The sequence below is a fragment of the Chitinophaga sp. CF418 genome, from assembly GCF_900142925.1.
Lineage (GTDB): Bacteria > Bacteroidota > Bacteroidia > Chitinophagales > Chitinophagaceae > Chitinophaga.
On the sequence record NZ_FRCN01000001.1, the window covers coordinates 346,028 to 403,698 of the forward strand.

47 protein-coding genes and 1 tRNA gene (2 of these 48 running past the window's edge) are annotated in these 57,671 nt (G+C 44.6%); 24 read left to right on the plus strand and 24 right to left on the minus strand.

Annotated elements, in window-relative coordinates; translation table 11 throughout:
• From F3I09_RS01440 to F3I09_RS01455, 4 genes are all read right to left on the minus strand, one after another.
• Positions 1-585 carry the 5' end (the start) of a VCBS repeat-containing protein gene (locus tag F3I09_RS01440; RefSeq protein ID WP_223233102.1) on the minus strand. The gene continues 2,706 nt to the left of window position 1, outside the view, so only the first 585 of its 3,291 coding nucleotides appear in the window; the start codon lies at positions 583-585; its stop codon lies off the left edge, out of view.
• Between the two features lie 132 nt (positions 586-717).
• Complete coding sequence (locus F3I09_RS01445) at positions 718-2,307, minus strand: SusD/RagB family nutrient-binding outer membrane lipoprotein (protein ID WP_149693260.1); 1,590 nt, start codon at positions 2,305-2,307, stop codon at positions 718-720.
• A gap of 5 nt (positions 2,308-2,312) precedes the next feature.
• Complete coding sequence (locus F3I09_RS01450; RefSeq protein WP_149693261.1) at positions 2,313-5,423, minus strand: SusC/RagA family TonB-linked outer membrane protein; 3,111 nt, start codon at positions 5,421-5,423, stop codon at positions 2,313-2,315.
• Positions 5,424-6,301: 878 nt separating this feature from the next.
• Positions 6,302-7,273: a glycoside hydrolase family 43 protein gene (locus F3I09_RS01455; RefSeq protein WP_149693262.1), complete on the minus strand. Its 972-nt coding sequence runs from the start codon at positions 7,271-7,273 to the stop codon at positions 6,302-6,304.
• 141 nt (positions 7,274-7,414) lie between these two features.
• On the opposite strand from F3I09_RS01455, the gene F3I09_RS01460 reads away from it, so the two are divergent.
• From F3I09_RS01460 to F3I09_RS01475, 4 genes are all read left to right on the plus strand, one after another.
• Positions 7,415-7,972: an RNA polymerase sigma factor gene (locus F3I09_RS01460; RefSeq protein WP_188133640.1), complete on the plus strand. Its 558-nt coding sequence runs from the start codon at positions 7,415-7,417 to the stop codon at positions 7,970-7,972.
• Positions 7,973-8,105: 133 nt separating this feature from the next.
• On the plus strand, positions 8,106-9,287 hold the full coding sequence (locus F3I09_RS01465) for a FecR family protein (protein WP_149693264.1): 1,182 nt from the start codon (positions 8,106-8,108) through the stop codon (positions 9,285-9,287).
• Between the two features lie 258 nt (positions 9,288-9,545).
• Positions 9,546-12,836, plus strand: coding sequence for a SusC/RagA family TonB-linked outer membrane protein (locus F3I09_RS01470; protein ID WP_149693265.1), 3,291 nt, complete (start codon positions 9,546-9,548; stop codon positions 12,834-12,836).
• 26 nt (positions 12,837-12,862) lie between these two features.
• A complete protein-coding gene (locus F3I09_RS01475) occupies positions 12,863-14,494 on the plus strand; it encodes a RagB/SusD family nutrient uptake outer membrane protein (RefSeq protein ID WP_149693266.1) in 1,632 nt (543 codons plus the stop codon).
• Between the two features lie 209 nt (positions 14,495-14,703).
• Here F3I09_RS01475 and F3I09_RS01480 read toward each other — a convergent pair whose 3' ends face one another.
• From F3I09_RS01480 to F3I09_RS01515, 8 genes are all read right to left on the minus strand, one after another.
• Positions 14,704-16,161 (minus strand): glycoside hydrolase family 30 beta sandwich domain-containing protein, encoded by a 1,458-nt coding sequence (locus tag F3I09_RS01480; protein ID WP_149693267.1) that lies wholly within the window; start codon positions 16,159-16,161, stop codon positions 14,704-14,706.
• A gap of 21 nt (positions 16,162-16,182) precedes the next feature.
• The gene (locus F3I09_RS01485) at positions 16,183-17,640 is read right to left on the minus strand and encodes a glycoside hydrolase family 30 beta sandwich domain-containing protein (RefSeq protein WP_149693268.1); all 1,458 of its coding nucleotides are present in this window, start codon (positions 17,638-17,640) and stop codon (positions 16,183-16,185) included.
• Positions 17,637-18,494: a glycoside hydrolase family 16 protein gene (locus tag F3I09_RS01490; RefSeq protein ID WP_149693269.1), complete on the minus strand. Its 858-nt coding sequence runs from the start codon at positions 18,492-18,494 to the stop codon at positions 17,637-17,639. The genes F3I09_RS01485 and F3I09_RS01490 overlap by 4 nt, the downstream gene beginning before the upstream one ends.
• Before the next feature lie 102 nt (positions 18,495-18,596).
• Positions 18,597-19,454, minus strand: coding sequence for a hypothetical protein (locus F3I09_RS01495; RefSeq protein WP_149693270.1), 858 nt, complete (start codon positions 19,452-19,454; stop codon positions 18,597-18,599).
• A 38-nt stretch (positions 19,455-19,492) separates the two neighbouring features.
• Positions 19,493-21,031 (minus strand): RagB/SusD family nutrient uptake outer membrane protein, encoded by a 1,539-nt coding sequence (locus F3I09_RS01500; RefSeq protein WP_149693271.1) that lies wholly within the window; start codon positions 21,029-21,031, stop codon positions 19,493-19,495.
• Between the two features lie 20 nt (positions 21,032-21,051).
• Entirely contained in the window at positions 21,052-24,408 is a 3,357-nt protein-coding gene (locus F3I09_RS01505) for a TonB-dependent receptor (protein ID WP_149693272.1), read from the minus strand.
• Between the two features lie 298 nt (positions 24,409-24,706).
• Entirely contained in the window at positions 24,707-25,894 is a 1,188-nt protein-coding gene (locus tag F3I09_RS01510) for a FecR domain-containing protein (protein ID WP_149693273.1), read from the minus strand.
• Positions 25,895-25,973: 79 nt separating this feature from the next.
• Entirely contained in the window at positions 25,974-26,564 is a 591-nt protein-coding gene (locus F3I09_RS01515) for an RNA polymerase sigma factor (protein ID WP_149693274.1), read from the minus strand.
• A 212-nt stretch (positions 26,565-26,776) separates the two neighbouring features.
• Between F3I09_RS01515 and F3I09_RS01520 the strand changes: the two genes are divergently transcribed.
• Positions 26,777-26,850: transfer RNA gene (locus F3I09_RS01520), tRNA-Asp, on the plus strand.
• Positions 26,851-26,986: 136 nt separating this feature from the next.
• On the opposite strand, the gene F3I09_RS01525 is transcribed toward F3I09_RS01520, so the two are convergent.
• The 3 genes from F3I09_RS01525 to F3I09_RS01535 form a co-directional block, all read right to left on the minus strand.
• Positions 26,987-27,904, minus strand: coding sequence for an AraC family transcriptional regulator (locus F3I09_RS01525; protein WP_149693275.1), 918 nt, complete (start codon positions 27,902-27,904; stop codon positions 26,987-26,989).
• Between the two features lie 59 nt (positions 27,905-27,963).
• Positions 27,964-28,701, minus strand: coding sequence for an SDR family oxidoreductase (locus F3I09_RS01530; RefSeq protein ID WP_149693276.1), 738 nt, complete (start codon positions 28,699-28,701; stop codon positions 27,964-27,966).
• Between the two features lie 576 nt (positions 28,702-29,277).
• Positions 29,278-29,628, minus strand: a complete 351-nt coding sequence (locus F3I09_RS01535) for a helix-turn-helix domain-containing protein (RefSeq protein WP_149693277.1) — start codon at positions 29,626-29,628, stop codon at positions 29,278-29,280.
• Between the two features lie 104 nt (positions 29,629-29,732).
• Here F3I09_RS01535 and F3I09_RS01540 point away from each other — a divergent pair, with 104 nt between their 5' ends.
• Positions 29,733-30,476, plus strand: coding sequence for an SDR family oxidoreductase (locus F3I09_RS01540; protein WP_149693278.1), 744 nt, complete (start codon positions 29,733-29,735; stop codon positions 30,474-30,476).
• Between the two features lie 159 nt (positions 30,477-30,635).
• On the opposite strand, the gene F3I09_RS01545 is transcribed toward F3I09_RS01540, so the two are convergent.
• Positions 30,636-31,085 carry a hypothetical protein gene (locus F3I09_RS01545; RefSeq protein WP_149693279.1) on the minus strand — a complete coding sequence of 150 codons (450 nt, stop codon included), beginning with the start codon at positions 31,083-31,085 and terminating at the stop codon, positions 30,636-30,638.
• Positions 31,086-31,770: 685 nt separating this feature from the next.
• Between F3I09_RS01545 and F3I09_RS01550 the strand changes: the two genes are divergently transcribed.
• From F3I09_RS01550 to F3I09_RS01570, 5 genes are all read left to right on the plus strand, one after another.
• Positions 31,771-32,691, plus strand: a complete 921-nt coding sequence (locus F3I09_RS01550; RefSeq protein ID WP_149693280.1) for an archaemetzincin — start codon at positions 31,771-31,773, stop codon at positions 32,689-32,691.
• A gap of 145 nt (positions 32,692-32,836) precedes the next feature.
• Positions 32,837-33,859, plus strand: coding sequence for an LLM class flavin-dependent oxidoreductase (locus F3I09_RS01555; RefSeq protein WP_149693281.1), 1,023 nt, complete (start codon positions 32,837-32,839; stop codon positions 33,857-33,859).
• A 407-nt stretch (positions 33,860-34,266) separates the two neighbouring features.
• The gene (locus F3I09_RS01560) at positions 34,267-35,046 is read left to right on the plus strand and encodes a transglutaminase family protein (protein WP_149693282.1); all 780 of its coding nucleotides are present in this window, start codon (positions 34,267-34,269) and stop codon (positions 35,044-35,046) included.
• Between the two features lie 286 nt (positions 35,047-35,332).
• Complete coding sequence (locus tag F3I09_RS01565; RefSeq protein ID WP_223233103.1) at positions 35,333-36,451, plus strand: acyl-CoA desaturase; 1,119 nt, start codon at positions 35,333-35,335, stop codon at positions 36,449-36,451.
• Between the two features lie 115 nt (positions 36,452-36,566).
• Positions 36,567-36,836, plus strand: a complete 270-nt coding sequence (locus F3I09_RS01570) for a hypothetical protein (protein ID WP_149693283.1) — start codon at positions 36,567-36,569, stop codon at positions 36,834-36,836.
• Between the two features lie 63 nt (positions 36,837-36,899).
• Here the strand turns inward: F3I09_RS01570 and F3I09_RS01575 are convergent, their stop codons facing one another.
• A complete protein-coding gene (locus F3I09_RS01575) occupies positions 36,900-37,187 on the minus strand; it encodes a putative quinol monooxygenase (protein WP_149693284.1) in 288 nt (95 codons plus the stop codon).
• Positions 37,188-37,445: 258 nt separating this feature from the next.
• On the opposite strand from F3I09_RS01575, the gene F3I09_RS01580 reads away from it, so the two are divergent.
• The 3 genes from F3I09_RS01580 to F3I09_RS01590 all read left to right on the plus strand — a co-directional run bounded on the left by F3I09_RS01580 (position 37,446) and on the right by F3I09_RS01590 (position 39,900).
• Positions 37,446-38,285, plus strand: a complete 840-nt coding sequence (locus F3I09_RS01580) for an SDR family NAD(P)-dependent oxidoreductase (RefSeq protein ID WP_149693285.1) — start codon at positions 37,446-37,448, stop codon at positions 38,283-38,285.
• Between the two features lie 179 nt (positions 38,286-38,464).
• Positions 38,465-38,890, plus strand: a complete 426-nt coding sequence (locus F3I09_RS01585; protein WP_223233104.1) for a MarR family winged helix-turn-helix transcriptional regulator — start codon at positions 38,465-38,467, stop codon at positions 38,888-38,890.
• A gap of 11 nt (positions 38,891-38,901) precedes the next feature.
• Positions 38,902-39,900 carry a phosphotransferase gene (locus F3I09_RS01590; RefSeq protein ID WP_149693286.1) on the plus strand — a complete coding sequence of 333 codons (999 nt, stop codon included), beginning with the start codon at positions 38,902-38,904 and terminating at the stop codon, positions 39,898-39,900.
• Positions 39,901-40,026: 126 nt separating this feature from the next.
• Here the strand turns inward: F3I09_RS01590 and F3I09_RS01595 are convergent, their stop codons facing one another.
• Positions 40,027-40,800: an isocitrate lyase/phosphoenolpyruvate mutase family protein gene (locus F3I09_RS01595; RefSeq protein ID WP_149693287.1), complete on the minus strand. Its 774-nt coding sequence runs from the start codon at positions 40,798-40,800 to the stop codon at positions 40,027-40,029.
• A gap of 98 nt (positions 40,801-40,898) precedes the next feature.
• Positions 40,899-41,714 (minus strand): AraC family transcriptional regulator, encoded by an 816-nt coding sequence (locus F3I09_RS01600; RefSeq protein ID WP_149693288.1) that lies wholly within the window; start codon positions 41,712-41,714, stop codon positions 40,899-40,901.
• 513 nt (positions 41,715-42,227) lie between these two features.
• On the opposite strand from F3I09_RS01600, the gene F3I09_RS01605 reads away from it, so the two are divergent.
• Entirely contained in the window at positions 42,228-43,505 is a 1,278-nt protein-coding gene (locus F3I09_RS01605) for a TCR/Tet family MFS transporter (protein ID WP_149693289.1), read from the plus strand.
• 67 nt (positions 43,506-43,572) lie between these two features.
• On the opposite strand, the gene F3I09_RS01610 is transcribed toward F3I09_RS01605, so the two are convergent.
• Both F3I09_RS01610 and F3I09_RS01615 read right to left on the minus strand, forming a co-directional pair.
• The gene (locus F3I09_RS01610) at positions 43,573-43,761 is read right to left on the minus strand and encodes a hypothetical protein (protein WP_149693290.1); all 189 of its coding nucleotides are present in this window, start codon (positions 43,759-43,761) and stop codon (positions 43,573-43,575) included.
• Positions 43,762-43,805: 44 nt separating this feature from the next.
• A complete protein-coding gene (locus tag F3I09_RS01615) occupies positions 43,806-44,345 on the minus strand; it encodes a hypothetical protein (RefSeq protein ID WP_149693291.1) in 540 nt (179 codons plus the stop codon).
• Between the two features lie 216 nt (positions 44,346-44,561).
• Here F3I09_RS01615 and F3I09_RS01620 point away from each other — a divergent pair, with 216 nt between their 5' ends.
• From F3I09_RS01620 to F3I09_RS01630, 3 genes are all read left to right on the plus strand, one after another.
• On the plus strand, positions 44,562-45,392 hold the full coding sequence (locus tag F3I09_RS01620; protein WP_149693292.1) for a tetratricopeptide repeat protein: 831 nt from the start codon (positions 44,562-44,564) through the stop codon (positions 45,390-45,392).
• A gap of 824 nt (positions 45,393-46,216) precedes the next feature.
• The gene (locus F3I09_RS01625) at positions 46,217-47,746 is read left to right on the plus strand and encodes a tetratricopeptide repeat protein (RefSeq protein ID WP_188133641.1); all 1,530 of its coding nucleotides are present in this window, start codon (positions 46,217-46,219) and stop codon (positions 47,744-47,746) included.
• A 99-nt stretch (positions 47,747-47,845) separates the two neighbouring features.
• Complete coding sequence (locus F3I09_RS01630) at positions 47,846-50,467, plus strand: T9SS type A sorting domain-containing protein (protein WP_149693294.1); 2,622 nt, start codon at positions 47,846-47,848, stop codon at positions 50,465-50,467.
• Between the two features lie 121 nt (positions 50,468-50,588).
• On the opposite strand, the gene F3I09_RS01635 is transcribed toward F3I09_RS01630, so the two are convergent.
• Together F3I09_RS01635 and F3I09_RS01640 are read right to left on the minus strand one after the other, a co-directional pair.
• Complete coding sequence (locus F3I09_RS01635; RefSeq protein WP_149693295.1) at positions 50,589-50,996, minus strand: DUF6157 family protein; 408 nt, start codon at positions 50,994-50,996, stop codon at positions 50,589-50,591.
• A gap of 266 nt (positions 50,997-51,262) precedes the next feature.
• A complete protein-coding gene (locus F3I09_RS01640) occupies positions 51,263-51,862 on the minus strand; it encodes an NAD(P)H-dependent oxidoreductase (protein ID WP_149693296.1) in 600 nt (199 codons plus the stop codon).
• Between the two features lie 102 nt (positions 51,863-51,964).
• Here F3I09_RS01640 and F3I09_RS01645 point away from each other — a divergent pair, with 102 nt between their 5' ends.
• From F3I09_RS01645 to F3I09_RS01660, 4 genes are all read left to right on the plus strand, one after another.
• A complete protein-coding gene (locus F3I09_RS01645) occupies positions 51,965-52,867 on the plus strand; it encodes a LysR family transcriptional regulator (protein ID WP_149693297.1) in 903 nt (300 codons plus the stop codon).
• A 69-nt stretch (positions 52,868-52,936) separates the two neighbouring features.
• Complete coding sequence (locus F3I09_RS01650; RefSeq protein WP_149693298.1) at positions 52,937-53,419, plus strand: GNAT family N-acetyltransferase; 483 nt, start codon at positions 52,937-52,939, stop codon at positions 53,417-53,419.
• Positions 53,420-53,723: 304 nt separating this feature from the next.
• Positions 53,724-54,587 (plus strand): AraC family transcriptional regulator, encoded by an 864-nt coding sequence (locus F3I09_RS01655; protein ID WP_149693299.1) that lies wholly within the window; start codon positions 53,724-53,726, stop codon positions 54,585-54,587.
• A gap of 65 nt (positions 54,588-54,652) precedes the next feature.
• Complete coding sequence (locus tag F3I09_RS01660) at positions 54,653-55,303, plus strand: HD domain-containing protein (RefSeq protein WP_149693300.1); 651 nt, start codon at positions 54,653-54,655, stop codon at positions 55,301-55,303.
• Between the two features lie 68 nt (positions 55,304-55,371).
• Here the strand turns inward: F3I09_RS01660 and F3I09_RS01665 are convergent, their stop codons facing one another.
• Entirely contained in the window at positions 55,372-55,698 is a 327-nt protein-coding gene (locus F3I09_RS01665; protein WP_149693301.1) for a helix-turn-helix transcriptional regulator, read from the minus strand.
• Between the two features lie 179 nt (positions 55,699-55,877).
• Here F3I09_RS01665 and F3I09_RS01670 point away from each other — a divergent pair, with 179 nt between their 5' ends.
• Together F3I09_RS01670 and F3I09_RS01675 are read left to right on the plus strand one after the other, a co-directional pair.
• Complete coding sequence (locus tag F3I09_RS01670) at positions 55,878-57,293, plus strand: FAD binding domain-containing protein (RefSeq protein ID WP_188133642.1); 1,416 nt, start codon at positions 55,878-55,880, stop codon at positions 57,291-57,293.
• A gap of 6 nt (positions 57,294-57,299) precedes the next feature.
• On the plus strand, positions 57,300-57,671 hold the beginning of the coding sequence (locus tag F3I09_RS01675) for a xanthine dehydrogenase molybdopterin binding subunit (protein WP_149693302.1). 1,938 nt of this gene lie beyond the right edge of the window; the window shows 372 of its 2,310 coding nt (coding positions 1-372); its start codon is at positions 57,300-57,302; its stop codon lies beyond the right edge, outside the window.

A 57,671-nucleotide genomic window follows, 5' to 3' on the forward strand; every position in this document is an offset into this window, starting at 1 on the left:
AACATTGTGATTCAGCAGGAACATATCGAGGTCGCCGTCATTATCCATATCAAAGAAAACAGCAGTCGTACTATACCCGGGATCGTCCAGGCCATATTCTTTTGCTTTCTCTACAAACTTTGCATTCCCCTGGTTGATAAATAACTGGTTTCTGCGCAGTTCATCACTTTTTTTACCGGAGTAACATACATAAATATCGAGCAGACCATCTCCATTCACATCGGCCATGGTAACGCCGGTCTTCCAGCCATCGGGCCTCCCTTCCAGGCCTTTTCCCGCTTCTTTTGTGATATCGGCAAACCGCATGTTGCCTTTATTGAGATAAAGTTTATTGGGAGTCATATTTGCGGTAAAGAACAGGTCCTGCAGACCATCATTGTCAATATCCCCTACGGCCACACCGCCACCATTATAGAAATATTCGTAGGCCAGTACATTCAGTTTTTCAGTTTCGTTCAATGCATTACTGAATTTAATGCCGGTCGTTTTAGGCGCCAACAGCTGGAATAATGGCTGCTGGGCTACTGTACGGGAAGCTGCAATAGTTAACAACAGGAAAAAAGCAGGGATGCTAAATTTTTTCATCAGGTATTGATTGCATTGGTGTCCTGCTGTGGAATAGCTGATCATCGAATACTTTTTTACAGAGGGACTCTCTCAGAATAAAAGCTAATGCGACCGCTGAGGGGTCGCATTAGCATAAGTTCAATAGTCATGTTATTGTGCATCCCACCATACTCTGGAAGTGTAGGTGTCTCCTTTATCCAGGCGACCTACAGCAGTCTGGTAATTAGTAGGGTTAGTAGATGCTTCTGTTGAATGGTAAGCAATTCTCCTTGGTATTGTACCACCGGTAAAATTACCTATGTAGTTAACAGGGGTCAGCACAGGGTAACCTGATCTTCTCCAGTTAATCCACGCTTCAATGAAGTTAAACAGCAGACCATCAGTGGCCCAGTACTGTTCATTGATCATCTTCAGTGATGCGTTCATGCTGCTTTCATCCAGCGGATGTGCAGCAGCATAGGCATCAGCGGTAGCAGCACTGATAGCTGCGCTGGAACTGAAGGTAGCCAGTGACTGTAAAGCCGCGGATACAGCGTTCCTGTAGTGACCGGCAGCAGTACCTGGTACAGTCCAGCCGCGTACAGCAGCTTCTGCCAGCAACAGCTCTGTCTCAGCATAGGTCAGCACGAATTCAGGAGCACTACGACTGAGATATACAGCAGAAGTAGGACGGGAATATTTCCCTAAAGGATATATGTCGCCAGCAGCTCCCGTACTTCCGGGATAGTCTGATCTTTTGGTGATATCAGTAGAGCCTCCTGCCAGATCATAGCCATTAGGCATACCGATTTGCGCACTGGGAGTTCTGTCTCCTGCCAGAGAACTGTTAGTACCATTTTTCAGACCAGCTGGCGGTACTTCAGACGCTACGCCGAGGCGCGGGTCATTATTAGCTTTCAGATAATCGATCAGTGGTTTTGACCATTTTACTTCCCTGTAGTCTTCTGTAACCAGCAGGGCACTGCTTGTGCCGTTACCATTACCGGTAGAGTTATCTGTAGGGCTGAAAGCATTATCTGCAATGTTCTGGAAAGTACCACCTGCAGCAGCTTTTTCAGCATACTGACGTGCCAGTGTAGGATTAGCCCTTACTATGCGCAGAGCAGAACGCAGCATCAGTGAGTAACCGAACCTCTTCCATTTAGCAATATCACCACCATAGTAAAGATCTGAGGTCAGCTTATCTCCGGAGGCATCCAGTGCATTGACAGCAGTTTCCAGTTCTGACAGCATGGAAGTATAAATTGATTCCTGCGTATCATATACCGGTGTAAATACATTTGTCTTGCCTTTCAGCGCCTCTGAATAAGGCACATCACCATAACAATCGGTAATATGCTGCATGATCAGCACTTTCATGATAACACCCACACTGGCCAGGTTCGTCAATTGCTTGTCACTGGCGAGCGATGTCATTTCGAAAGCAAGGCTGGCACTTCTGTAGTCATTGATCCATAGCTGGTTCTGATACCCTATGATACCGGATGAAGCTACATATTTATCACCATTACTATAGTAGTTGTAGGTGGAAGCCAGTAATTGCGGCCACATACTCTCGAACAGCAATTGTGCATACCCTGTATTTGCGTACTGATATTGTGCTTTTGAAAGCAACAGATTGGCATTGTACCTGCTAGCATCTACAGCAACCGGATTGGTGTTAATTTCATCATAATCATGGGTACAACCTGATGAGAACAGTGTTAGACCCAGTGTTATATATAGCAAACCTTTTTTCATGTCCATTATTTTTTAAATTTAACATTCACATTCACACCGTAGGTACGGGTACTCGGCAAGCTTGTACCTTCGATACCTGCATAGTTGATGAGTGAAGAAAATCCTGACTCAGGGTCTACGTTATCAGATTTACGCATGAGGGTAAGCAGATTACGTGCTACAAGAGAAATGCCGATAGACTCGAATGGCAGTTTACCCAGCACGTTCCTACCCACTGTATAACCAAATGTCACCTGGCGCAGTTTGATGAAGTCAGCATCCAGTACACTATTCTTAGAAACCTTATTTGCATATGCCTGATAATAGGTTTGCGCATCTACATTCGTCGTATTTTTCAATCCGGTGCTTTCAATGATACCATCTACGACTATACCTGATTCCCTACCTGCTAACGTCATTTTATCCAGACCGCGGTATACGGCATAGTCTTTGGTTGCAGACAATAGTTTTGCTCCAAACTTACCATCTATTAAGAAAGACAGATTGAAGCCTTTGTAAGCAAAGTCGTTATTAATACCACCGAAGAACTTAGGCAGTACACTACCCATTGGCCTCAGCACACCATCATTCTGTGGCAGGCCGGAAGCATCCAACAGCAGTTCACCTTTGTCATTACGTTTAAAATCGTACGCCAGGATCTGCGGACCAGACATACCTTTCACCAGAGCGGTATTGGCATTCAGCGGACGGTAAGTACCCAGCGTCAGCACGGTACTGCTACTGTTTGCTCCATAGATGTCAAGGATCTTATTCTTAATATAGGTTCCATTCACGGAAGCATTCCAGGTGAAGTTTGCTGTAGATACGATAGTACCGTTTATAGCAGCTTCAAAACCTGTGTTCTGAGTAGAACCGGTTCCGAAATATGCCTTATCATATCCAGTAGCTGAAGAAATAGTACCCTGGATAATTTCACTCTTCGTTTTACGGTGGAAATACGCCAGGTCAACACCTAACCTGTTATTGAAGAATTTCAGTTCCAGACCTGCTTCTACTTCCTTCAGCGTGAATGGTTTCAGGAACAGGTTGGGCAGTGTAGATGAAAAGTCACCTGTGCTGACACCACCAATAGTACTTCCTACATTATAGTAAGACTTGGTGATATAAGCGTCCGTAGGCTCACCACTCGCGTTTGCATAGGAAGCGCGGAACTTACCATAGTTCAGCTTAGGAATGTGTACCAGTTCGGAGAAGATAAAGCTACCGGATACAGATGGTACGAAGATGCTCCTGTTGCCAGGAGGCAAAGTAGAATACACATCGTAACGGCCGGTTGTTCCTATGGTTAGGAAGCCTTTGTAAGAGAAATCGGCGGTATAGTACCCAGACTGTGATTCTCTTGACTGGTAATCATAGTTCCTGCCAAAGTTGGTTACGTTGCTATAGGAATAAACGTAAGGTATGATAAACTGATTACCGGACACGCCAACCATCTCAAAGTTCCTTTTACGCAGGTTACCGCCCACTGCCAGATCTACCTGCAGATCTTCCACGATGTTCTTCTTGAAACCGATCAAACCATCCACGTTCATTTCAGTGGTTTGTTCGTTACGCAGATCCAGGTCACCACTCACTGTTGTACCATTTGCCAGCGTACTGGTAGAGTAAGCAGTACCCCATGGTGTTACTCTGAATTTCCTGTCATTGATGTTATCATAACCGATACGTGCCTGCGCATATAAAAAGTCGAAAAGATCATAACGGGCAGTCAGTGCAGAGATCCAGCGTCTTCTGTCTATGTTATTCATGTACTGATTCACAACAAACCATGGGTTTGATACGAAGTTATCATCTGTCCATACTACCTCACGGCCATTGTTGTCAGGATTGTAGCCCGGCTTCATGAGATCTTCATTAATGTTTGTAGCCAGGAAGATACCATTGTTTGCGTTCAGCGGACCATCACTCAACTGAGGGCGGTTCTGGGACTTGTCATCAATGTAGTTTACCAGCGCACTTATTTTCAGTTTGGTAGTTACATTCTGCTCCAGGTTCAGGTTGAAAGTTTTACGTTTCAATCCACTGTTCCTTAAAATAGAGCGATTGTCCATAGAGGACGCCGATACACGGAAAACACCTTTTTCGCCACCACCGGATACCGATAAGGTATTGGTAAAGGTTGGTCCTGATCTGTAGAAACGGCTGATATTATCATCCACAGCAGAATATGCATATGACTTACCATCAAACTGCGGAGTCATTGACCCGTCCAGTTTTGATCCCCAGCTTAAACGAGTGCTGCTTAATGCATCAGCAGCGTTGGCAGGTTTCACACCATGTTGTCCCTGACCGTATGTATACTGGTATTCGGTATAGTCGATCGCTTTATCCAATGTTAAGTTCGTATTGTATTCCACCTGCATGGTTCCTTTCTTACCACTCTTGGTTGTGATCAGGATCACACCGTTGGTAGCACGGGTACCATACAATGCAGAAGCAGATGCCCCTTTCAGAACGGTCATGCTTTCAATATCGTCGGGGTTGATGTTGGAGATACCATCACCATTATCAGAACCACCCCACTCACCGGCAGCACCTCTCTGTGAGTTATCCATCGGTACGCCGTTGATAACGTACAGCGGACTGCTGGCTCCAAAGCTGGCCATACCTCTTAACAGCACACGTGCAGAAGAGCCGGGACCACCATTGGTACCGCTTACGCTCAAACCAGCCACGCGGCCACCGAGAGAATAAGCAACGTTAGTTTCACGTGCCTGTGTCAGTGATGCTCCGTCAACTTTCGTAACAGAGTACCCCAGCTTTTTGGATTCTTTTGATATACCCAATGCTGTTACCGTTACTTCGCCTAACTGAGAAGAGGATTCTTCCATAGTGAAATCAACAGATGACTGACCTGCGGCGACTTTAACGCCTTTAGATGTATAACCTATCAGTGAAGTTTCCAGTGTAATTTCTCCTTCGGGTACATTTTTCAGGGTAAATGCACCATCAGCACCAGTGATTGCAAAGATGTTCTTTCCTTGCACCTTGACACTTACGGAACCCAGGGGGGCTCCACTTTTTGAATCTTTGACAGTTCCCTGTACCTGCCTTGTTTGAGCAAATGCTACTGTGGAGAGCAGCATCGCAACAACCAGCAAACGTAGATGTCTCATTATCGATTTAGTTTTTGGTTAGAGAATAGACAAGTGATTGACACTTGAAGGCATAGTAAGTCTGGTCGCCGTGCGACAATGTTTCGTTTCATTGTTCGATACTGTTATATTTGGTTGTTGTTAGAAAATACTTTCCCCTTATGCTATTTGCATAGCACTGTTTATGATTCCATCAAGTTTTAGTTTTGATTTTAGTTGACACTTTTCCCTACCCGGCTATCTACTGTGATGTAACAGGGACTTGTTCCCCGTTACAAACACACATGCAGATATGATCCGGTAAATAGCCGGTCAAGACTCAATAACGATTTGAAGTGATAAAATAATTGTTCATTGTTCTACTTTCCACTTTAGCAATCTGATTGACTCTAGTAGTAGTTATAAATTTTGGCCTCGAAAGTTGTTCAATAGTAGCTGTTCAATAGTTTAATATCCAAAGTTGTCCTACTCTTACGAGTAATACAATTCACTGTTCATGTTTGTTTCAAAAATTCTATAAATGACAAGTTTCCTTGCATGGAAGGTGGCATTTTTGCCAGATTTTCATAACTGATTTGCTAATCACTGTCCTTTTTTGCACTCTCTCGTTTACGGCTCCTGGCATCTAATGTACTCAAATTTTAACATTTCGTACAATAACAATTGCGTTCTACATAATTATAACCAAATGAGCGCTAAAACAAATACTTTTTTAACAAGTTCTAATCTTATGTAAACCGTTTTAGCATATTTATAACACTTGATTTCACTAATATGTTCATCTGATAGTATTTTACCTTTGCCACTGGTGTGATTTTGGCTTAATAATTAATCACTTAGCAATAAAAAAAGTGACTACTCATTCTGCAGTCACTTTTCAATATTCGTTTCCGTATGATCTATTTTAGCTTATCTTTTTTCACTCCTTCCTTCGTAATCTTCACAGGAACGATCAGCCCATTATCATCAAAATGCATTTCATCTATACACACCACCCTGTTATTAGCTGCTGTTTCCGTGAGCGGACGTCTATGGTAAACGATATACCAACGGTCAGTGCCCGGTACATTGATCACGGAATGGTGGCCTGCGCCGGTTGCTACTGAGGTATCCTGCTGGAGGATCTTGTCTATACGTTTGAAAGGTCCCGTAGGTGAATCTGCGATAGCATAAGCTACAGAGTAATGCGGACCGCCCCATCCTCCTTCTGACCACATAAAATAGTATTTACCATTACGGATGAACATAAATGGTCCTTCTACATAACCAGCCGGAGTTATTTCCTTAAAGGTGTTACCGTCCTCAAAAGGAGTAAATTCTTTGAAATCAGAACTCAGCTTCGCGATATTACAATGGCGCCATCCACCATATATGATATAGTATTGTCCGTCCTTGTCACGGAAAACGAACTGGTCTATTGGTTGTGCCTTATTATGGAACTTATCGATCAGCGGTTTACCCAGGTAATCTTTATAAGGCCCCCCTGGTTTGTCTGCCACGGCAACGCCTATGCCTCCCTCTTCATTATCGCTCTGGATATCATTAGCCGCGAAGAAAAAATAATATTTGCCATCCTTCTGTACGATAGCCGGGGCCCACATGGCTTTTTTAGCCCATTTTACCGCTGCCGTATCCAGAATATGGGGATGTTTGGTCCATTTTATCAGATCACGGGAGGAAAAAGCATCAAAAAACACCTGTTTCTCATATTTATCGGAATAAGTAGGATATACCCAATATTCTTTACCCCATATTGCCGCCTCGGGATCTGCATACCACCCCTGTACGATAGGATTACCTGCCCGTTTTTGTGCTGCCGAGGGCAGGGACAGGGCTGTTCCCAGTAATAAAAACGTTAAGACCTTTCTCATAATGTATAATTTCCGGTTTGTAATGTATAATTCCCCAGTTTGGGCCACAATATAATAATTGAGTAGTAGAGATCTATGGGCGGCAAACCCCATTTCATTTTTTGTTCCTACTTTTACGCCAGCATTCAAACGATAGGTAAATTGTCAAATTCATCCTTACCGGAGGAGCGGAAACTATTACTGCAGATAGCCAGGGGTGACGAGTCTGCATATACACTTGTCTTCAACCATTACAGCAAACAGGTGTTTAACGTGGCCATGCTTTATCTGAAAGACACTATACCGGCACGGGAAGTCGTGCAGGAAGTCTTTCTGAAAATATGGCTGAAGAGGGAAGCTATGCCCGCTGTGGAAGATCTGACCGCCTATCTTTTTATCCTGACCCGCAATCACATATATGACAGTTTCAAAAAACAGGCAAACCAGGTAAAAGCCCTGGACCATTTCATGCTACAACAGCCCAACGTAGTAGATGATACCGATCACCGCCTCCAGGACCGCCAATATGACCATCTACTTGATAAAGTAGTATCTACCCTTCCTCCTGAACGTAAAAAGGTCTATATCGCCCGGAAAGAGGGCTTAAGCAATGAAGAAATTTCTGTCCGGATGAATATCTCCATTCATACCGTTAAGAAACAAATGCAGCTGGCCATGCAAACCGTAAGGAGCTTTGTGAAAGAACAACTCCATATATAATAGCACTCCGGATATGACCAACCCTATCTAACTAACTGAATATCATCTCCAAAAAAAATTCCACCTCTCAATACTCCTTTCTTTTTCCCCGGTCGTCTTTATTTCTATCAACCCAGTGCCAAACTAATCGTCTATGACAATACCTGAAATAAAGCGATTGCTTGATAAGTATAAGCGTAACGAGATCAGTGAGGAAGAATATCTCCAACTGATGCAGGAAGTCGCTGACGACGCTCACACATCCGCTATCAAGGCCGATATAATGGAGACATTATACGGGAAAGTACCTGATATGGGATTAGGCGAAGAAGAAGCATCCGCCATGCTGACCGGTATTTTCCGGGCCGGCGAAGCTGATGCCCGACGTTTGCGGGTAGTAAGGCGCAGAAGATTGGTATATGGTTCTCTGGCAGCGGCAGTAGTTGCAGGCATGATCGCCACCGGTGTTTATATGTCCCTGCCTCATAAACAGGCGGCTCCGGTTGCAGCTATACGTCCGAAACCATTGCTGCCCGGCGTTGATAAAGCGATGCTCACCCTGGCAGATGGTTCAGTAATACCACTGGATAGTGCCAATAACGGTACACTGGCACAGCAGGGCAATACGCAGATCATGAACAGGAATGGAGCCCTCAGCTATAATGCAGGAGGACAGTCCGGCGAAGTGATGTACAATACGGTAGCGACGCCTCATGGCGGCCAATACCAACTAACCCTGGCAGACGGCAGTCGCGTATGGCTGAACGCTGCCAGCAGCATTCGTTTCCCTACAGCCTTTACCGGCAGGGAACGGCTTGTGGAGATCACCGGGGAGGCCTATTTCGAAGTTGCCCAACAGGCTGACATGCCTTTCCGGGTGAAAGTGGATGATATTCAGGTGAATGTTTTAGGCACCAGCTTTAACATCATGGCCTACCAGGACGAACAGGCCATAAAAACCACCCTGGTGGATGGTGCAGTGCAACTGAAGCACGGCAACAGCTCCAGTGTTTTAAAACCAGGATTGCAGGCTACCCTGTCCCCTAAAGATGATCATTTTGTGATCGCTGCGGCAGACATGGAACAAACGCTTGCCTGGAAAGAAGGCAAATTCCGCTTCAGGAGCACGAATATCCGGACCATAATGCGGCAGCTGTCGCGCTGGTATGACATCGAAGTAAACTACCAGGGAGATGTGTCCGATATAGACCTGACAGGTGTTATATCCCGGAGGGAAGAGGCCGGTAAGCTATTAAAAGCACTGGAGGCTACCCAAAGGGTACAATTCGAGGTGAACGGGAACAAGGTAACCGTGAAACCCGGGGAACAGCAGTAAATCCCTTACGACCAAGGGGGACAACATTATGTAAAAACTAAATTTTTCCAGTTATGACCACGTAGAAGAATCACGTACTGTCAACTTTAGGTAGAAAACCGGATTCCGACTGCCATCGGAACCCGGTATAGATGGCTACCAATTTCCTTAACGTTTGAAAATCGATTATTAAGCCAAGAACACAAAAGTATGGAACTACGCGAGACATGCAAGGCCTATCCGAGGGATGGCTTCTTGCACAGTAAATTATTGTTGGTTATGAAATTAACTGCCATTTTAACACTGGTGTTCTCTCTGCATCTGAGCGCCAGATCTTATTCCCAAACTGTCACGATCGCAGGAAAACACCTTGCTCTCTATGACATCTTCAACAGTATTAGTAAACAGACAGGTTATGAGTTTGTTTATGACGAAAAACTACTGCAGGGTACAGGTGCAGTAGATATCAATTTAAAATCAGCCAGCCTGTCCGATGTGATGGACAAGTGCCTGAAAGATAAACCGCTCTCTTACACTATCATGGACAAGATCATCGTGATTCGTCCAAAGGCAGTGAAAAAAGAGACTCCCGCCGCCATCCAGCCAGCGGCTACCATTGAAGGTACTGTGGTGGATGCTGCTGGTCAGCCCCTGCCTAACGTGGCTATTCAGGTAAAAGGCACCACCCGTGGGGCTATCACCGATGAGAAGGGCCATTTCTCCCTCCAGGCAGAAAGCACCGATGTACTGGTATTCAACTATGTTGGTTTCGAGAAAAAAGAGATCGCTGTTGGTAGCCAGACCAATATCCAGGTAGCACTGACTGAATCCAACAAACAGCTGAACGCTGTTGTGGTGACAGCGTTGGGTATCAAAAGGTCAGAAAAATCCATTACGTATGCTGCCCAGCAGGTAAGTGGCGTGGAACTGACCAAAGCCAAAGATCCAAACCTGATCAATACACTGAACGGTAAGGTAGCAGGTCTGAACATCTCTCCCAGTTCTTCCGGTGTAGGTGGTTCCGCAAAGGTGATCCTGCGTGGCGCCAAATCCGGTCTGGGAAGCAATCAGGCGCTATATGTGATAGATGGGGTACCTATGAACAACTCCCTGACTTCACAGCCTAACAGCTCTTTCGGTGGCAGCGGCGCTTATGATGGCGGCGACCCGATCTCCAACCTTAACCCGGATGATATTGAAAGCATTTCCGTGCTGAAAGGCGCTTCTGCTGCAGCTCTTTATGGTAGCCAGGGCGCTAATGGTGTGATCCTGATCACTACCAAAAGCGGTAAAGCTGGCCGTACCGTGATCAACTTCAGTTCCGGCCTCACTCTCAGTAACGTGGCTTACAAACCTGAGTTCCAGAACAGCTACGGCCAGACAAATGCCACCAACACACAGAGCTGGGGCAGTAAAATATCAGGTGGTAAGGATAACCTGTCTTCTTTCTTCCAGACAGGCCAGAACCTGACCAACTCTATCAGCCTGGCAGGTGGTTCTGACAAGATGCAGACATATTTTTCTTATGCCAATACCACTGCAAAGGGCATCGAGCCTACGAACAAACTGTCCCGCAACAACATCACCTTCAAGGAAACAGGACATTTCCTGAACGATAAACTGACTGCGGAAGCAGATGTTAACTACATCAACCAGACTATCGATAATACGCCTTTAAGCGGTTTCTATTTCAACCCGCTGACCGGTCTGTACCTCTTCCCACGTGGAAAAGATCTGCAACCGTACAAGGACAACTTCGAAGTATTTGATCCTACCAGGCGTCTGATGGTGCAGAACTGGCCTTTCAATGAAGACGTTCAGCAAAACCCATGGTGGATCCTCCACCGCGATCCGAATTCCCTGGACCGTAACCGTTTACTGATGAACGCCAGCCTGAAATATGACGTGAACAAATGGCTGAATATTACCGCACGCGGTAGCATGGACAGGATCAACGATGTATACGAGCAGAAAATATATGCCGGTACCGTCCAGACCCTCTCTCCTGCCAATGGTGTATACGTATACAGCAATACCACTACCAATCAGCAGTACGGCGATGTGCTGGCTAACTTCGACATACCGGTAAACCAAAATATCCGCGTTACTGGTGTGCTGGGTGGAAGCATCAGGGATGTAGTGACCAAAGGTGAGAAATTCAACTCCGGACAGGATGGTCTGAACATTCCGAACCTATTCGTAATCCAGAACTTCAAGACCTTCAATCCGCTGAACTCTGGTACATTACAGGAAAACCATAGCCAGGTACAATCCGTTTTCGGTAGCGCCAACATCTCCTATAAAGACTGGGCATACCTGGACCTGACCGCACGTAATGACTGGGCATCCAATCTGGCCTTTACTCCTTCCGGCAATTACTTCTACCCTTCCGTAGGTCTGAACGTGATCCTGAGCCAGGTAGCGAAACTGCCGGCGTTCATCAGCTTCGCCAAAGTACGTGGTTCCTATGCACAGGTGGGTAACTCTCCCCTGGCATACCAGTCTAATCCGTCAGTATATAACTTCAGCGCTGGCGGTGGCTTCAGTCCTAACACCACTGCACCTTTCACTGATCTGAAACCTGAAAAGACCAACTCACTGGAGTTCGGTACAGAATGGCATTTCTTTGAGAACAGGCTGAGTGCGGATGTGACTTATTATAAGACCAACACCAAGAACCAGACTTTACAGATCAGAGCTCCACAGGGATCCTTCTACGATAACTTCTTCATCAATGCCGGTAATATCCAGAACCAGGGTATTGAAGCGATCGTACGCTATGAAGTATTGCGCGATACCAAGCTGAAATGGAACACCGGTCTTAACTTCTCTACCAACAAGAATAAGATTATCGAGTTATCTCCTAACGCTCCTGAGTTTACATTGAGTGGTGCTTCCGGTTCCAACTATGTATCTAAATTCAAGGTTGGCGGTTCTTTCGGAGATATTTATGGTACTGTATTACAGCATGATGCGCAGGGCCGTATCATGATCGATGCAAATGGCAACCCTATCAAACAGGGTGGTGATTTCGTATTCCTGGGCAACTCTAATACCAAATGGCAGCTGGGATGGAACAACAATCTGCAATACAAAGATTTCAACCTGTCTTTCCTGATCGATGGCAAATTTGGTGGTAAGGTAATGTCTATCACTCAGTCCATGATGGACCAATATGGTGTATCCAAAGTGAGCGGTGAAGCACGCGATGCAGGTGGTGTAGCGGTGAATGGCATTGATCCGAACGGTAATGCAGTATCTAAAGTAGATGCACAGAAATGGTATTCTACTGTTGGCGGTCGTGAAGCTGCTTCCGGAGAGTATATGTACAGCGCTACTACTGTACGCTTACGTGAGGTAGCACTGGGTTATACCATCCCTGTAAAGAACACCAATTTCGTGAAAGCACTGAAATTATCACTGACAGGACGTAACCTGGTGTACTTCTCCAAGAAAGCGCCATTCGATCCTGAGCTGACAATGTCAACCGCTAACGGTCTGTCAGGTGTGGATATCTTCATGCCTCCTGCTACCCGCAGCTATGGTCTGTCACTGAATGCTACTTTCTAATCATTGTTGCCATTAAACTGAAGAAAATGAAACGTTACTATATAAAATGCATGTGGGCGATTGCGGCAGCAGTATTGCTGGGAGCCAGTGCCTGTACCAAGAACTTTGATGTATATAACCAGGACAATACCGGCATTACCCCGGATGACCTGAAAGGAGATTTTAACGATATCGGCGCTTTCCTTACAAGGGCACAGCGTTCTATCATCAATTTTTCGGATGGTGGAGATCCTAACTCTTACCAGTTACAACAAAATCTGAATGCTGACTGCTATTCAGGCTATTTTATGTCCCCCAACCCATTTAACGGCGGACAAAACAACCTGTCCTACTCTCTTATCAGCGGCTGGAATGGTGAGCCTTTCAAGGTTGGTTACCTGAACATCATGGCCTCCGTAAACAGGTTGCGTAGAAATGGTGTGGATACTGCTTATCCTGCCGTATGGGCAGTAGCCCAGATACTACAGGTAACCGGTATGAGCCGTGTTACAGACATTTACGGACCTATTCCCTACAGCCAGGTGGGTACCAGCAAAAGCGCTATTCCATACGATAGCCAGGAAGACGTGTACAAACGTTTCTTCCTGGAACTGGACAGTGCAACCAATAACCTGCGTGCCCAGATCAACGGTAGCTTAAAGCCATTACCTTTCACCTTTGCTAAATTCGACCTGGTATACGATGGCGATTCCACTAAATGGCTGCAATATGCTAATAGCCTCCGCTTACGCCTGGCTATGCATATTGTGAAGGTTGCGCCAGCATTGGCACAGCAACAGGCTGAAAAAGCCCTGGACCCTGCCAATGGAGGTGTGATCACCAGCAATACGGGTAACATGAAGGTAAAAGTACTGGGTGCCGGCTTCAGTAATCCGTTGGTGTTTATAGCACAGAACTGGCTCGATATCCGCATCGGTGCTTCCATTCAATCTTATATGAGCGGGTACAATGATCCGCGTATCGGCAAATATTTTGACAAGTCTACTGATACCACTTTCCCATCCCGGTATCAGGGTATCCGAATAGGCTCCATCAATGGTAATGTGTCCAAGGGAGATTACACCGGATATTCTTCTCTGAATCTAAATGACGGTACACCTTCCTTCTCTATCACCACTCCAGTACAGATCATGACTGCAGCAGAAGTATACTTCCTGAGAGCAGAGGCAGCACTGCGTAACTGGGCAAATACAGGTGGTGATGCGCAGACGCTTTACAACAAGGGCATCACTACCTCTATGGAGCAATGGGGTGCTACTGCCGGTGCTTATCTCACTGATAACACCAGCACGCCTGCCGGTTTTACAGATCCAAAGAACGCTGCGAACAATGCGCCTTCTCCATCTGCCATCACTATCAAATGGGATGACGCAGCTACTCCTGAGGCAAAAATGGAACGTCTCATTACACAGAAATGGATCGCTATGTTCCCTGAAGGACAGGAAGCATGGACAGAATTCCGCCGTACCGGTTATCCTAAACTCTTCCCTGTAGTGAACAACTTCAGCGGTGGCGTAATCAGCAGTACTGTCCAGATCAGACGTTTACCTTTCCCTCAGAACGAGTATAACACCAACAGTGCCGAAGTGACCAAGGCTATCTCGTTGCTGAAAGGTGCTGACAATGGCGCTACCAGATTGTGGTGGGATGCACAATAATATTAATTGTTAAGACTGTCAATCTTGTGAATGTATCAGTTATAAACGGAAACCAACAGTTGAGTATTAAGAATTACTGACTGGACTAAAGAGTGAAGAACAGGAAGCCGTCTCAATTCATTTTGAGGCGGCTTCTTTTTTGTAAGTACTGGTATGCAAATGAAAAAAGCCTCCCCAAAAGGAGGCTTTCCATTTGATATAAGGATATCCTATTCTATTACCAATGTTGCGATAGAATGCGGTAAACTGTTTACAGTAGCTGCTTCGCCTTTGATCCACAATTTGTAAGGAATCTCTTTTGAAGACATGTTCAACACTACAACTGCGAGTTTGCCATCTTTATTAACGAAGGCTGTTGTCTGCAGGTCTGTTCTGTTGGAAGAGGCGATTACACGTTTTGCACCCGGGCGGATGAATTTAGAGAAATGTCCCAGGTAATAATAAGCATTGGTGTAGATCAGTTCACCTGTCTTTGTATCTGCATGCACCGGCGCAAAGCAGAAGTTACCAACATGGTTTGGACCACCATTTTCATCCAGCAGGATGTTCCAGTCCGTCCAGGCAACGGTACCGTTATTAAAGTCATTCACCATGGAGTGACCATAGCGCTCACCAATGAACCATTCATTGATACGCTCACGTTTGAAAGACTCAATACATCCTTCTGTAAAAATGAGGTTCTTGTCAGGGAAAGTTTCTGCCACACGGCGTACGTTGTCAAACATCATCGTACTCCCTGTCCAGGTTTCATACCAGTGGTAACCAATACCCCATACATATTTTGCAGCAGCGGGATCTTCCAGGATGGTGCTGGCACGCTGATATACCTGATCACGGTTGTGATCCCAGGCTATCAGTTTCTTCGAAGCCAGTCCCTGTTTCTGCAAGGTTGGGCCCAGGTAACGTTTGATGAAATCCCTTTCCTCTTCGGCAGAGTAATTACATGATTCCCATTTTTGTTTTGCCATAGGTTCATTCTGTACGGAAAGGCCCCATACAGGAATACCCAGTGACTCATAGGTTTTGATAAACTTCACAAAGAAGTTAGCCCATGACTGGTAGTATTGTGGCAACAGTTTACCGCCATGCAGCATATCGTTGTTATCCTTCATCCAGGCCGGAGGGCTCCAGGGGCTCACATACAATGGCAACTTTCCGCCAGCAGCGGTTATGGCTGCTTTAATGAATGGAATGCGATACTGCACATCGTGTTCTACGCTGAATGTTCTCAACAGGCTGTCTTTATCTTTTACATAGCTATAGGAATCACTGGAGAAGTCGCAGCTCTGTATATTCGTCCTGGCCAATGTGTACCCGATACCATCCACCGGATCATAGTAAGCTTTTACCAGTTCTGCCCTTTTCTGATTAGGCATTTTTGCCCATGTTTCAGCAGCAGCATCAGTCAATGCTCCGCCGATTCCTATCAGTGTCTGGAAACGCTTTGTGGGGTCTACAAAGATGCACACTTCTGTTTCCAGCGGCTGTTTCATGGATGCAAAAGACAAAGTGCCTGTTTCAGTCAGCCGCAGTTTGGTGTTCTCTGCAGTTGTATACACAGTAACGCTTTTGCGCGTAGTGGAATCTTTTCTGTTACTCAGGGCTTCGCTCTTCGCATAACCGGTGTAAGCCACCAGTAACAGCCCTATCAATGCGAACCTTCTCATTTATAAATACAATGTTAGAGTTTACCAGATATATGTAGCTACCGCACCATTGGTCAGGGTACTGGTCACTACTTTTCCTTTGTACTGGATATTGAACGTCTGCGGTGTCGTGCCACTATTTACAACGATCAGCACTTTCTTACCATCGGGGGTTTTAAATGCCACATTGTCCAGCTGGCTCGTGATGTTGGAAGCGATCCTCACAGATCCTGGTCGCACAAATTTAGACGCGTGACCGATAATATAATATGCAACGTTACGAATTACTCCTGAGCCAATTGTCAATGCCCCCAGGCAGGTAGTACAACCACCTTCTGTATGCGGACCATAGTTGGGATCAGCAGCCAGGTTCCATTCCAGTACGTTACGGCTCCAGTTGCGCGTAGCACCAATGATCAGCGTGCTCACATGCCACTTCAGATCATTTCCGAAGTTGCCGGGGCCACCTACCCATTGTTCTGTGAAGTAAATATTCTTCTCCGGATAGGCATCATGCAACTGCGTCAGGGCAGTGATGCTGCCACCGTACAAATGAAAGGCAGCACCATCTACATAAGGATAAGCATCCGCGTCCTTCAGAATAGCAGCAGGATATTCTGGTTTGTCTGCATTATGATCGTATACAATGATCTTTGTGGTAAGTCCGGCTGCTTTAAAAGCAGGGCCTAGGTGATTCTTTACGAAGTCAGCCTGTTCATTGGCCTGCATGACCATACTGGGGTTGTTACCACCGTGTAAGGGTTCGTTTTGCGGCGTAATAGCATCGATCGTGATACCTTCTGCCTTCATCGCCTGGATGTATTTTACAAAATATAAAGCATAGGCAGCATAGTATTCAGGTTTCAGGCTACCCCCCTTGGATGCATTATTTGTTTTCATCCAGGAAGGAGCGGACCATGGCGATCCCAGTATTTTGATATTGGGCGCCAGGGCAACTATTTTCTTCAGTACAGGCAGCAGATCTTTCTTTTCCATATCAATGCTGAACTTCGCCATGCTGGCATCTGTTTCACCTGCGGCAAGATCATTGTAGGTGAAAGGCGCTGCACTCAGGTCAGAAGCACCAATGCTCACACGCAGATAGCTCACACCGATATGTGTACTATCTGTCAGGAACAGTTCTTTCAATAACGCATCCTGTACATCTGCAGAAAGAGAATTGATCAGCGTGGCACTACCACCTGTCAGGCAATACCCGAAACCATCTATGGTCTGATAAGCCTGTGCATCATCTACTTTAATATCAGGATAGATATTGGTTGTGTCTTTGAAGAGCAGTCTTACTTGTTGTTTTTTAAAAAGCACTGTTTTATCTCCGGTCGTCAGCCACATATTTACATCTGTGGTATCGGCCATGGGTGGGTCAACAGTGGGGTCGGGCACTTCTCCCCCTTTATTGTCCTTGCAACCTGCAAAGGAGATCAGGCCTGTCATCAGCAATACAGCCAGGCTGATCGATGTTTTATTAAAGAATCTCATTTTTCAATCATTTTATAAACTCTTACATAATCCACATCCATTGTTACCGGATAAATGGACTCGTCCATACCCTGTGCACCGCCCCAGTCGCCTCCAACAGCAATATTCAACAGGAGATGGAATTTCTTATCGAAAGGCCATACTTTATATCCTTTCCCCTCATTAACAAATTCAAAGATGAGCTGATCGTCAATATAACCACGCAGGGCATAAGGCGTCCAGTCCATTCTATACACATGATATTCCGTACTGGCGTTCTGTATTTTCTTAACGCTTGTTTTCTGTGTGTTTATTTTGAAGTAGTAAGCTTCTGTATGTGCGCTGATATGGATCACATCCTGATCATATCCTACATGCTCCATTATGTCGATCTCTCCTGATTTTGGCCAGTCTCCGTATGCCCAGTCTGTAGGCAGCATCCAGATAGCAGGCCAGGTACCTTTACCGGCAGGCAGTTTTGCTTTGATCTCAAAGCGGCCATACAGGAAGTCACCTTTTCCTCTTGTTACCAGTCTTGCGGAAGTATAGTTACGGTTTTCCTTCACTTCCTTTTTTGCTGTGATTGTCAGCTTGCCATTGGCTACTGAGGCATTGTCGGGGCTGTTGGTATAATATTCCAGTTCATTGTTTCCCCATCCGCCGCCACCGATATCGTATCCCCATTTGGTATTGTCGGGCACTCCGGTATTATCAAATTCATCTGCCCATACCGGGGTTGTCTCAAACGTCCAGTGCTTGTCTACAGGCCCCTGCGGACTTACAGGATTAGTAGTAGTGTCGTTGTCACTTTTTCCTGAGCAGGAAAGGATATTGAAGCCCAGCAGAAGGAAGGGGAGGTATTTCAGTGTTTTCATACGCGCTCTTTTATAGATAAAAAAATTAGGAATCGGGACCAGGAACCAAGCATATAATACACCCTATTCCCGATCCGCAATTCCTAATCCAAAAAATTGGCTCTATTTCTCTTCCAGGAATTTGACATCGTCGATAGTGATACCGCCGGTTCCCAGTGTACCACCGGAGCTACCTGCTTTAATCACAATATAAATATCTCCCGCCTTAGTAAATGTCATGATACCGTTTTTATCCTTGCCGGCGCCATCACAACCGATCTTAGCAAGATCGTTGTCAAACGCTACGGTACCACAACCAGACCAGGTATTCAGAGAAATAAACTTATTTCCGCTATAGTCAGAACCCTGTTTAGGCACGGCAGCATCTATGTAAACTTCAAACCAGGAATTGGTAGCGCCGCTCCCCTGAACACGCCCTGAGAAAACGTAGGATTTACCGGTCTTTACAGTCACCTTCTGATAGATAGCACCATTACTGTTGCCGGTATTACTGAAGACCATTTTTCCGTTCTCTATTTTGATGCTGGTTTGTGTACCTCCGGTGTTCAGCAGTGTCCAGTATTGTTCACTACCTGTTTCCATATTACCACCCTGCAGGATATCCTGCGTTTCGGCGTTCTGGGCGATAGTAATTTCCTTCGCTGTTTTTGCATATCCACCACTGGTGAATACTGTAAACTGGATCTTATATTTTCCGGCCTGGAAAAAGCTCAGTGTATCAGTTTCGCGTTTGGATTTATGTCCTGCATCATCTGTCCATTCAAAGAGAAAACCACCCTGTGTTGTATTCTTTACAACGATCTTATTCGGGTTGCCGTTCAGTGGTTCAGCAGTGAAAGACGCTGTAGGCAGCGGTCCCAGTTCATTATCAGATGATTCCGGTGTACAGGCGGAAACAGCGCCGGCCAGCAGAGCAGCCATTGCTATTGTACGTGTATGTTTTATATATTGAAAGTTCATTTGTGCTGTTTGTTAGATCATGAATGCTGTTAATACGCTTATTTCCACTCAGGATTTTGCTGAAGTTTTGTATTCTCCAGTTCCAGTATTGGAATAGGCAGTACTTCGTGTTTGCCTGTTTTGAAACCACGGTCGCCCAGCGCTGCTGCGGCTCTGCCGGTACGTACCAGGTCAAACCAGCGATGACCTTCACCAGCCAGCTCAAGGCGTCTTTCTTTAAAGATATTATCATCGGTTGCCTCGATAGGATTGAGGCCAACGCGTGCACGTACAGCGTTCAACAGGTCATATGCACGTGAACCAGCACCACTGCTCTGACCTGATTTAACCAACGCTTCTGCTTCCATTAGGTAAGTATCCGCCAGACGGATCTCATACAGGTTTTGCGGGAAGTTCAGTTCCATGTTACCAGGACCGGTAGATTTATCACTGACTTTCGCTGCGAATTTATTCAGGAACCAACCGGTATCGTCATATCCCGGAGAATAATTTGCAATACCATTTGCCTTCAGGCTATCCATATTTAAAACGGTAGCATTGTAACGTGGATCAAAATGGATAGCATCAAACAGGCTCTTGGTAACTACCAGAAAGCTCCAGCCAGATACCATCTGGGGTGCAGTAGGCTTCAAAGCATTATAACCTCTCGGGCCTACCATGATGTTCAGCACATTACCTTCAGTACAGCCTACACAGCCCCAGGCGCCGCCCGATTTGGAACTATATGCTGCTTCAAATATTGATTCGCTGTTGAATTTATTGGCATTGAATTTCCACAGGTCAGCGTAGTTGGCCAGCAACTTATAACCATATTTGGGGCTTGTCTGTCCAGGTGTGCCGTTTACTTCTGCCAGTTCTGCAGCAGCTTCCGCCCATTTCTCCTGGTAAAGGTACACTTTACCCAATAGTGCGTGTGCAGCACCTCTTGTAGCGCGTCCACCTAGTGAATCTACAGGCACCTGATCAGGGAAGTTAGGTTCTGCAATAGCATCTTTGATGTCCTGGATGATCAGATTATATACATCGGCAGGTGGAGACTGTACCACACTGTACATTTCTGAAGCAGATACGGATGTGGTCAGCAAGGGAATATTTCTGAATAAGCGTACCAGGTCGAAATAAAAGAATGCCCGGAGGAATTTACATTCCGCCACAAAACGCTTCTTCAGATTGTCATCCATCGGAACATTTGGCAACTTGCCTAGCAGCGTGTTTGCACGGAAAATGCCAGCATAACCTTTCTTCCATAGCTCTTCCTGAGGGCCCTGATCGGGAGCGAGGGTATATTTTGAAAATACCTGGAAGGCAGTTACGTCACTCGCACCACCACCACCGGCAAGATGGTCATCAGAACCGGCATCCATAGCACCTACTTTGGTTACATAACCACCACCCTGCCAGCCTACCACATCATATACTGCCACCAGGCCATTAAAGGCTTCTGTTGCATTACGGTAGTAGTTGGCTTCGAGATCGGTACCTATAGGTTGTATTTCGAGAAATTTATCGCTACAGCCGGCAGTCAGGTTTAATCCGATGGCCATGGCTATTATATATGGAACTTGTCTTGTTTTCATCTTGTTATCAGCTTTAAAAATTAGAACGTAGCATTTACACCTACCATGAAAGAGCGAGCCTGGGGATAGATACCTCTGTCAATACTGAATACGCCGCCGCCAATTTCAGGATCATAACCACTGTATTTAGTCAGAGTCAGCAGGTTTTCACTCATCAGGTAAACACGGAATTTCTCGATATATGCTTTCTTCAACAGGGACGCAGGCAGGCTATAACCGATCTGCAGGGACTTGATTCTCGCGTAGTTGCCACTTTCCAGGTAGAAGTCGGATGGGTTGGTGAAGTTGTTGTTATCGTTACCAGGTTTTGTTGTCAGACGTGGATAGTCATTGCTTGTACCCGGACCTGTCCAGCGACCCAATGCTTTGGTCTGCCAGTTAGCGGTCGGGATATCCAGACGACGCAGCCCCTGGAAGATCTTATTACCAGCTGCACCCTGTACGAACAATACCAGGTCAAAGCCTTTATAACCGGAATTCAGGGTAAACCCATATGTCCAGCTTGGAGTAGGATTACCCAGGAACTTACGATCGCCTTCATATTCTATTTTGCCATTACCATCCATGTCTACCCAACGGAAATCGCCAGGTACTGCACCAGGTTGTATTTTCGTCCCGTCTTTGTTTACATAGGCATCTATTTCCTGTTGTGTCTGGAAAATACCGTTGGTCTGGAAACCGAAGAATGAACTATATGCCTGTCCAACGGCAGTACGTGTGATTGGCTTGCTGGTAGATTGAATAGATTCTCCGCCGGATAGATAGGCAATATTACGACCAAGGTTGGTTACCTTGTTCTTCAGGTAGGAAACGTTACCATTGATAGCGAAATTAACGTCGCCAAATTTCCTGCGATAACCCAGTTCCAGTTCCACACCTTTGTTTTCCATATCAGCGACGTTAGCTGCAGGATTGGAGATGGCACCTACGTAGAATGGGATGCGTGGATACTGCAGAATGTCTTTTGTTGCCTTTTTAAACAAGTCGAATGACACTGTAATGTCGTGCAGCACTGTTGCTTCAAAACCGATGTTTGTCTGGCTGGTGGATTCCCATTTCAGATCAGGATTCGGGGGCGCATTGGGACTGTTGCCTACAGCGTATGAATCGCCGGTTCCAAAGCTATAGCTCCTGCCGCCGCCAATGGTAGAAAGGTATAGAAGGTCGCCGATATTGTCATTACCTACCACTCCATAACCACCACGTACTTTCAGGAAGTTGATGACCGCATTGTCTGACAGGAAACCTTCACTGGACGCCAACCAACCTAGTGAGAAGGATGGGAAGATACCATACTTCTTATTAGCGCCGAAGCGGGTGGAACCATCACGACGCACAATGGCTTCTGCGAGATATTTTTCATTATAGTTATAATTCAGGCGAGCAAACAGGGATGAAAGCTTGTGATCCGGATTTTCACTACCACTTGCATCTTTCTGGGTTGGCTTTACAGTATACTTGAGTGATGCTTCTTTCAAACTGGTTATTGGCAAGTCATAATAGGTCACAGAACTTGACCTTGTATGGTTGTCAACATATGCGCCCTGTCCTAACAGTAAAGTTATGTTATGCTTACTGAATGCCCTGGTATAGGAGACGGTATTTTCCACGTTCCAGTTAAAGCCGTTGTTATAGCTACGGTTAAAGTTATTACGGGAAGAGATGGTAGATGAGTTGAGATAAGATAGGGGAGTAAACGTCTCACTGCCCCAGAAAGCGATCTTGGAGCCTAAGGTAGAACGTATCTTCAGGCCCTTGATGGGTGATATTTCCAGGTAGGCGTTACCTACGATATTATGAGACCAGTTATACCTGTTGTCTTTGCGGGTAGCGATATATGCCAGCGGATTGGTAATCTCCTGGAATACTGTTTTTGAAAGGCCATAATAATGCCCATTTGCATCTTTAGGTACTGTTGGATCATATGTTGCTGCAACCGCAGGATCGGTTATAATAACCGGAGTAATAGGATCCAGGTTGATAGCAGATGCCAGCGGTCCACCAAATTCACTGTTGGTATTACCAAGACCGATAGACTTATCGTATGCATATCCTACGTTCTGGCCGAAAGTTACCCACTCAGACAGTTTATGTGTAGAGTTCAGACGGAAGTTGATACGCTGATATTTTGAGATATCGCTGGCAACAATACCCTCCTGGTTCAGATAGCCGAAGGAAGAATAGAAGGTAGATTTCTCGCTGCCGCCGCTGATACTGATTTCATGATTCTGGCGGATCGCATTATTGTTAAAGATCTGCGCCTGCCAGTCAGTACCTTGTCCTAAAGACTGAGGATCAGCATATTTAATACCTTCGCCGCCAGCCATAGAAGCCTCGTTGACTAAGGTAGCATACTGTGTCGCATTCAGCAGTTTCAGTTTACGTGCAGGAGCGGAAGTGCCATAATAACCATTGTAGTTCACACTCAGCTTTCCGGCTTTACCTTTCTTGGTAGTGATCAGGATAACACCTGCAGCAGCACGTGCACCATAGATAGCCTGGGAAGCCGCATCTTTCAGTACTTCGATAGACTCGATATCATACTGGTTGAGATAACCGATACCACCGTTATCAACCACAACACCATCCACTACCCACAGCGGATCGTTGTTGTTGAAGGTGGTAAGCCCCCTTACCCTTACAGAAGATCCGGAACCTGGCTGACCAGAGCTGGACGCGATGGTAACGCCGGAGGTTCTTCCCTGCAGGGCGCTTTCAACGCGGGTAATAGACTGGCTTTCCAGGTCGGAAGCTCTCACGCTGGTGATAGCGCCGGTTACCACACTTTTCTTCTGTACACCATAACCTACCACAACGGTTTCAGTCAGGGAAGTTTCGGAACCTTTAAGTCTGATAGACAGGTTTCCATTGCCTACAGCCTGTGTATACGGCACAAAGCCCAGGGCGCTGAATACCAGGGAACCATCGGCAGGCGCCTTCAGTTTGAACCGGCCGTCCACATCGGTAGCGGTACCGGTGTTGCCGTTCTTTACGCGAACGCTTACGCCGGGCACGGGCTCTCCTTTTTCATCCGTTACCCTTCCGGTTACAGCAATAGTAGTGTCTGCCGCTGGTTTAGCTCCCGGCAGGCTTTTAACGATGATGCGGGCACCATCGATAGTATAGGCAAATGGTTGATTGCTTAGGCAGACATCGAGCACCTCTTTGACGGTAGCATTTTTAATATCGATAGTTACAGGATTGGCCGTTGCGAGTAATGTTTCATCGTACACTATGGAAATTCCTGCCTGACGTGCTACCTGGCGAAGCACTTTCTTGAGGGGAGCTTTCTTTTCAGATATAGAGATCTGCTGCGATACCCCTTTTGCGCTGATCTGCAAACAAACCACTAGCAACAAAAAGGTGGTCAGTTTCATAACGTTGACAATTTTGGCTGGTAGAGGCGTCTGCGCACAGAAAGCCCTACCACTAAAGTTTAAATGCATACTTTTGTAGTGTTTGGGAATTTAGAAGATCAATAGTTGTTAACGTGACGTGGTTTTCAGAATGTCCCTGACAAATCTGCCGGAAGTGTTGCAAGCGCTTCCGGTTTTTGTTTCATAGGACAAGCTGCTTCTTTAGTTAATTTGTTTCAGTTACTAATTCCATAACGTAATCATTTTACTTGAATAATACCCCTGTCTGTCTTTACGTGGCTTCAGTACAGTACAGGCTTTATTTCCCCGGTGTAACAGTTAGTTTTCTTCCTGACAGTGAGAATGTAGATCCATTTGCTTCCAGCATATGCAGAATATCAGATAAAGGTAAGCTCCGGCTAATACGTCCCCCAAAGAGCCGTTCATTTCCCGTCTGGTTGTAACTAATGTCAATATCATACCATCTGGCCAGTTGGCGTAGAATGTCCCCCAGGCTGGCATTGTCAAATTCAAAAAAGCCTGTTTTCCAGGCAATTACCTGATCAACATCTGCCGGCCTCACTACGATGCTACCTGTAGCTGGGTCCACGATAGCCTGTTGTCCTGGTTTCAGTCGTTGTTCCGTTGTCCCGTCTTTTACGTTTACGAGTCCTTCTATCAGTGTTGTATTGATACTCTTTTCGTCGGCATAGGCCATGATGTCGAAGCTGGTACCCAGTACCTGCACCTCAAGTTTGTTCAGTTTTACGAAAAATGGCTGGCGTGCATTAGGGGCCACCTCAAAGTAGCCCTGTCCCTGTAATTCCACCTCCCGGCGGTCGCCGTTAAAGGCGGTGGGATATCTCATACTGGAGGCCGCATTCAGCCATACGCGACTGCCATCGGGTAGTACGATATTGAACTGACCGCCCCTTGGCACGGTCAGCGTATTATAAACAACGGCGCCATTGTTACCCTGTACAGCGTATTCCAGCTGTCCGTTCTTCTGACGCACGATGGTTTGTCCCTGGTTGATCACCTGATTACCGGCGCTGTCCAGCGTTACCACATCGCCGTTTGCCAGTATCAGTACAGCTTTATTAGTACCTGGCGCAATATCTCCGGTATTAGCCAGCGCACCGCTACCTGTGGTAAATGTCTTGCGGGACGAGACAGTGCTCATATAATAATACATACCACTTCCCAGCAGCAGTACTACCACCGCAGCAGCAATCCAGCGCATGCGGGCACGCTGCCGTAATTTCACCACTTTATCGCGGGATATGTCCTGTAAAAGTCTTGTTTCTATCCTGTCGCTCACCTCTGAAGGGATCTCATGGTGTTCCCCCGTGGTCTTTTTGAACTCCTGCTGCATAGCCGCCAGCAGGGAGCGGTGGGAACCGGACGATTGGAGCCAGGCGTATAATTCTTCCGTTTCAGCCACAGTACATTGGCCGTCAAGGTATTTTTGTAAAAGTTTTTCGTTGTGGTCCGTGGATGATGACATAAGTTATGAGCACCTTTTGCGGGTACTGTATATATTATCCGCAAATGAAGAATTAGGGTACCCCTGTCTTAAAAAAAAGTTAAAGAATTTTTTTAGCGATGTAAATGGCGAGCAGAATATCGCCGTGCCGGTGCACATAATCGTAAATGAAGCGCATGCCCAGGACCATATGTTTTTTGACGGCATTCCGGGAAATACCCAGCAAAAAGGCCACTTCGTCATAACTTTTCCCCTCCTGCCGGCATAATTTGAATACATTCAGCCGCTGGGGAGGCATTCTTCCGAGCGCTTCCTGGAATAAACGCTCATATTCCTTGGCCCTTACTTCCTGTTCCGGCTGCGCACCGGCGGTTTCACTCAACTGATTGAATAACTGGTCTCTGAGTACTTTATCGGTGGCAAGCTTGTCGATCGTCTTTATAACATGGTTCCGGGCGATCCTGTATAAATATCCTGTAAAGGACAGTTCAGGATTAATACGGTCCCTGATTTCCCATACCTTGAGGAACACATCATGCACCAGATCTTCTGCAAGTGAAGGAACTTTGCAAAACCGCAATACATAGATGTAAAGAGAGGCGTGATAGTGCCGGTAGATTTTCGTGAACGCAGACTCATCTCCCTGCTTCATCCTTAACAACACCTCTTCCTCGGATGGCATACGATCCATATCAAATTGTACATTAGTAGGAACCCCCTAAAAGGTGTAAATCTAAATAAAAGTGCCCAATGTACAAATTGGGCAGGATTGGCGTAGAAGGGTATTTTTTACGCGTAGCTGGCGTAGGATCTTTAGAGTTGTAAATATTTCTACATAATTTATTTGCGCAATTGAAATAAATGTTCATATATTTGCACCCCCGACGAACGGGAAACTACGATGGATCAGTAGTTCAGTTGGTTAGAATGCCGCCCTGTCACGGCGGAGGTCGCGGGTTCGAGTCCCGTCTGGTCCGCAAGCTTTAAGCCTCTAAATCGAAAGATTTGGAGGCTTTTTGTTTTATTCACATTTGGATATCGAATCGATCCTAATTATTTTTTTTCTGTTTCTGTGTTGCAGTAATCTTAAAATAACTTGCAAGCTTACATTTATCAGTGAAACGATCGTCTAAATTCTAATGGAGAAAGGTCTGTCTTTGCTTTAAATAAAGTACTAAACGATTGCTGACGTTCAAAGCCCAATCCGTATGCAATTTCGCTCACAGATAAGTTAGTCGTAGATAATTTTTCTTTTGCTTGTTCTATTATTTTATTATGTATGTGTTGTTGGGCGCTTTGTCCTGTAAGTGTACGAAGCATATCACTTAAGTATCCTGGGGAAACATTTAATTGTTCTGAAAGGTATTGAACGGTTGGCGTACCTTTAATTAACGAGTGTTCGCTTTTAAAATAGTCATCTAAAATTTCCTCCATTCTTTGCAATATATCGTTGTTTACCACTTTACGGGTAATGAACTGACGCTTATAGAAGCGATTACAGCAATTTAAAAGTAGTTCAATCTGGGAAATAATTACATCCTGGCTAAAATCGTCGATTCTACTATTTAACTCTTCTTCAATGAGCTTAAAAATAGTAAGAATCGTTACCTTCTCTTGTTCTGAAAGATGCAAGGCTTCGTTGGCCGAATATGAAAAAAAACCGTACTGCTTGATCTTTTGGGCTAAAGGATAGCTCCACAAAAAATCGGGTTGAATCAACAACGAATATCCGGAATGGTCTCCGCCATAATCAGCGCTACCAATTAACTGTTCAGGAGCTGCGAACAATACACCACCTTCATTAAAGTCATAATAACCCTGACCGTATTTTACTTTCCCACTAAGATTAATTCTGTACGATATTTTATAAAAGTTCAGAATATTTGAATTGGGCAGTTTGCTATAATCTATCTCGTTATTTGTATTATTTACCAAACTGATCAACGGGTGCAGGGGTTTAGGCAAGCCAAGCGCCTGATGCACAGCAGATAAGGATTCGAATTTATAAGGGATATCTTCTTCCTTTTTCATTGTAACAATTTAACAATTACAACCGACAATATAAAATACTATCGGTTGTAATTAATTCTTTACCAGGGGATTTCGCCTGTTACCGGATTCATTTCCTCGCTGATGAATTTCCCCGTTGGTCCGTCTTCACCAATTAAAACATATTTCGCTATGCGGGCTGCGGCGTCATTAACAGTGCCTGTTCCGCGGTGGTTGTTAAAATCGGTGGCTGTAAAACCAGGATCAACTGCATTTACTTTGAATGGTTTATCACGCAATTCATAAGCCAGCGCAATGGTGTACATATTTAGTGCGGCCTTTGATGGTCCGTAAATGCCCCCTTTGAACTGATAATATTTGAAATCAGGATCGCTGCTTAATGTAAGCGAACCCAGTCCGGAAGATACATTTACAATCCGGGGTTGTGACGATTTTTCCAGCAAGTCTATAAAGGCCTGGGTAACTCTCACCGCACCATATAAGTTAGTACTAAAAACTGTATTCATGACATCGAGATTAGCTGTTAACGGAGTTTGAGGCATTCCGCCGCTCATCCCGGCATTATTAATCAGGGCGTCCAATACCGTTGTTTTCTTACCAATTTCAATACGTGCGGCATTTACCGATTGTTGATCAGTTATATCTATCTGTATAGCTTCCACTTCTTTCAGGCCTTCCAAGTTAAGTTTTTCTATCGCGTCCTGACCATTCTTCAAATTACGACAGCCTAAAAAAACATAATAACCTTCTTTCATTAGCTGACGTGCTGTTTCAAGTCCAATACTTTTATTGGCTCCGGTAATGAATACTTTTTTCATTTGAATTATTCTGTTTATTGAAACAAAGGTCATTCAATTATACATGTCGGATGTTTGCTAATTGAGGATGTTTGTTTGCGATTTAATATTTAATCCTAAGTGGTTTGACCATGGTGTTCAGGATCAGAAAAAGGTTATGCAGATCTTTAGATTGGTATTTACCTCGAACTACCTTGCAGGTATGATAGGGATCTCTAGGATATTAATAGCATTATTTGCAGGATTGCTAGGGTATACGTTTAGTACTACAGCACTCATTCATTTGTCGCCGTTATTTTCGCATGGCCCTCTTTCCCCGCCAGGCATTATGCCATTGGACTATGAAGCAAGAGACCGTGTGATCAGCGCAATAGCCCAGACGCCAAGTCTATTTTCTTCATGCATAACTCGTATGTTCCACCAAAACAGGACAAAACCTTATATTGCTGATTCAAGGCATATAGATCACACGCTTTTTTGTTGTATTTCTTTGTATTTTTTCTGTTGATCAAGCTATCAATGTAATTCAACAAAACGCCTTAAGCAGGACGTGATTAACATTGTGTACGTCTCCGTTAAATTAGAACCAATTAACTGTTATTTCCCGATAATTGCTTTTCTGTGTTCCATTCCCCAATGAGCGAGATTATCGATGATCGTTCGCAATGTGCACCCATATTCTGTCAGGTTATACTGAACAGTTACCGGCTGCGTGTCAAATACTGTTCGTTTGATCAGTTTATTTATTTCCAGGTCCTTCAATTCCTTGCTCAGCATTTTGTTGGATATGCCATGAACGTCATTTAGAATATCAGAAAATCTTCGCCCGTTGTAATAGCAAATAGAAGATATGATGGAGATCTTCCATTTTCCGCTCAATACGTCCATTGCATCATGGACAGCCATGATCTCTTTTTTGTGTCCTGTCAGACATATGTTGTCACCCATAAGTTACCTTGTTACCAGAATGTTACTGTTACTTTTGGTTACAAAGTAACGAAAATAAATCAAAGTTCACTAGGTTTGTATCGTAAACAATAGAGAATTTAATCATGAATTTTAACAGTAAAAACGTAGTTATAACAGGCGGCACAACCGGAATTGGACTGGCAACCGCAAAAGCATTTATAAATGCAGGTGCAAATGTTTGGATCACCGGCAGAAACGCTGAAAATTTGAAAAAGGCTGCCGAAGAGATTAACAGCCCGAATTTGAAAACGGTAGTTTCGGACACCTCGAAGTTGACAGACATCTCGATCCTGGAAAAAGCAGTTGCAGAAAACGGGGAAAAGTTAGATGTACTTTTCCTGAACGCAGGCATTGGGGCATTTGCGCCAATTGAACAAACAACCGAAGCAGATTTTGACGCGCAATTCAACACCAATGTAAAGGGACATTTCTTCACCTTGCAAAAGCTGATCCCGCATTTGGTAAATGGCGCAGCCGTTGTATTCACTTCCTCAGTGGTCGCAACGGCTTCAAATTTGGGTACCAGTGTTTATTCGGCAACTAAAGGAGCATTAAATAAAATAGCCCAGATTGCAGCAAACGAATTGGCTGACAGAAAAATCCGCGTGAACATTGTTAGTCCAGGCCCTATTCAAACCCCAGGACTAGAGACTGTCGTACCTCCGGAAGCAAAAGCCTATTTAGCTGCAGCAACTGCACTGCAAAGGCTGGGCGATGCGAATGAAATTGCCCAAACAGTATTGTTTTTGTCTTCTGATGCTGCAAGTTTCATCACAGGTACGGAAATAGTGGCTGATGGGGGCTACCTTACTTACGCATTAAAGTAAATTTGTAACCATTACGCTTCAGTAAACGAAAAGAGGCAATAAGCCTCTTTTTTACTTCCACTTACGCGGTCTAATAACTTACAGGAATCGGGATCGTCCATTCCCACACTCCTTCGATTATTTCATAGTTAATCTTTGGTCCTGAAATCCAGCCTGATTTTATTTAAGGACCCTTCTCGGAAATATGAACCACTTTCCTTTTTTACGATATTCTCTTATAGAAGAAATAAGCCATTTCGAAAAGTCAGAGAAGTCTGCATCATTGTATCTTGAAAAAAGTTCAAATACTTCACCTGCCCAGTCTACTACTACATAGGAATAAATTCCATCAGTTTTTCCCGTTCCCCACAAGAGACTATCCGTGGTCCGATATAATGGGAATCCAAAGGCTTCTGAAACGTATTGTTTATATTTTTCATCGTTCCAGGTATAGTCGTCATAGGATCTCCAATAGAGATGCGTCTGAAAAATATCTTTTCCATTAGAATATCTATCATCTTCTCCCATCGGATTGTCTCCTTTTATTAATTTAAAACCTTTAGGAAAGGTCGCTTGCCCTAAAGTAGTCATCGCAAAGAGCAGGAAGAAAAAACTAAAAAAATATTTCATAAGTTGGCATGAGTTGGTTGCTCAATATATAATCTCTAATTGGATTTAAAAATTATTAATCAGTATTGAGTTTCGCTTCCAGCCTCCTGGTAAAATAAACCTAACAAGATCCTTTACTGAAGATAATTACAGGGACACTATAAGCTTTCCCCGGATGATAAGGATTATTTATTTAAATAGTAGATAATCTTTCTTAAATCTGTGAGCATCTAGCAATGTTTTAGTCATCCGAATAAATCATCCATGGTTAAACTATTTTGAACTATACCATTAGCATATATGTTTCTCACTATTCCAAAAGTAGTGATCATAGTCAAAAAAATAACCTTATTAGTACGCGTTGCTGTTCTCAAAGTATTTATTTTATCCTATAATTCTTCCTGACCTCCCAGCCCGCAAGGAAAAAAGCCTTCAAGTCGAAAGATTTGAAGCCTTTTTTTATAGCCCCCCTTTATACCAGTTCCTACACTATCACTTAGGATTTTTATTATCCCGCAACCAAACATGAAATCCTATATAGCGTTTGCAAAGAACTTTTACAGCCGATTTTGAAATATACGATGAGCGGACAAAAAATCCGGATGTACCAGGATTATGGAAAAGTAAAAATTCTTCATCTTAAAGATGAGATCCTATGGCAGATGGTCATTTGCTATCATAATTTCACTTTCTCAATCACTATTATATGACAATACCATGTAGATCATTCCCTTTAACAGCACCTGCATTATACCTCATCCTAACTTTTTTCTTTGTTTCCTGTACCAACGAGGATCCGGCAATCACGCACGACTCAGCCTATTTCAATGCTATTGAGGACAATGATATTGCGCTGGCCGCACCACAGGAAGGTGATTGGCGTTATTCACATAAAGAGAAAATACAAGACCTGAAAGCTTATAAAAAGTGTAATCCTGTAAGGCAGGGAGCCAATCATTCCACTATTTACCTCATGCCTGTAGGTGATTTCACCCTACTTCAGCAAACTGCATTGAGGCAGGTAAGGGAGTACGTGGAAATTTTCTTTCAGATGCGAACCGTGTTACTGTCAGCCATTGCCGATAGCGCTATTACAGCCGTTCCATCCAGAGGGCATGACGGGCATACACAGCTACTTGCCCCTTACCTGCTGGATAGTCTGCTAAAAGACAAATGTCCCTCCGATGGTATAGCACTCATGGCCATCAGTGCAAAAGATCTCTATCCCAAAAATGACTGGAACTATGTATTCGGACTGGCATCGTATACAAAGCGGATAGGCGTTTCTTCTATTTACCGTTTACAGGATGGTCACCTGGATACCGCTAATTATAAAAATTGCCTCAGGAGATTGGCAAACATTTCTTCACATGAGATAGGACATATGTTTTCCTTACATCATTGCCTATATGCCAGCTGTGTGATGAATGGCACCAATGGCCTGGTGGAAACTGACCGAAATCCCCTCCGCCTTTGTTCTGACTGTCAGAAAAAACTATTCTGGAATATCGCATACGACAATAAACGCAGGCTGAAACAATTGGGTGATTTCTGTAAAAAAAATGGCTTGCAACGTGACTGGCAAATCTTGAAAGCGGACCTAGATGCTATATACCAGTCCAATTAATATAGATTGTTAATGACCTGTTTGGCAGCGCTTTCTCATATAGTCTTGGATTAATTGCAGGCTTTAAAGCTTGCAATCTTCTCCTGCTGCCTGGTAATGCTATAATATCTACCTTTGTAAAGGTATTTTACTAGAAAAAGGACTTATGAAGAAAATAGGATTTTTATCGTTCGGACATTGGTCCAATCATCCAACCTATAAAACCCGTACAGCGAGTGACACACTGCTTCAGTCCATTGATTTAGCCGTTGCTGCCGAAGAAATCGGTTTAGATGGTGCATATTTTCGGGTACATCATTTTGCGGCTCAGTTAGCATCTCCATTTCCTTTGCTTTCGGCTATCGGCGCCAAAACAAACAAGATAGAGATTGGAACAGGTGTTATTGACATGCGTTATGAAAATCCCCTCTATATGCTGGAAGATGCGGGCGCCACTGATTTGATTTCGGGCGGGCGATTGCAATTGGGAATCAGTAGAGGTTCGCCGGAACAAGTGATCGATGGGTGGCGTTATTTTGGATATGAACCAGCTGCAGGAGAAACAGACGCAGATATGGGACGTAATAAAGCGTTGCAATTCCTGGAGAAACTCAAAGGTGTTGGATTTGCCCAACCAAACCCATTCCCGATGTTTCCTAATCCACCGGGGTTGTTACGGTTAGAACCCCACTCCGAAGGATTGCGGGAACGTATTTGGTGGGGAGCTGCCTCTAATGCTACAGCTATTTGGGCCGCCGAAAACGGAATGCACCTGCAGAGTTCTACCTTGAAATTTGACGAAAGTGGGAAGCCTTTCCATGTACAACAAGCAGAACAGATCAGGTTGTACAAAGAAGCATGGAGAAAAGCAGGACATCTGCGCGAACCAAGGGTTTCGGTGAGCCGGTCTATTTTTGCATTGATGAATGATCAGGACAGATATTTCTTTGGGCAGGAAACCAACAGAGGGGATAAAACAGGTATTATCGAAAATGATAGACGCGCCATTTTTGGGAGAAGCTATGCAGGAGAACCGGATCAGCTCATCCGGGAATTAGCGCAGGACGAAGCCATTCAGGAAGCGGATACACTCCTTTTGACGATACCCAATACGTTGGGGGTCGACTACAATGTACACATACTATCCTCTATCCTGAAGCATGTTGCACCTGGATTAGGTTGGCGTTAAATTGTAGTTTGACTAATGTGATTTTTTGGACAAAACCGGGCAACAAAATGCAATATCCGGCATAAATCATCTGCGAACTGGTTCGAAGCTTGTTCCTCCCAGCCCGCATCAAAAAGTAAAGCCTTCAGGTCTTTGGATTTGAAGGCTTTTTAATTCGATATATTTTGTCGTTTTACCACAGTAAAGCGCTAAATATGATTTTATTAATTGGTCTGAAATACTATTGTAAGGTGCTCCTAAAATGGTCCTGTGATCAGCGAACGCTGAGGAATACGTAAATCAGATAGTGCCTGAGTTTCTTTTCCCGGAATAAAAAGGAATTGAGACAATCCTCGTAATTACGGCAGGATAGGGATATATTTGGTACTATTAATATCATTGAACAATATTAAACGCACCCAGTTAACATGCTCTTACAAGCCTCCTCCTATTTCGAAATGTATGCAGATGATCCCGTTACCAGTATTTTCATGCTACGTTCCAAAAGCGGGCCTGCACAGTCTATCAGGCAGGAAGCGTTTTTAACTACACCTCAATTGCCGGTGAGTGAATATATAGATGGGTATGGCAATATCTGCCAGCGTATCATTATTCCGGCTGGCACTACTATACTTGAGAGCCGCGTTATTGCTGAGTGTGATGCAAATATTGATGTAGATACAGATGCCGGATATAAACCTGTAGAAGAACTTCCAGATGATGTATTACAATTTCTGCTACCCAGCAGGTATTGCGAATCAGACAAGGTAGCTGAACTGGCTATGCAGATCACAATGGGGATACAATCAGGTTATTCACAGGTGGGAGCGATCCGGCAGTGGTGCTATCATAACATCTCCCGTGAATACGGTACTACGAATAGTTCTACATCTGCGGTAGATGTACTGCAAAGCAGAACGGGGGTATGCAGGGATTTTGCTCACGTAGCTATAGCACTTTGCCGTAGCATGAATATACCTGCCCGCATGGTGGTGGGATACCTGTATGATTTAAAACCAATGGACCTACATGCCTGGTTTGAGGCTTTTGTAGGCGACCGCTGGTATATCTTTGATGCCTTAATGCCAGACCCCGTAGGGGGACGCATTATTATGGCCTATGGGCGGGATGCGGCTGATGTTGCTTTTGCCAGTCACTTTGGAAATGTAGTACTTACAAAAATGGAAGTAAAAGTTATAAAACTTTAAAATAGATAATAAGCTTACTGCCCTTGCCGGGTATGCTTTCAACTTCCAGATCTCCACCGGCAGCATGTATAATTTTTCTGGCAGTTGTTCCGGCAACCATCAGGCTTGAATTAAAGTTTTGTTGCAGCAGGTATTCCGAATAGCCATTCCATAAGCCAGATTCCAGTGGTCTTACCTGTTGTTTCCATTTAATAAATAAAAATCATTGCTGCAAAAAAAGTCGACCTTTAGAGAGAGTGTTAGCCCTGGATGTAAACCTCCATTCAATATCTTATAAACATATTATATGAGCGTCACAAAGACAAATATAGTTCGATTCGCCTCAAAAGGAAACAGCAGTTTTATTGATTCGGTCAATGCCAGAGTCCAGGATTACTTTCAGACCACCGGAATTTCTCCATACGCCAATGCTGGTATGTGGAGAAAGACAATAGTTATGATACTTGTTTACCTGGTTCCCTATATTTTGATAATCAGCAGCATTGGAGCTGAAAACGTTCTACTATTCTGGTTATTCTGGCTACTGATGGGATGTGGCATCGTGGGAATTGGGACTTCCGTTATGCACGATGCCAACCACGGCGCATATTCTCCTAACAAGAAAGTTAATGCTTTATTAGGACATATTCTCGAAGTAATTGGCGGATATAGTGTTAACTGGAAGATCCAGCACAATTTACTGCATCATACTTATACAAATATAGATGGCCTTGATGAAGACATTGACAGTATAGTGCTTTTACGTCTCTCGCCCAGACAGCAATGGTATTGGTTTCATCGTTATCAGCATCTGTATGCCTGGTTTTTTTATATGTGCATGACACTGTATTGGATGACTGTAAAAGATTACCTGCAGGCAATTCGCTATAAACGGCGTAATCTGCTCGTGAAACAAAAAGTATCCTTAAGGAAGGCCATTTTTCATATTACCTGGTACAAAATGTTCTATTATGGCTATGTATTGGTGTTGCCACTTTTATTCTCTGGTCAAGCATGGTATTTCGTGCTGACAGGGTTTGTAATTATGCATTTTACAGCCGGCTTTATGCTTGCATGTATTTTTCAGCCAGCTCATATTATGCCTGATTCTACCTTTCCTGAGCCGATAGTTGAAGATGGTAAACGCCACATCAAGGATAGCTGGGCCATTCACGAATTGACTAATTCAACAAATTTTGCACCTTATAGCCGGTTATTCTCGTGGTTTATCGGAGGTCTCAATTTTCAGATAGAACACCATCTGTTTATGAATATATGTCATATTCATTACAGGAAACTGGCACCTATTGTAAAGGAAACTGCTGAGGATTTTGGATTACCTTATCATGTAAAGCATACTTTCTGGCGGGCCTTGATGGAGCATGCAAAAATGTTGAAAGTACTTGGAAAAGAGCAAATGTCCTGACAGCCTGATTTATAAAAACAATTTGAAAGCACGTTTCATTAGCACTCCACCATCCTTTATATAGACTCCCGTTATTTCTACAGCAGCGAAAGGGTCACCTACTATGTCCCGCAATATGGCAAAGCGGAACCCAGGATTATTACCTGGCTTCCTGGTCAACAGCTATAGCTGTGTGTGGAATAATATTTTCCATCTACAATCTATTATCTCATTCCTGGGTCATCACATTTGTTGGTATTGGGATGGGTGTGGCGACCTCCGTTTACGGATGCTCTATGTTGATCAGAGGTCTGAAGATGCGGGTAGCACTAAACAGCCAGCTGAGCTACCGGGAGCATCTGCTCCAGAGCTGATGCAAAGTCTCTCCTATCCCAACATTACCTAATGAGATTAAGTAAGTATTATCAGCAGGCAACACCCTACCCATTCCTGATACGGATGGGATTCCCTATATTAAAACTGTTGATAAAACAATCGGTTTTTCCTGCAACTTCTCTTCCACAAGCTCGCCAAATGCTTTGATGTATGGTTGCTGGTTATGAACATCCAACCCTTCCTTACTTTTCCATATTTCATAAAAGGTAAACACACTTTTATCTTCAATACCCTGGTGTAAACTGTAAAGTTCGCAAGCCTCTTCATTGCGGGTATGCAGTACCATATTCTGTAATACAGCGGCAACCTCGTCCCTGTACTCATCTTTTGCCCTGATGATGGCTGTTAAATGAATTTTCATAATACTGTAGTATCTCTTTTGATAAAGCAAAAATAGATGGCTGGCTGGTATTACTAAAATAAGATGATTTATACCCTTATATTATAATAATGATATAAAAACATTTAACAGACCACATCGCTGTTAACTCATCATTGATCAGGGAGCAGTCGTTTGTTCAAATGTGACGTACATCACGCAATTGCTGTATAATTCCTTCGCACCTTTGTATTGCCAGGGTAACCGCTTAACCAGCCCTGACTTCTAAAACGAAAAGCTATGAACAATGCAAAAGTCTGGTATGTAACAGGTGCCTCACAGGGATTGGGGCTCACCCTTGTTAAAAAACTGCTTGAAGCTGGTTACCGCGTGGCAGCGACTTCCCGTAACGCACAAACCTTAAAAGCAGCCGTAGAACTGATCGATGCTGAGCGTTTTCTTCCGCTGAGCGTTGATCTGAACAACCCGGATTGTATCAATGAATCTGTTCAGCAAACAATTGCTGCATTCGGCCGCATTGATGTTCTCGTTAATAATGCCGGATATGGCATGATGGGTGTCGTGGAAGAAATTGCCGAACAGGATATCAGGAAGATTTTTGATGTGAACGTACTGGCTGCAGTCAACGTGGTAAAGAGCATATTGCCTGTTATGCGCAAGCAACAGTCAGGCTACATTATCAACATTGGTTCAGTTGCAGGATTTGTAGGAGCGCCTGGCTGGTCTGTTTATTCGGCTACCAAGGCTGCACTGGCAGCATTTTCGGAAGTGCTTGCACTGGATGTTAAAGAATTTGGTATCAAGGTAACCGTTGCAGAACCATCTGGTTTTCGTACCGGATTTCTTACAGAGAATTCCCTGGCAAATATTGAAAGCGGCATAGAAGGTTATAAAGCGGTTAAATCTACCAGGGAGCGCTATCTGACAAATAATGGCAAGCAGTCCGGCGACCCCGATAAAGCATCAGCCATATTAATTGAGCTCGCAGAAAGTGAACAGCCTCCACTTCATTTATACCTCGGGCAAGACGCCTACAAGCGGGCATCCGAAAAACTTGCGGATATGACTGCAGAATTGGAAGCATGGAAGCGCACATCCATTTCCGCAGATTTTGAGTAATACGTCTAAAGCCCTGACAAATTAATCAGATCCTCATTCACATGCTGGTATGGCCACCTGCAAAGACGGCAGCGCCCCATACCAGCTTTCCCAAACGCTCCATAGCCCGATTTCCTCCAGCATGTTGTTTGTAATCCGGAAAATATATTTACCTTTGAAATACTTGAATACTCAAGTATATGTCAACAATAAACCATTCTCTGAAGTTACTAATGAACCTGGCAAAAATGCAGGCGATAATGTCCCGCAGGTTTGACGGGTTAAGTGTGCACGGCATAGGTTTTACCGATTTTATGATCCTCTACCTGTTGCATCAGGCCCCCGGTGAAAGACTACGGCGTACGGACCTCGCGGAAAAGGTTGGTCTTACCGCTTCAGGCATTACCCGTATGTTATTGCCTATGGAAAAAACAGGCCTGGTAAGCAGAGAAGCCAGTGAAAGAGATGCCCGTGTAAGTTATGCCGTGCTGACCGCTGCAGGCAAACGGGTGTATGAGGAAGCAAAAGAAACTGCTAACGCCATTGCTAAAGAAATTGTTCCTGCAGAGATCACCAGGAATCAATCACTTACCGCACTCTTTAAACTGCTTGGAACTACCATTTAAACCCATGCTATATGTCACAGACACTATCCCAACACATCCCTGCCCCTCTCACAGCTGCAGTTGAAACGGCTTTGCAGCAGACCTTCGGAACCTCCGGCGTTAGTGATATTGTGCCGCTGGCCGGCGGACTTTCAGCAGCGCCTGTATTTAAAATCGTCGTCAACGACCAGCCCTATGTGCTGAAACTGGATAAAGCGGCTTCATTCTCACCCAACCTGAAACTGGCGGCAGATGCAGGTATTGCTCCTCCCCTGCACTACCACGATACGGCAAATGGCGTTTCTATCAGCGGTTTTGTTAATAACAAACCTGTACGCACTGTTTTCGGCCCTGAAAGATTGCCACAGGAACTGGCTGCAATGATCAAGGCCATTCATAGTGTACCTTATCAGGCAGGTAACAATGATCTGCGGGAAACTATTGACGGTATAATAGCCGGCTTCAGGAAAAGCAATATCCTGTCAGGTCCTGTATTCGATGAATGTTTCAGCAACTATGATTCCATCAGAAGCAAATATCCCTGGAATGATCAGGAAAAAGTATTCAGCCATAACGACATGAATCCCAGCAATGTCTTATGCGATGGAGAAAGGATCTGGATCATCGATTGGGACGTTTCCTCTTTAAACGACCGGTATATTGATCTGGCCAATGCTGCCAATTTCTTTGTGTATAGCGAAGAACAGGAAAAAGCATTCCTTGATACATACTTTGATGGCGCTACAGATGATTATAAACTAGCCCGCTTTTATATCATGCGCCAGGTGGGCAGGATCATTTACTCTATGCTGATGTTCCAGCTTGCTGCCAAGGGTAAGCCGGAGGATCATGTTCATAACCCGGAGATGGAAGGCATTACGGTGAGAGAGTTTGGCGCACAGATGGGAGCCGGTAAAATATCCCTGGCTACTTATGAAGGCCAGCTAATGTATGGGAAAGCCCTGCTGAATGAGGCGGTGCATCAGATGCGTACCCCTCGGTTTGCAACCGCGCTCGCGATCATCGGGTAAATTGCCGGCAGGAGACCGGGACAAGGAATTTATCTTCTATGTGAATGATCTGTTTTTCGCTTCATAACATTATCCCCTGTTATAGATTATCAGATGTCTGTAACAGGGGATAAATAGTACTGTTTGTTAAAACAGACTGGCAAAGCTATTTTCTGACCTGATCTTTGAGATGGTGTCTTCAAGTTCCTTGTAAATGTGCATGTTCAAAAACGGTCCGTCACTTACTCTTTTTACACCAGCCTTTTGTAACTCATCAAACGATGGCAGGCCAGGTATACACATCACGCTTACAGGCAATTTTGACGATGCAGTGATCTTGTTAATATCCGCAATCTTGTTGATGCAGGGGAAAAACAATCCATGCACACCGGTTTCCTGGTAAAGCGCTATTCTCCCAAGCGCATCTTTCAATGCATTGGGCATATCGAGTAAAAAGCTATCCGACCTTACGTTGACAAACATTTTAACACCGTCCCTCTTGAGCAGTTCCATCATCTGCCGCAGTTTCTCTGCAAACGCTCCTGCATCTATGATATGTCTTTCTCCATTGGTTACAACAGAATCTTCTATGTTAATACCAGACACGCCTGCCTCATATAAACGTTTGATATTACTGCTGATCTCTTCTGCCGTGCGACCATATCCTCCTTCGATATCCACCGTTACTATCGCATTGGTGGATGCGAGTATCCGTTGAACAACGAATAAATAATCTTCAAAGGCCATTTCCTCTCCGTCGGAAAAACCCAGGGATGCTGCCACTGCTGCACTGGATGTTCCCACTGCCTTGAAGCCCTGCGCTCCATATACCTTAGCGCTCTGTGCATTCCATACATTTCCAATACGCAACAAATCATCGCTGTGATGCAGTGCTAAAAATTCGTCAAATCTGTTTTTCATAATCTGTATTATTTTGAATTGATGTATTTGATTTGCCAGTTATTTAATAGCAAAACTATCACAGCAAGACAAGTACAAATTGTATAAAACGGAAAAGATTAACTGCCGGCCAGTACCTGGTTAATAGGTGAAGCCTGTTTAGCGAAAGTATTGGGGGTAACGCCGGTAAAAAGCTTAAACTCTTTAATGAAGTGCGCCTGGTCAAAATATCCTGAACTGTAAGCAATGCTGGTAAGCTTTTCCTCCTGCTGGGAAATAAGGTTCAGGCTGTGCTGAAAGCGGTTTATTTTATAAAATAATTTGGGCGCTAAGCCGGTATATTCTGAAAACAACATATTCAGATACCGTGTAGATATATTATGGCGATGGGATAAGGAAACAATATTATCATCGCTGTAATTCTTTTTGAGATAATGCACAATATCTCCAACAAAGCGGATCTTGTTATGCCTCTTCTCTGATGCAGCCAGTTTCTGCCATAAATAAGTCTCCATCAATGCCACCCTTGCCTGCAGGTCAGGCGTTTCCAGCAACTTATCATGCAATGTTCTTAATGAGGGGCCTAATACATCACCGGCATCAATAATTTTATTATTAAATGCTGATACCTGCCCGTCAAAAAAATAAGCGGCCGAGTGGGGATAAAATTTAAAGCCCAGCATAATATTCCGGCCAACTGACTGTATGGCCAACGGTTTTGTTATCTGGCCCCAGAGTTCAACAGGCGGCGTTGTATAAAAGGCATCGCCCTCTTTTGACCGCCAGTTGCCTGTTCCTAAATTAAAGATCACTTCCATCGTTCCGCTGGGGAACACGATGTCATCATAGCTCCTGTCTGAATCAGATTCGTAGTAGTAGAAGCATTTGATGTATGGCTGCAGTTTTGAGCCTGGAAGAATTTCTTTGAAAATCATCAATACAAATATAAAGGTATTGCTGAAGGCAACATTGTAAAAAACGGAACTGTTTTCCTGCTTACAGATTCACCGACCTAATTCCTGCTTTTACCGGTTTTTTCCACAGCTTTACCTTTAGCAGGTTGTACTCCCCCGCTGTTCTGACTACTTTTGCTTCATGAAACAGATACTGTTTCAATCTTGATAAACATATTTAGTTATATCTTATCAATCAAATAGTTACTATGAAACATCCAGGCGAAACCATGCACGTTGACGCAACTACCCCTGTAATTTGGCGTATTTGCCTCCCCTGATATTAAGTATTTCGCACTAAGTTTGCGTCAGAGGAAGCAGTATATGCAAATACAGATCAACAACAATCATATTAACATCGACAATAACACGTTTTGCAGATAGGTATATGACATGCATAGGTGGCTACTATGCCATATCATCATATACATGCTAATGTAATACCCTGCCCGGAAGGCCATATTACTCTATTTCACAAGTCTCAATTTCAATTCTATGCATACATCCAGAAAGTCTGCAATTGGCTTTATTTTTATTACTTTATTGATTGACATCATGGGATGGGGATTGATTATCCCTGTTATGGCTGACCTGATTGCCCAGCTAAAAGGCATATCAGTGAACGAAGCCAGTCCCTATGGCGCGTTGTTGTTATCCGTTTTTGCTATCACGCAATTTATTTTTGCACCAGTAGTAGGTAATCTGAGTGACAGGTTTGGTCGCCGCCCCATCTTACTGTTTTCCCTGCTGGGCTTCGGTATTGACTACATTATTCTGGCACTGGCCCCAACTTATGGCTGGCTGTTCATAGGACGTGTCATCGCCGGTATGACAGGCGCCAGCTTTACCACTGCCACGGCCTATATTGCTGATGTTAGCCCGGATGAAGCATCAAGAGCAAAGAATTTCGGTATGATCGGCGCTGCTTTCGGTCTTGGCTTTGTGCTCGGGCCCGCTCTCGGCGCATTACTGGCTACCTGGGGTATCAGGGCGCCATTCTACGCTGCTGCCTGCCTCTGTTTGCTGAACTGCTTATATGGCCTCTTCATATTACCGGAATCACTGAGTAAAGAGAACCGCCGTCCATTTGAATGGAAACGTGCAAATCCTTTCGGATCGCTGAAATTCCTCACGCAACATCCTGAGATCGGCGGACTGGCCGTCAGCTTTTTCCTTATCTACCTGGGTGCTCAGTCAGTACAGGGTAACTGGAACTTCTTTACCATCTACCGTTTTCACTGGAGTGAGAAAATGGTAGGTATCTCCCTCGCTGTAGTGGGTGTACTGGTAGGAGCCGTACAGGCAGGACTGACCAGGGTGCTCATCCCCAGGATCGGCAATGAAAAAAGTATCTATCTTGGTCTTTCTCTTTATACACTGGGATTGGTCCTCTTTGCCTTCGCTACACAGGGTTGGATGATGTTTGCATTCCTGATTCCTTACTGCCTGGGCGGTATCTGCGGTCCGTCTATACAATCCGTTATTTCCGGACATGTGCCGCGTAATCAGCAGGGCGAATTACAGGGCGCTCTTACCGGTCTGATGAGTCTGACAACTATTATAGGTCCACTGATCATGAACAGCACATTCAGTTATTTCACAACAGATAAAGCACCGTTTCACTTCCCTGGAATACACTTCTTAATTGGGGCTGTGTGTATGCTGCTCAGTATCATTATCACCTACAAGGTATTGACACGTGAAAAGAAAGAGAGCCCTGAGCTGAGGAATGTGATTGCCGGTAAAGATCTGACAGATGTGCCGATGCATTGATGAATATTTATTGCGCAATAAAAAAGGACGGAATTATCCGTCCTTTTTTATAAAATTTATAAGTAAATTATCTGGCTCTCTTAATAATACTGTTGAGCTCTGCCATAAAGTTATCGGCGTCCTTTTGTGAGCGTATAACTTTTGACAAACCATCAATACGTTGAGGCCTGCTCTTTTGAACAGTTACAGCATCAGCTATTTTCCCTTTTGCGAGTTTTTTATACTGATCTATTTTTTTCTGTATTTTCTGATTCATAATACAAATATAATCAAATAATTAGTAAAATTTTATTCACTGGTCTATTTAAGATGGAACATATAATATCTGTAAAGATCATGTCTTGTGCGTTCATAATCAAACTGTTCCGACTTAGGTTTAGATAGTAAATTTCCATCAGCATCAAGTTCATAATTCCCGTCTCTGAACACTCTGACGTACCAGTCCACTCCTATTATAACAAAAAACTCACTTAAATAAACACGATTTGACTTTACCATAAGATGATACAAAGTAGCCCTAAGATCATCAGAGCCATCTATTCCCAAAATTAATTCAGGGTTTTCCTGTAAGAAGGTTAACCCATGAAATAAAACGGTTGAAAATACTTTACCTATATTCTCATGCCGCAGACGTATATCGTCACTGAACTCTCCTTGGCCGTCAGATGGGCCAAAACCAAGATTATATACACCGGGCAAATAAGGATCAGGATGTGGATCAATTTTTACTATTATTGGTACAATTGAGCCATCGATTTGAGGCGAATTAAAAGTCATCATAGAGAAATCACTTTCCATAAATGTAGGCTCAAAAGTTTCTTCAAAATTTATCGTAATCATTATTCTTGTTTGACAATGCAATTATTCATTCACAGGTACCTGCGAAAAGCTGGCGTTATCTATGTTGCAGATCTCAACATAATGTCACATCGTTAAATCAAATATTGAAGAATCTCAGACTACTATTTATATTTTATTTTAAGCCTCCTTATAATCCCGTCTTATTAACTACCTTCACATCTCACATTATACCCTATACGATATATTATTACCGCTATGCGATCCATCGCCTGCATCCTCAGTTTGCTGACAATCATATCGTGTCAGCCAAATAATAAAAGCGCCGATCCGGCAACAACACAACTTATTTTTAAAGACAGTCTCGGACATACTCTGTACGCCTCAGAGCTTGCAGACGCTACCGGACAGGTAAACTATGAAACAAAAATGGAAACATCCATCGATGAAAAAGCAGTTAGCCTACATCAGGCCGCGAGGCAAGCCGGAGAAGCCGGAAAATATGATGAAGCCATTTCCCAGCTTACACAAGCTATCCAGATGGCTCCAACATGGGCATATCCTCCCTATGATCTTGCATTCACATATCTCCTAAAAGGAGATGCCGAAAATGCGTTGAAGTTTTATAAAAAAGCAGATGAACTGGTACCCAAAGGATTTTTCACCACAAAGACCGCAATATATGCACTTGAAGGAGAAAAGTCAGGCAGATTCCCTGAAGGACTCTATACTGCTTATATGCAGATAGAATGGGCTAAAGATGAAGCCCAAAAAATAGAAATTGCAAAATTAATAACAGAAAAAGTACCTGGCTTCGCCCCCGCGTGGAAAGAATTGGCTTCATTATTAACAGACAACTCCCAACGCTTAGCTGCTATAGAACAGGGACTTTCAAAATCACCTGATGCTGAGACCAAAGGAATCCTGCTGATCAATAAGGCAATAATCCTGAACGATAAAGGTGAGAAAGAAGCAGCCAGACAATTATTAGGTAATCTTATTTTTTCTCCGGATGCCACTACAGCCAATATTGAACTTGCTAAATTCACCCTCAAGTCCATCACAACATCAACAGACACGCCTTCATAGAAAAATCTTCTGCATACAACATGAAAACGTCTCATCTACCGATGGGACGTTTTTTATTTCCCTCAACAGCAAAGCCTCATTAAAAGCCGCTCCGGTATCGAAAACATCCCCCCCTTTTGATAACAGACAATCAGCCGGCACATTATACAACCGGAACATATTGTAACATTCTGTTATAATAAACGTTATACCCACGTAAAGCAGGAACAAATAAATCCATTTCATTTCAGTTGATTTTGAGGTTTATTAATACGCTGCACCGTTATCCATGACGCACAATGCAATGTTAAGAAAGATCTCAATGTGGTTTTAAACGATGTATACGAAAGCCCTTAATCCTGACATAAAGGCCCTTAATCCCGTGATAAGACCCTTTCGTCATTTGCAGTAAAGCCGGTTACGTCTTTCATATAGCCAGTATATGAGTTGCATATGATCAGGATATCCTTACGTTCTTCTTCCGTTAAAAACGGAGGAAAAACGGAGGAAGAACGGAGGAAGAACGGAGGATAATGCTGGTCATATGCACGTTGTATACAACATGCATACAGGGCTGAAAATCCTCTCCCGGGAGGCATATTTTTAACATCAAGCCAGGATCAAACTTGCAAGCCATATAGCAGCTTTATTTATTTTTTACTATTTTCAAACCATCCGCCGTAGGCGGGCTGCCAACCAAAATCTGTATTCCAAGCCACCCTCTTGCATCAATGAAGCATTTAAAGTATTTACTAATAACCGGAATCTTCCTATTCTCCAGTCTGTATGCTCATCCTAACGGCAAGCCTTACTGTGATTCCCTCATCAAAAGAGGCATAGATTCTATGTTTGCCAAAAAGTTCGCTCCGGCTATTACCCTGCTCACAGAAGCACAGCACCTTTCTACCGAAAACCACTGGCAGAAGCAATTATTCCTGGCCACTAACAATATCGGCCTGACCTACTATTTCATGCTGGACTATGGCGAGGCCTTACGGAACTTCTTCAGCGCATACAACATCGCCATGAAGGAAAAGGATGCCACATTGGAAATGACGGTCCTGAACAATATCGCCATCCTCTACTCCAAGGAAAAAAACTTCGATAAAGCCGAAGAATACTTTCTGAAGGCCTACGACATCGCCAAAGAAAAAAACGATAAGATCAGGATTGGTATTTACGCCTTAAACCTGGGTATTGTACACAATGAAACGCATAAGCTGGAAAAAGCCCGGGATTACCTCCGGGAAGCGACGGCTTACCTGCAGAATGATGCCCGGAGATTGCTGGGCGCACAATACTCCTATGCCCAGAACCAATTCCAGGAGGGCAATACCACCGAAGCTGACCACCTGGCCACAAAGCTGCTCAAAACAGCCCGCGATTCAGGTTACCGGGATGAACAGATTACCATCAATACCCTGCTGGCCTCGGTGAAACTGAAGGAGAATAACCTGGACCAGGCCATTTTCTTTGCCACCGAAGCCCTGGCCCGATCTCCCAACCTCGAAGAAAAGATTGAGGCCTACCAGACATTGTCTGACATCCACTTTAAGAGCCACGCCTATGCCCTGGCGCTGGCCGATAAAGACTCTGTATTGCGTTTCCGGGATTCTATCAATATCATCAAGAACGGTCAGCAATTTGAAAACAGTAAGCTGAAATTTGAGCTGCTGAACTCAAAACATACCCTTTCCCTGAATGAGGCCCAGCTCACCAGCCAGCGCCGCTTACTGTATACGGCCCTGGCCTTTATTGCCATTATCATCGCTTTTTTTATCTGGCTGATACGTATCAAAGCGGTGGAAAACCGTCAGAAAGCAGTGATCGCTGAACGAAGCCACAAGATCATGGCCCTGGAATTTGAAAATGAAAAGAGCCAGAAGCTACTGCTGGAAGAACAATTGAAAGAGAAAGAAACCGCCGCCCTTCTGGAACAGGAAAGGCTGAAAAACGAGATCGAGATCCGGAACCGCAAGCTGTCTGCCAAAGCCTTATACCTCTCCGGCAGAAATGAGCTGATCGACGAGATCATCACCACCCTTTCCAAAATGCCTGATTTAAGTAAGGATAGTACGAGGCATATTTCCCAGCTCAAAAGTTACCTGCGGACCGACGATGAATGGGACGACTTTAGCACCCATTTCCAGGAAGTGAACCAGGGATTCCTGAACGCCCTCCGTCAGAACCATCCCAACCTGACCTCAAACGACGTCCGCTTCCTGTCGTACATATACATGAACCTGAATACAAAGGAAATTGCGTCGCTGCTGAACATCACTCCCGAAGGTTGCCGTAAACGGAAGGAACGTATTACCAAAAAGATGCAATTACCTGATAATACCTCACTTTTTGAGTATTTATCAGGGCTATAGGACAAATTTCACACTTTGTCCGGGCCTTGTCCTGTTAATTACATATGCGTTTTGGGAGAAGCGGGGTACTTTCACACAGCACCCAATCGACCAAAATACATGAGAAAATTTTTACTCTTCAACTTATTATTCTTACTGTTTTTTTCAGCCAATGCCCAGCAGTTTTCCTATGAAGCTACCGGCGACCATGGGAAGCTATGGAACGTTATACAAGATCCCTCAGTACCGGAAAGACTATATGCTATCAGCCTGATCAACCATATCATGGTCTCCAATGACCGGGGCAATAGCTGGGAGATCTTTTATTCCTTTGAGAACAGTGCTACCCAGATAACATCATTCAAACTATTGCCTGGCAACAAATCATTTGCTTTCGCTGCCAGAGCCCCCGATATGTCAATGAGTGGCCTGTATGTAGTCGATCTGGAAACCAAAGCTACCATCAGGCACTATATTACACCGGATCACTACCTCGGTGCATGGGTAGTATCCTACGATATTTATGATCCGCAAGGAATGATAGCTGTTATCAATACCCAGTACATGGACGGCTTTACCCCGTTCACGGAAGTCTATTTTACCAAAGACGGCGGTGAAAATATGTCTGGCATCTATTATAGCAGGGAGAACGCCAGCGTCCATATCAATAGCTCCTTCCTTCACCCTGACGATCCTAAAAAGATCTATCTCGCCAGAAGTCTCGGTTCCGAGGGAGTGAACGGAGGACTGTTCATTTCTTCAGATGAAGGCAATACCTGGCGGGAAGAACTGGCCGGCAAGGGATCATTCTCCGCCTTTGCCTTTAATCCTAAAGATCATAAAGAGTTCTTTATCGGTTCATCTATCAATTTTGGTGTAGGCCCGGAAGCGCTTTTTCATACCCTGGATAGTGGCAAAACTTTTGAACAGGTGCCGGTAACCTTTACCGACCAGACACTGGACAATATCGTTCAGATTGTATACGATCCGGGCAATAACAGGAACCTCTGGATAACAGATGAGAATGAGATACTGAAAAGCACCGATGGAGGTGCACACTGGACGTCTACCACCTTTCAACCCAGATCAACGGTATATTACTATGGCACTTCCCTGCTCATCAACCCAAAGAACAGCAATGACCTGCTGGTCTTTTCAGATGCCTGGCCGCAGCATAGTACCGATGGAGGGAAAACTTTCACCCAGCTCAAACTGCCTTTCTGCGTAGCTTCATCAGTAGCGCTGGGCAGCAATGGCAACAACCAGCAGTTATATTATTCCGTACTGGGCGGGTATATCTCTAAAAACCTTACCACCAGCAAATCAACCGCGTACAATATTCAGGCGTACGACATGGTAAATGTGCGCGAAATGCAGGTCATACCAGATACGACCGTACCGGGGCGCATCTTCCTGTTCAGGGCCAGTGACGGATTCTTTAATGCTGCCGAACTGTTTTATAGCGATGACCTGGGCGCTACACTCAATCAGTTGCCTTCCGACCAGTTTGCAACAGGCCTGGGATTCATTCAGCGGGACCCTAATAGTAAAGATCGTTACTGGATCTCTTATTCCTATTACTCGTCCTTCTCTACCCTTTTCCGGGTCGATTTCAGTGATGCAGCCAATCCCGAAGCCATATCTGTGCCCGTTACATTCAATGGTCTAATGACAGCCGCCTTCGTCCCTAATGGCAACAGCGGACAAACCGTCTGCATCGCTGCAGGCAGCAAGGTATATCTCTCACAGGATGGAGGCGTGACCTGGGGGGAAAAGTCCCAGGGACTGGATCTGGAAGATTATGATATGATCTGGGACCTGAAAGCCAATCCTTTCGATGAAAAAGCAATGGCCGTCGCAACAACACGGGGTATCTATCAGACTACAGACGGTGGCGATCAATGGACATTATCATTATCTGATGCCGACATGAGAAAGGTAACATACTCGGATGTTGTAAACGGACACATTATTGCCACCTCTTTTTCCAGCAATTTTTCGGATACCCGCCTGGCATTCAGTACCAACAAGGGCGCCAAATGGTCAAATGTAACAGCCGATATGCTGGCATACATTTCCTGTACCTCATCCATAGACTTCAAATTTTATGAAGACCATGCAGATATCTATTTTGCAACATCGGATCTGGGTGTGGTAAAATACCAGCTGAATAATCTCCTGTCTCCTCAACTGCTGTTCCTGACCTCTTTCACCGGCAGTCTGCAGAGAGGTAATGCATTCCTCGAATGGAGAACAAGAAATGAAGAAGGGTTATTGCATTACGAACTGGAAAGAAGTACAAACAATAAAGACTTTTCCCTCATCAATACACAACAGGCAACCAATAGTAACGGTTCTTTCTACTACAAGTACGAAGATCTGGAATTTCCTGCCCTTGCAGCCCAATTTGGTAACGTTTACTACCGCTTAAAGCTGGTAAGTAATGATAACAGTTTCGCTTATTCAGACACTGTTAAACTGACCGCGCGCGATATGTACATTTATCCGGTGCCGGCTACCAACGTTATCAATCTGCATGTACAGGGAGTTACGCAGGCTGCCCAATACAGGATATTACTGGCGGATGTTTCCGGCAGGCAATATTCCATCCAGCAGTACAACATTCCTACGGGTCAGACAACTATCACCATGCCTATCACCCGCCTCGCCAGCGGCATGTATATCATGTTGGTAGAAACCCGTCCGGGAGATATAAGGAAGTTCAAGTTTATCAAGCTATAAGCTGCCCTATGTAATCCTGTACCTACGAAAAGCGCCCCTGACGGAGCGCTTTTTCTTTTTCCGCACTCAGCGTATATAAATATGTTTCTCTTTAATCATCCTTCAAAAAAACATAATATAATTATGCCTTTTTGGAACGCATGGCTTTCACCTGGGCGAGGCTTCTGTCTTTTGAGAATCGCTGGTATTCGTCGGATTCTACTGCATAGATCGCCATCCTTCCTTCTGCATCGAAATGAGCCCCCCAGCCATAGCGCTTGGTAAGCGGAGAGGCTCGGAAACAAGCCTGTCCTTTAGAAAAGAACTGCTCTCTTTCTGCATCAAATTCTTTGGTTTTCAAATGATGTTTTGCAGCGTGGGCATGGAAAAGCACATCGTCGGAAGTAAACTCGTAAGGGTTATCGATCAACAATTCAAATTCAATATTGGCAATAGTCTTTTCTCCTCTCATCGGGGGCACTTCAGCAGCGTTTACAGGGCAGTCTTCCGCAACTTCAATGAATGTATTGTAATAATTGGTGGTCTTCATCTACATACTTTTTATGGGTCAGGTTGACATTACATTACCTGAAATATAAAAAAATCCTGGCAACTTTAGTTACCAGGATCGGAAACTCCTCACAAAAAGTACATATTAGTTATTTAGCATTTCCTTTCTATACCGCTATTCCGTATATACCTTCTCAGGTTCCCTGTTGATAAATCCAACATCATCCGCCGATAATTGCAGGTTCATGGCTTGTACATGCTGTTATGCCCGGGAAGCGTTACGTGCGCCTGCCATTCCATTTTACATTAATTCAGATTTGTAAATACATTCTCCAGATGCTGCCGGTACTGCCCCAGATCTCTCTTTACATCCGCATTCTTTTCTATATCGTGAAAATGCATGCCGGGTAAAGGTTGCAGTCCGATAAATGCATTCATGCGGTGAAAACCGAACAGTATCCCTTCATCCACACTCGTCTCTTTAAAGAATTCACCAGGCAGCGTAAACGCTTCCTTAGGCGCATTCCACGAAGTGGTTACCATATACTTTTTACCATGTAGCATTCCACCGGTCCCATAGTTGATGGCAGGATTAGCAGCAGAACGTCCGTCACTGTGATAGATACCTGTTCCATGCCCTTCTGTGAATACTTTGTCTATGTACTGCTTGAAACCGTGCGGCAGCTGAAACCACCAGATGGGCGTGTGATAGATCACCACATCGGCCCATGTATATTTTGCGACCTCTTCTTTGAGATCGTAGTCATGATTGATATTGGTGGTTTTAACTTCAAAACCAGGCGTGTTACGGAAAAATTCAGCGGTAGCTGTTGAAATGGTCTCGTTGAACCGGCCACCGGAATGGCCGAACTGCTGACCTCCATTGATGATAAATACCTTTGTCATAGTGTGCTATTTTCTTTTTGACAAGGCAAAAGTACCTTCAGTAGCAGTATTATTAAAACAAGTTAAATCATACCTTTGTATCAGAATTCTAATAGTACTGATATGGTCAATCTTGAATGGTACAGAACATTTAAAGCGATATATAAAACAGGTACGTTAACCGGCGCAGCGGAAAGCCTGTTCATCTCACAACCTGGTGTCAGCCTGCATTTAAGCTCGCTGGAAAGCTATGTGGGATATAAATTATTCGACAGAACGGGCAGGAAAATGGTGCCTACTGAAAAAGGAAAGGTCTTCTACAACTTCATTATTGAACCGCTCAATAAGCTGGAAGACGCTGAAAAGAACTTTCAGAAAAGTACAGAGAAACATACGCCTACCATCAGTGTCGGAATGTGCTTTGAAACCTTTCAGATCACACTGGAACAGTATATCTCCACATTGCCGTTCAATGTCATTATCCGTTTTGGGGATTATCCTGAAATGTTGGATAATCTCGATAAAGGTATTCTTGACCTGATCATCACACCACAGAAAGGCACTTCTGGTAATATTGATCATGAAGCCTTTTCCTCTGAAACGATCGTATTGGTTGCAGGCAACGAGGTAGATGCAAAGTCATTCAACAAACTGGCTAAAGGGAAAAACATAGCAATTATTGAGGATTGGCTGAAAACACAGAAGTGGTATGGTACCACCGGCGACATGGAACACCTGTTCAGGTTCTGGAAACTGAATTTCAATCATCATCCTGACTTCCGGCCCAACTATATTGTACCCAACCTAAACTCCATTGTACGCTGCCTTAAAAGCGGAAAAGGACTAGCGGTAGTACCTGATTTCCTCTGCAGAAAAGAGATCGAAAACGGAGAGATTAAGTTATTGTGGGAAGGCGCTACTAAACTGAAGAATACATTATACTTCGGCACCCGCAAGAAGACGGCTTATGCCGATGAGATCAACCTGATCAAGAAGTTGTTCGGGAAAGTGATGCTGCCGGTATAACACTGTTTATCCTCATTTTCAGTACCTTTCGGAAAGAATCATTAAGCATCCAGATAATCATCGAACACCATGCCAGTCACTATTAGAGATATTGCCACGACAGACAACGCCGCATTAGCGAAGATCGTACGGGATACATTTGAAGAATTTGATATCCCAAAGGTGGGAACCGTCTATTCCGATCCTGAAACAGATAGATTGTACGACCTGTTCCAGGCGCCGGGCAGCGCATATTTTGTTGCCGAGGAAGACGGTGTGATACTGGGCGGCTGCGGGCTATTTCCCACAGCAGGCCTTCCGGAAGCCTGCGCCGAACTGGTAAAATATTATCTCTCCGGCGATGCCAGGGGCAAAGGTATCGGCAGAGCGCTGATGGAGCACACCTTCGTGGCCGCCAAACAGCAGGGATATACGCAGTTATACCTCGAGTCTTTCCCTGATTTTGCCAAAGCTGTAACCATATATGAAAAAGCTGGTTTCCGGCACCTGGATAAGGCATTAGGCAATTCCGGGCACTTTGCCTGTACCATATGGATGCTAAAAGATCTGTAACAAGAGAAAAAAGCCGCGGCATCCCCGCGGTTTTCTTTTTTCTCCCCGTTTTCGGTTATTTCCACATTCAGAAAAAAGGTGAACCTTGCATCATATATACAAATGGCGTTACCCCTACCGGAAAGCAACAACCGGCAAAAGACATAACGGATACCATATCCTGATTAGAACAAACACTATGCTTGATTTCCATGTTATGTACGACCTTCACCCCTTCTGGTGAAGGTCTTTTGTACGTGAATATCTATAGCACTATCAATTGTTTATATATCCTGCCAGGCACTTATTTCCGTAATTTCACTTCATGCATACGGCTCATATATTGAACATTGATATCAACCCTGCGTTGAGGAACTCATTTTCTGTTGAGGAGATTAGCGGGCAATTGTCTGAAGACAATACGCTGCGTCGCATTTCCTTCAATGAGCTGATCCTTATTAAAAACGGGTATGGCACAATATCCATTGATGGAGCTGTCTACAATATTACACCACATAGTCTTTTCATTATTTCCAAAGGACAGGTCTATACAGTGAATGACAACCATCATCTGGAAGGGTATGTACTGCAGTTTGGAGATTGCTTCTGGGAAAAAACCCCGGCCAGCGCCAGCAACTGCAAGGCGGTCCTCTTCAATGATCCTTCCGGTCACCAGCAAATCCAGTTAAATAAACAGGATGAAGAAACCCTATTCAGCCTGTTGACAACTATACTGGATGAATTCAGAATTCCTGATTATGTGAATAAAGCCGATGCCCTTGCGGCGTACCTGAAGATCCTTATGATAAAAGTCGCGAACATCAACAACCTCCTGCATACAGGTCATAGCACCAATGAGAATAAAACATATCGTCAGTATTTGGAACTGGTCAGCCAGGAATATCGCAATACCCACGAAGTGACCGATTATGCAGAGAAACTAGGCATTTCTTATCGCCAGCTGGCAGACCTCTGCAAACGCTGCAGCGGCAGAAGGGCCAAAGATATTATCAATGGTCAGCTGGTAGCAGAAGCCAAAAGAATGCTGCAATTCTCTTCCAAACCCGTAAAAGAGATTTCCTATCTGCTGAATTTTGCCACCCCATACCAGTTCAGTAACTTCTTCAAGAAAGAAACACAACTCTCCCCAAATGAATACCGCACACAATTTGTGAAAATTGGTATCTGATACGTAGTTTTTAGCATTTCCTGCACCTTCGCCTGCCAGTAATTTTGTGGCATAAACTTAAAGTTATGCCAGTAACAAGATTATCAAGACTAGCCGGAATAGACATACCAGACAGCCAGGTAGCAAAACAGGCCACGGAATTACTGCTGGAATATGGTACAGAATTTCTCTATAACCACTCCCTTCGGGTGTTCCTCTTTTCCTCCCTCAATGCGAAAAGGGGTCATATCAAACATGATGCTGAGTTGTTATATGTGAGTGCCATCTTCCATGACCTGGGACTAACACCTCATTACAGTAGTCCTGACAAACGTTTTGAAGTGGATGGGGCCAATGCCGCCAGAGATTTCCTGGAAAGCCACGGCTATCCTCAACAGGCGCTGCAACGCGTGTGGGACACCATTGCGCTGCATACTACTATTGGTATTGCTGAATATAAGGAGCCGGAGGTAGCGCTGATGTATTCAGGCGTGGGCCTGGATGTGATGGGTGAAGGATATGAGCACCTGAGTGAAGAGCATAGGAACGAGATTATTAAGGCATTTCCGAGGACTGATTTCAAGCAAAAGATCATCCCCGCTTTCTTCGATGGGTTTAAACACAAGACAGATACCACGTTTGGTAATATCAAGGCAGATGTCTGCGCTTTTATGATACCGAACTTCCAGCGTAAGAACTTCTGCGATTGCATCCTGCATTCGCCATGGAGTGAGTAATGCATCACCCTGCCAATCAGATGTTGTTTAGCACGGGAGGCTGTTCAATTTATTGACAGCCTCTTTTTCTATTTTCTGTCGTTTTCTTTCTTCTCCTTTTCCAGGAAATCTTCCAATGCATCGAGCTTCTGCATCCAGAACGACTTGAACTGTTCTGTCCAGTCAGATACTTCCTGCAGCTTCTGCAAATTGGCCTTGCAATAACGCTCCCTACCCTGTTGGGTGATCATCAGCAGGCCACATTCTGTCAGTATACGGATATGTTTGGACACTGCCGGCCTGCTGATGTCAAAATTATCAGCTATCGCATTCAGGTTCAATGTCTGATGTGCCAGCAGATTGATAATCTCCCGCCTGGTAGGGTCAGCTATTGCCTGGAAAACATCCCTTCTCATCGTTGATAAACGTATTTTAAGCAACCGTTCGGTTACAAAATTAAGGAAAGCACAGTTGCTTTCAATGACATCTGTTTTTTACCGCTGAAATATTTGCCGGAAACGTTCCCTGAACGCGGTTTATAGCTGGGACGGATGGAAAATTTTCGTTAACTTCAGAGAAACCACATTTGTTGCCCGTGCTGAAATTTATTCTCAATAATGAAGACGTTGGTACCAGCCTTCCGCCTGGTATGCCGCTGCTGGATTTCATACGTTACCATCAGCACCTGACCGGTACAAAGACCGGTTGCAATGAAGGTGATTGCGGTGCCTGTACTATCCTCGCGGGCGAACTGCAGCATGGCTCGCTGGTATACCGTTCCTTTACCTCCTGCCTGATGCCCCTGGGCAATGCACACGGCAAACATATCGTGACCATCGAAGGCGTCAATATGCTGCCGGCGCTCAATCTCATACAGCAGGCCATGGTGGACAATGCCGCCACCCAGTGCGGTTTCTGTACCCCGGGATTTGTCATGTCGCTCGCAGGATTTTGCCTGAGCAAACAGGCGCCCACCCCCGAAAATGCGATTACCGCTATTGACGGAAATATCTGTCGTTGTACCGGGTATAAATCCATCGAAAGGGCGGCCGCTGCCGTCGCCGCACAACTGGCCCATCGAAATAACGAGGAACCGGCCCAATTTGCCGCTGAGCAGCAAATCCTGCCCGGATATTTCTCAGGTATAAAAGAGCGGCTTAAACGCCTTCTTTTATCGTTAAACGGGGAATTAACTCCGCCTTCGGGAACAGTACCCCGTTTTGTGGCCGGAGGAACGGATCTGTATGTCCAGCAACCAGAGGAAATGCAGGAACAGCCCCTCCGTTTCCTGTTCGGACAGGAAATGCTGAAGGGCATTACCCGGGAAGACAACCGTTGCGTGATCGGCGCAGCCTGCACCGTGAACGATCTGTTAGCGTCTCCCATCATGCGGGCATATTTCCCTGCGCTGGATGGTTATGTCAGCCTGATCTCTTCCACACCCATCCGCAATATGGCCACCATTGCCGGAAACTTTATCAATGCCTCCCCCATAGGCGATCTGACGATCTTTTTCCTGGCGCTGGATGCTACCATTGAACTGAGTGACGGCCATACTACCCGAACATTACCGCTGCGGGAATTGTATAAAGGCTACAAGAAACTGGATAAACGTCCGGAGGAATATATGACACGCTGCTGGTTTGACCTGCCCGATGCCAGTACCGGTTTCCATTTCGAAAAGGTGAGCAAACGTACAAACCTGGATATTGCCAGTGTGAATACAGCGATCTGCATCACCATGAAGGAAAACCTGATCGGGACAGTCAGGATCTCAGCAGGCGGCGTAGGGCCTGTACCTGCATTGCTCACAGATACCGCCGCCTTCCTGACAGGAAAGGCACCCAGCGGGGCCGTGATAAAGGTCGCCTGCGCCATTGCGCAGTCGGAGATCACGCCGATCAGTGACGCAAGGGGTACCGCAGTGTATAAACGACTGCTGCTGGAACAACTCATAAAAGCTCATTTCATCACCCTGTTCCCTTCCCTGCAGGTGGAACTGTTATTATAACGTGCTATGAAGAATATTGATTCCAACACCCATGTCAGCGGTACTTCTGTGTACCTGGACGATCTGCCACTGCTCAGCGGCACCTTGTTCGGAGCGGCGTTTGGCTCACCCATAGCACATGGCGTCATCAGGGAATTGATACTGGAAGATGCCCTGCAGGTGCCGGGCGTAGTACGCATATTCACTGCTGCAGATATTCCCGGACAAAATGAGATAGGTGGCGTTATCAAAGATGAACCGTTGCTGGCTGATCATCATGTTCACTTCTGCGGCATGCCTGTGGCTTTCGTAACAGCACACACCCGGGAGGCTGCCAGGGCCGCAGTAAAGAAGATCAGGGTAAAGATCGACCCATTGCCCATTATTACTGATCCAAGG

What these genes read in the sequence shown, in the direction of transcription:
- F3I09_RS01445 (WP_149693260.1), bottom strand. Translation starts at nt 2,307, where the DNA reads ATGAAAAAAGGTTTGCTATATATAACACTGGGTCTAACACTGTTCTCA.
- F3I09_RS01450 (WP_149693261.1), bottom strand. Translation starts at nt 5,423, where the DNA reads ATGAGACATCTACGTTTGCTGGTTGTTGCGATGCTGCTCTCCACAGTA.
- F3I09_RS01455 (WP_149693262.1), bottom strand. Translation starts at nt 7,273, where the DNA reads ATGAGAAAGGTCTTAACGTTTTTATTACTGGGAACAGCCCTGTCCCTG.
- F3I09_RS01465 (WP_149693264.1), top strand. Translation starts at nt 8,106, where the DNA reads ATGACAATACCTGAAATAAAGCGATTGCTTGATAAGTATAAGCGTAAC.
- F3I09_RS01470 (WP_149693265.1), top strand. Translation starts at nt 9,546, where the DNA reads ATGAAATTAACTGCCATTTTAACACTGGTGTTCTCTCTGCATCTGAGC.
- F3I09_RS01475 (WP_149693266.1), top strand. Translation starts at nt 12,863, where the DNA reads ATGAAACGTTACTATATAAAATGCATGTGGGCGATTGCGGCAGCAGTA.
- F3I09_RS01480 (WP_149693267.1), bottom strand. Translation starts at nt 16,161, where the DNA reads ATGAGAAGGTTCGCATTGATAGGGCTGTTACTGGTGGCTTACACCGGT.
- F3I09_RS01485 (WP_149693268.1), bottom strand. Translation starts at nt 17,640, where the DNA reads ATGAGATTCTTTAATAAAACATCGATCAGCCTGGCTGTATTGCTGATG.
- F3I09_RS01490 (WP_149693269.1), bottom strand. Translation starts at nt 18,494, where the DNA reads ATGAAAACACTGAAATACCTCCCCTTCCTTCTGCTGGGCTTCAATATC.
- F3I09_RS01495 (WP_149693270.1), bottom strand. Translation starts at nt 19,454, where the DNA reads ATGAACTTTCAATATATAAAACATACACGTACAATAGCAATGGCTGCT.
- F3I09_RS01500 (WP_149693271.1), bottom strand. Translation starts at nt 21,031, where the DNA reads ATGAAAACAAGACAAGTTCCATATATAATAGCCATGGCCATCGGATTA.
- F3I09_RS01505 (WP_149693272.1), bottom strand. Translation starts at nt 24,408, where the DNA reads ATGAAACTGACCACCTTTTTGTTGCTAGTGGTTTGTTTGCAGATCAGC.
- F3I09_RS01510 (WP_149693273.1), bottom strand. Translation starts at nt 25,894, where the DNA reads ATGTCATCATCCACGGACCACAACGAAAAACTTTTACAAAAATACCTT.
- F3I09_RS01515 (WP_149693274.1), bottom strand. Translation starts at nt 26,564, where the DNA reads ATGGATCGTATGCCATCCGAGGAAGAGGTGTTGTTAAGGATGAAGCAG.
- F3I09_RS01525 (WP_149693275.1), bottom strand. Translation starts at nt 27,904, where the DNA reads ATGAAAAAGGAAGAAGATATCCCTTATAAATTCGAATCCTTATCTGCT.
- F3I09_RS01530 (WP_149693276.1), bottom strand. Translation starts at nt 28,701, where the DNA reads ATGAAAAAAGTATTCATTACCGGAGCCAATAAAAGTATTGGACTTGAA.
- F3I09_RS01535 (WP_149693277.1), bottom strand. Translation starts at nt 29,628, where the DNA reads ATGGGTGACAACATATGTCTGACAGGACACAAAAAAGAGATCATGGCT.
- F3I09_RS01540 (WP_149693278.1), top strand. Translation starts at nt 29,733, where the DNA reads ATGAATTTTAACAGTAAAAACGTAGTTATAACAGGCGGCACAACCGGA.
- F3I09_RS01545 (WP_149693279.1), bottom strand. Translation starts at nt 31,085, where the DNA reads ATGAAATATTTTTTTAGTTTTTTCTTCCTGCTCTTTGCGATGACTACT.
- F3I09_RS01550 (WP_149693280.1), top strand. Translation starts at nt 31,771, where the DNA reads ATGACAATACCATGTAGATCATTCCCTTTAACAGCACCTGCATTATAC.
- F3I09_RS01555 (WP_149693281.1), top strand. Translation starts at nt 32,837, where the DNA reads ATGAAGAAAATAGGATTTTTATCGTTCGGACATTGGTCCAATCATCCA.
- F3I09_RS01560 (WP_149693282.1), top strand. Translation starts at nt 34,267, where the DNA reads ATGCTCTTACAAGCCTCCTCCTATTTCGAAATGTATGCAGATGATCCC.
- F3I09_RS01565 (WP_223233103.1), top strand. Translation starts at nt 35,333, where the DNA reads ATGAGCGTCACAAAGACAAATATAGTTCGATTCGCCTCAAAAGGAAAC.
- F3I09_RS01570 (WP_149693283.1), top strand. Translation starts at nt 36,567, where the DNA reads ATGGCAAAGCGGAACCCAGGATTATTACCTGGCTTCCTGGTCAACAGC.
- F3I09_RS01575 (WP_149693284.1), bottom strand. Translation starts at nt 37,187, where the DNA reads ATGAAAATTCATTTAACAGCCATCATCAGGGCAAAAGATGAGTACAGG.
- F3I09_RS01580 (WP_149693285.1), top strand. Translation starts at nt 37,446, where the DNA reads ATGAACAATGCAAAAGTCTGGTATGTAACAGGTGCCTCACAGGGATTG.
- F3I09_RS01585 (WP_223233104.1), top strand. Translation starts at nt 38,465, where the DNA reads ATGTCAACAATAAACCATTCTCTGAAGTTACTAATGAACCTGGCAAAA.
- F3I09_RS01590 (WP_149693286.1), top strand. Translation starts at nt 38,902, where the DNA reads ATGTCACAGACACTATCCCAACACATCCCTGCCCCTCTCACAGCTGCA.
- F3I09_RS01595 (WP_149693287.1), bottom strand. Translation starts at nt 40,800, where the DNA reads ATGAAAAACAGATTTGACGAATTTTTAGCACTGCATCACAGCGATGAT.
- F3I09_RS01600 (WP_149693288.1), bottom strand. Translation starts at nt 41,714, where the DNA reads ATGATTTTCAAAGAAATTCTTCCAGGCTCAAAACTGCAGCCATACATC.
- F3I09_RS01605 (WP_149693289.1), top strand. Translation starts at nt 42,228, where the DNA reads ATGCATACATCCAGAAAGTCTGCAATTGGCTTTATTTTTATTACTTTA.
- F3I09_RS01610 (WP_149693290.1), bottom strand. Translation starts at nt 43,761, where the DNA reads ATGAATCAGAAAATACAGAAAAAAATAGATCAGTATAAAAAACTCGCA.
- F3I09_RS01615 (WP_149693291.1), bottom strand. Translation starts at nt 44,345, where the DNA reads ATGATTACGATAAATTTTGAAGAAACTTTTGAGCCTACATTTATGGAA.
- F3I09_RS01620 (WP_149693292.1), top strand. Translation starts at nt 44,562, where the DNA reads ATGCGATCCATCGCCTGCATCCTCAGTTTGCTGACAATCATATCGTGT.
- F3I09_RS01625 (WP_188133641.1), top strand. Translation starts at nt 46,217, where the DNA reads ATGTTTGCCAAAAAGTTCGCTCCGGCTATTACCCTGCTCACAGAAGCA.
- F3I09_RS01630 (WP_149693294.1), top strand. Translation starts at nt 47,846, where the DNA reads ATGAGAAAATTTTTACTCTTCAACTTATTATTCTTACTGTTTTTTTCA.
- F3I09_RS01635 (WP_149693295.1), bottom strand. Translation starts at nt 50,996, where the DNA reads ATGAAGACCACCAATTATTACAATACATTCATTGAAGTTGCGGAAGAC.
- F3I09_RS01640 (WP_149693296.1), bottom strand. Translation starts at nt 51,862, where the DNA reads ATGACAAAGGTATTTATCATCAATGGAGGTCAGCAGTTCGGCCATTCC.
- F3I09_RS01645 (WP_149693297.1), top strand. Translation starts at nt 51,965, where the DNA reads ATGGTCAATCTTGAATGGTACAGAACATTTAAAGCGATATATAAAACA.
- F3I09_RS01650 (WP_149693298.1), top strand. Translation starts at nt 52,937, where the DNA reads ATGCCAGTCACTATTAGAGATATTGCCACGACAGACAACGCCGCATTA.
- F3I09_RS01655 (WP_149693299.1), top strand. Translation starts at nt 53,724, where the DNA reads ATGCATACGGCTCATATATTGAACATTGATATCAACCCTGCGTTGAGG.
- F3I09_RS01660 (WP_149693300.1), top strand. Translation starts at nt 54,653, where the DNA reads ATGCCAGTAACAAGATTATCAAGACTAGCCGGAATAGACATACCAGAC.
- F3I09_RS01665 (WP_149693301.1), bottom strand. Translation starts at nt 55,698, where the DNA reads ATGAGAAGGGATGTTTTCCAGGCAATAGCTGACCCTACCAGGCGGGAG.